Source organism: Bacteroidales bacterium, assembly GCA_014860585.1.
In the GTDB taxonomy this organism is placed as follows: domain Bacteria; phylum Bacteroidota; class Bacteroidia; order Bacteroidales; family 4484-276; genus RZYY01.
In genome coordinates, this window is the sequence record JACZJL010000153.1 from 1 (window position 1) to 52,560 (window position 52,560).

Consider the following 52,560-nt stretch of genomic DNA (forward strand, 5'->3'; position numbering starts at 1 on the left):
CTGTGAGTTCGTGATCGTGGTGAACCCGCTGCCGGTGTTTGACTGCCCGGCTTACGGCCCGTTCTGCGAAGGCGACGATGCAGTTGAATTCTCTGGAATTGGCGTTTACACCTTTGATGGTGATGTGGTCACAGGGTTCAATCCGGCTGAAGCTGGCGAATACCTGTTTGTTTATACCGAAACCACCGCCTTTGGCTGCACCGACTTCTGTGAGTTCGTGATCGTGGTGAATCCGCTGCCGGTGTTTGACTGCCCGGCTTACGGCCCGTTCTGCGAAGGCGACGATGCGGTTGAATTCTCAGGAATTGGCGTTTATACTTTTAACGGTGAAGTGGTCACAGGGTTCGATCCGGCTGAAGCTGGTGAATACCTGTTTGTCTATACCGAAACCACCGCCTTTGGCTGTGTGGCCAGCTGTGAGTTTGTGATCGTGGTGAACCCGCTGCCGGTTGTCACAATTAGTGGTAACTTTGAAATCTGTGACGGCGAATCCACAATTCTTACGGCTTCATTGGGTGCATCTTACCTTTGGAATACAGGAGCAACTTCACGAAGCATTACCGTCACAGATGCAGGAGAGTATTCAGTTGTTGTAACAGATGTGAATGGATGCATTGGTGAAGGATCAGTTCAAATCATTGTCTTTGACCTGCCAACTTCCTACTTTGAAACTTCTGAAACAGTAATTTGCTTTGGTGAACCGGTAACATTAACTACCTATTTTACCGGAGTTCCACCATGGACTATTACCTACATAGAGAATGATGAATTCACATCGTTTACAACATTTGACAACCCGGATTTCCGTATTGAATATTTCAATAAAACAACAGTCATTCAAACTGTTTCAGTAACCGATGGTAATGGCTGTACAACTGCACTCAACCAAAGTGTTACAATTGTTGTTAACCCATTGCCTGTATTGACTTGTCCTCCTTACATGCGTGCATTTGTCAATGATCCGGTAGTCCTCCTTAATAGTGTAACTCCTTATGGTGGAAGCTACTCAGGAGAGGGTGTCAGCTACGATGGGACAAATTATTATTTCGATCCATCAATAGGTATCGGAACTTACCAGATCACATACTGCTATACTATTCCGACAACCGGTTGTGAAAGCTGTTGCTCCTTCAGTTTCATTGTTCTCAGAATACCTGGAGACGAACAGATTATTTGTATGCCGGAAGGTTGGAGTGGCATTTCAAGCTATTTTATCCCCGACAATCCGCAAGTTGAAACTATTTTCGCCGATCTCGTTGCAGAAAATAAGTTGGTAATTATGCTCGACGACAACAAGTTTTACTGGCCGGAACAAAATATCAATACGTTGGTAAATTGGAATGTTTATAAAGGGTATAAGATAAAAATGAATATGGCAGCATGTATCGAGATTTCGGGTGAGATGCCAGATAATAAAACTTTCACCGCAAATAATGGAAGCAGTTACATTCCGGTTCTCTGCGATCAACCGTTACCTGCCGAAGACATTTTTAATCAGTTTGGTGATAAGCTTTTATTTGCCTATGACCTGCATTCGCAATTGCTTTACTGGCCACTTGGAGGAATTTATACACTTGAGGTTCTCGAACCCGGTAAAGGATATTTAGTGAACATGAACCAGCAAGGACAAGCTACTTACAATTGCTCCAAATCGACGATTCAAAACCACATTCCGGCAAAACCGGTGGATTATGAAAATGCGCCGTGGAGTTATGAAAAGACGGGTTCAGGTCATTTTATATCTCTCAGCAGCTCAGCGCTTAATGAGTTAGTAACCGGAGACTTCATCGGTGTTTTCGATGCAAACGGTGCTTGTACCGGATTAACTCAATACAACGGTGATTCGGGCAACCTCCTGCTTGTTGCTTATGGTGATGACCTCACTACTGAGATGACGGATGGATTGAATGAAGATGAGAGCATGTTCTTCAAAATTTACCGTCCTTCGTCAAAAACTGAAATTTTAACAGATGTGACTTATGATGCTTCAATGCCCAACACCGGATTATTTACGGACTTGGGTCAGTCAAAAATTGTGAGTTTCAAGACTGGGGCAACTTCAGTTTCAGCTGGCAAAATCAGTTCAATTGCACTGCATCCAAATCCAAGCAATGGTCTGATCAACCTTACGATACCCGCGATGGACGAAGTACTGACCATTGAAGTAACTGAAATTACTGGTCAGGTCATCATGACTGAAAAACTGGAAACATCTGCTACCGGATTTAAACATGAGATGGACCTTTCAGGGGTAAGTCCGGGGGTTTATTTTGTCAGGATTACAGGTATTAACCAGAGCGTGGTGAAGAAAGTGGTCATTCAATAAAGACCTGATCTAACAACAATTTTCAATTCAATATCATTATTGCTTTGAAAATATACAAATGAAGAAAAGCTCCGGCAATGCGCCGGGGCTTTTTTTTGATTTCTTGTTTAAGAACTCAAAAAATAAAATCATTTTTCGATGATTCGGATTTACCCAAACAGATTTTGCGTGTTTCACGGATTTTAATTGGAAAATGTTATCTTTTCTTTGTCTGGTGCTCGTTTGTATTTGAATTTTACCTAATCTTGAACCGTGAATTTATTTATTAACAATAAACTTTTTGAGTTATGGCGAATGCTTATCAACAACAAATGAATGATTTCATGGCAAAGGTAATTGCCAAAAATCCAAGTGAAGTCGAGTTTCATCAGGCAGTACACGAAGTCGTGGAAACCTTGATTCCCTTTGTGGAGGAAAATCCAAAATTCAAAGCAGCTAAAATCCTTGAACGGATGGTTGAACCGGAACGCGTAATCCTGTTCCGCGTACCCTGGCTGGACGACAAAGGTGAAGTGCAGATCAACAAAGGGTACCGCATTGAAATGAACAGCGCTATTGGTCCTTACAAAGGGGGACTGCGCTTCCACCCAACAGTGAACCTTGGAATTCTCAAATTCCTGGCTTTTGAGCAGGTGTTTAAAAACGCTTTAACGACACTGCCTATGGGTGGTGGTAAAGGGGGTTCTGACTTCGACCCAAAAGGAAAATCAGACAATGAAGTAATGCATTTTTGCCAGAGTTTCATGACCGAACTTTTCCGTCACATTGGTCCAGATACCGACGTTCCAGCTGGTGATATCGGCGTTGGCGGCCGCGAGATTGGATTCCTTTTCGGACAATACAAACGACTGAAAAATGAATTTACAGGTGTGCTAACAGGGAAAGGCATTCAATGGGGTGGATCATTGATTCGTCCTGAAGCAACAGGTTATGGTGCTACCTACTTCGCCCAGGAGATGTTGAGCACAAGAAATTTAGAAATAAAAGGAAAAGTTGTTGCCGTTTCAGGTTCAGGAAATGTGGCTCAGTATGCATGTGAAAAAGTTACCCAACTTGGTGGTAAGGTAGTTACACTGTCTGATTCCAATGGTTTTATTTATGATCCGGCCGGAATCGATAAAGAAAAACTTGAATTTATGATGTGGCTCAAAAACATTAAACGGGGCCGTATTAAAGAATACGCTGAAAAATTTGACTGTGAATACCACGAAGGCCTTCGCCCATGGGGAATAAAATGCGACATCGCCATGCCATGTGCAACCCAGAACGAGGTGAATGAAGACGAAGCAAAAACACTCATCAGCAACGGTTGCTTCTGCATTTCCGAAGGCGCCAACATGCCATCATCACCTGAAGCCATTGAGGTTTACCAATCTTCAGGTATCCTCTACGGCCTTGGAAAAGCAGCCAATGCAGGCGGAGTTGCTGTTTCAGGACTTGAAATGACACAAAATTCAATGCGTCTCGGATGGTCACGTGAAGAGGTTGATGCAAGGTTGCAACGAATCATGAAAGACATTCACTCAACTTGCGTAAAATATGGCAAACGTGAAGACGGATCGGTTGACTATGTGCAGGGAGCCAACATCGGCGGTTTCGTGAAAGTTGCCGAAGCTATGCTTGCTCAAGGTCTTGTCTAAGGTTCGAAAATTAGATTCTTTTCGAGTAATTCCATTGCAGAGGCTGTCTCAAAATTCTGGATTTAACCCGAATCGTTGAAAATCCAAATGAAAGACTTTTGAGACAGCCTCTTTTTTTTGTTCATCCAATAATTTCCCAATCATAAATTAGCTCACGGTCAATTGAAGATTTACTGCTCCGAAGTTTTATAACCGGTAAAAAATGAAAGTGGCCTCGTGATCGGATCAAAAACGAAATATTGAATCAGTACCAAATCTTTGCCATTATTGATCAGGCCGTACATCCTGTCAATATCATAAGGGTATGGTTCGCCATCGTCTGTCATTAAAAGTCCGAAGTTGTGTCTGCGATAGGTTTTCATACGATAAACATTGCCTGAAGTGTCGGTAAGGGTAATGACATGAACTGGCGTTGCTACTAACAACGAATCGATGTTAAGCTCAGCGTTTTTCCCGACAATGCTTTCAAATCGGACATCCCGGTATCCATGGATGAGGTTAATCAGATGGTTGGGGTCAAAGTCAGTAACCTTATGATTGTCAATAACTCTTGTGAGCCTCAAATCATTACGGTTTAATTTCTCAACTAAATAGGATTCCTCAGGAGTCTGGGGAAAATCAACCCGGATTGATCTGATTTCATGAGGGCTTTTTGCAAAAATCGTGTGATCTCTCCAGTCATTCGGATTGGCCGAAAACCTGGCAGAAAGAAAACCACGCAAACCCGGAAGATAAACAATAAAGGGTGTATCAGAGCCCTCCATTAACATATAGGTGCCAAGGTTATCCTGCGTTGGTTCACCCACATAATAAACTTTTGACAGTTTCTCGCGGTAAAACAACCTGATGCTATTGAAGATGTTAATCCGTGGCAAATGCTGATAAATTTCCACCTTGACTGAATTTGCTGCCAGATTTTTGATCACGCTGTTATAAGCCGACCGCGACACAGGCGCCTGTACTGCCATTCTGAACATGCTGGAAAGTAAACGGGTTACAGCTTCGTTTCGTGCAGAAAGTGTATCATTCAGCGACCATTCACCCGGTTTGATTTTAGTCAGCAGCATATCATTACCGCGCATATCAGCAAGAAAAATCCTTGTCACAGACGCAGTATCATCGATAGCAAATTCTCCGATTTCCTGCCTGAGGGTTCCTGTTTTATTTTGCATCCATAAATACAAAGCCAGCACAGCCATGATGGCAACAATCAATAACTTTATCCGTAAATTCTTCATATAAAATCCATTCTCTCAATTATCAATACTATGTTTTAAATGATTCAGGAAACCAGGAAATCCTGATTCGTTCAGCATAAATGAGTACTGTTCATATTGATTTCCACTCCCAATAATCACTTCTCATCCCGGTCAAAATCAAATCTACTAATTTCCTTTTGCCCTTTTATCATACAACTGCTGCAATTCAGTATTTCCTGTTAAACCGTACAAATGGCTTAGATTGCGGTTTGCAATCTGATTGTTTGGGCTTAAAGTCAGCACGCTCTGAAAGGTAAGGATGGCGTTATCATAATCTTTAAGCATGTAATAACAATTCCCAATGTTGATCATAGCCCCAACATATTCCGGTCTTAACTCCACAGATTTTTGGAATTGAACCAATGCATCAGCATATTTTTGTTGCTCAACAAACAAGTTCCCCAATTCGAAATAATGATCAGGATCTTCAGAGGTACTGTTTTTCATTGTATCCAATTTCTTGTTAAATGCATTTTGAACCAACGACATGTTATTCCTTGCTGTTGGGTTTTCAGGATCCATCTGCAATGCTTGTTTCAGCAATTTTAGTGCTTCGGCATAATCACCTTTCATATAATAGGACAACGCCAGATTTGCTGCCGTCATCGAGTTGGCGCTTGCCTTTTTGTAATACCCGATTGACGTATCATAATCACGGTTCTGGTAAGCAGCATAACCAAGTTTAAAATAGGCTTCACCGAACCTTGGATTGATCTCAACAGACTTTTGCAATTCTGCAACCCCTAATTTCATTAATGAATCCTTTACTTCCCGGTCAGTAGCAGCCACAGCCTGGTTTACCAGTTCGCTTCCATAATGCTTGCGTAATTGTGCACTATTACCCCCATAACGGATATCGTTCGAAAACAAAGTGTAATTATCCTTCCATACAGGGTTTCTGGTGATGGTTCGGGTCGAAAAAAACAAGATAAGCAAGGTGATCAGCCCAAGGAATACCCTGGAAGGCAAAGGTTTAAAATCATACAACACACGTCCCGTAGTTTTTTCGCGGGGAAGCAGTTTAAAAAGGTAGTAAGTGACCAAAACTGAAAATCCCAATACAGGGGCGTACAAAAACCTTTCAGCCATGATTCCGCCGCGCATCAGCACAAAGGCCAGACCAACCGACATCGAAATCCCAAAATAGATGATGGCAAACGAGACGATGTTTCTTCGCTTCAGATTTTTTATGGCAATGGCAATTAATACCGCTACAATAACCAGCGAAAGCCAAACAACCGGATTCCCCCACCCCACCTCTGGAACCTGATTGTATGAATAGTCATAAAGCAACCGGAAGGGGAATGCAAGCCTGAAGAGATAAAACCCAAAGATATAGAGTGTTGTGGGTATTCTCAACGCTAAATCCCTGTATGGATAGTTATTAATATCAACCGGTGGATTACCTGATAAAGTTCCAATTAATGAATATTTCAGGAGAAGGAACCCTACAGAGACGCCAACAAAAGCCAGTGTAACACCTGCAATATAACTACCTTTTTTTGGTGTAAAAAAGTAAAGCAGAAAGGGTACAACGGCAAGGGTAGTCATTGCAGTTTCTTTTGAAAGTAAGGCGAAAAAGTAGAAAATTAGCGCCAGCACAAGACTTGTCTTGTTTTTCGACTTCGAAAAATTAAAAACCATCAGCAATGCTAAAGTTCCATTGAGAAAACTGAGTATTTCGTCCCGACTTTTTATATTGGCTACAACCTCCGTATGCACCGGATGTGCTATGAACAATAGTGTGGCAGCCAACACAAAAAACGGCATTTTACGAAATAATGCTGATAAAAGGGCAAAAACCACCATTCCGGTTAACCCGTATAAAAGAACATTTACAAGATGCATGATCAACGGATTATTACCATGCAGTGCATTTTCGATGGCAAAACTGATATGTGAAAGAGGCCTGTAATACCCTAAATTCAGACCTGAGGCTGCCCAATAATTCTGGGTGGCTAATTTTGACAGGCCATCCCATCCCTGCTGAACATATTTATGGTTGGCTATTTGAGGCAGATCATCCAACGCAAAATCGTGCCCCAGAGTATTGCCATAAAGGATTAAGGCAAAAATCAAAGGTAACCAAATCAAATACTTAACTGCGGGAAACTGCTCCTGCAGATCAGGGTAAAGGCTCTTGCCATGCTTTTGTTTTATTGGTTTTTCGTTCCTCATTTTTAGTAAAATAATCAATTAATGCTTTATTATTTCGCATAGCGTTTCCTGCGAATCACTGCCTGTGCCATTCCAAAAAGAATGACCAAAACTACCGGGATCAAAACATTTACCAGCTGCCATCGTACTCTTTCGGTATCAACCTTATTTTTGTCAAGCAAACGCATTTTGAGTTCCCTCGACCTGATGCTGATCAATCCCGAATCATCGGTGAGATAATTCATTGCATTCAGGATAAAGTCTTTGTTGCCAAACTGCTGACCGGTGTATTTATCATAACCCAATGGTAAGGGCAGGTAGTTGCCCTTGGTTAATTGCATCTGGTTTCGGATCACATCCCCATCGGCAAAAACGATCATCTTTGCCGGTAAACTACTTACCTTAAAACCAATTTCCTTGTTTTCAGCTACTTCGGGTGGTATCCGGTTTTTATACAACGATTCAAAAGTTCCTTCAATTTTGATTGCAACAGGAATATTGGGGCGATTATACAGTCTTTCATCAGGCTTAAGGCCAAGAATATCCAGTTTTATCAGCACCGGAGTTTTAACAGCGCGCGAGTATTGCGAGGTAGTAAGTAATATTGTCTTATTGATTTCTGAAGTTGACTGTACAAAGTCAATGCTGCTCACAAATTCTGTTTTCAACGCATTCAGGTTTCTTACAATAGGGTCGGTGGATTGTGGGGTGATGATTGGGAAATAAAACCACGGGTAATACTCAAACTTCGGCTGATCTCCAATCTGGCCGGCTTTCACAGGGATGGACAGCGCGTTAAGGTCCATCACCAGCTCATTGTTAAGCCGGAAACCATATTTAAAAAACATATCTGTCAGGTTGAGATCACGTGCAATTCCCATTGTTTCAGTTGTCAGCTGAAGGCTGTCCATACTGGCAAAAACAGGATCGACCAACCACAATATTTTACCTCCACGCATCACGAACTGATCAATAATGAATTTATCCTTTTCGCTAAAAACTGAATCCGGTTTTGCAATGATGATGGCTTCAAATGTATTTACGATACGGGTCGTGAGTGAATCCACCTTCAGGCGCTCGCTAAGACTACTCAGTTGTTCGTCAAGTCTTATGTGTTCAACAACGTAATAATCGTTTAATGCTCCCCTTGCATCGGCAGTTTCATGGCGTGTTAGCTCGCCGTGCCCCTCGATAAAAGCAATTTTTGGCCTTCGTTGTGAAACCAGTTTCCTGATCGCGTCGGCAATGGCAAATTCAAGGTTTTCGATGGAGTTATTTAAAATTTCTTCCGGTGGTGTACCCCTCTGTGATGTAAGTAATAACAAAGGGATTTCTCTTCCGCGGAAAGAAGCAATAGCGCCCGGAAATATAATTCGCTGGGATGTACCGTCATTATTTCTAACCTGCAAGTCGGTTGGTTCAAGTCCTTTCTCGATCAGTTGCCTGTAAACCTGCTCCCGCTCCCGTGTATCCGAACTTTCCGAAGGGTTGATAAAACGGTACTCGATGTTGCTGTTAAAAGCCCTGAACTCGTTCAGCATATCTTTGGTTTCACGTTCGAGCCGCTTGAAACCGGCAGGAAAATCGCCGTGAAGATAAACCCTGAAAAAAACCAGGTCATCAATTTCCGAAAGTAACGTGCGCGTGGCCTCAGATAAAGTATAACGCTTTTCCGCTGTCAGGTCGAATCGGGTATACGCATAGGAGCCAATTATATTTGCCAGCACAATAATGGCAAGCCCAAACAGCAATTGGACAACATTTTGGTTCCTGTTATTTTTATTGAAAACTTTTCCCATCATCACAATCCTTTACCATTTTCGGCTTTCGATCGAAAGTTTAGTGAATAAAATGAATAATGCGATCAAACTAACAAAGTAAACAACATCTCTTGTATCAATTACGCCACGACTCATCGAAGTGTAGTGAGCGTTTATACCCAGGGATTTGATAAACAAATCTACCGTTCCAAACAAATCCAGCGAATGGATAAAGTCGAAACCAACATATGTGAACAAGCTTAAAAATACCGCTACAATAAAAGACACGATCGGGTTACCGGAGATCGAGGATGAAAACAGGCCAATTGAAACAAAAGCAGCTCCCAGAAACAATAACCCGATGTAAGAACCCCATATTCCTCCGGTGTCAATATTTCCCTTAGGCAACCCCAACTGGTAAACCGAATAAAAATAGATAAGGGTAGGCAATACAGAAAAAACAACGAGGATGACTCCGGCAAAATATTTTGCAATGATGATCTGAAGGTCGGTCAGTGGCTTGGTGAGCAAAAACTCAATAGTGCCGCTCCGGTGCTCGTCCGCAAACGATCGCATGGTGATGGCGGGAATCAGGAATAAAAAAACGAATGGCGCCATCATAAACAGACCATCGAGTGAAGCAAAACCAAAATCAAGAATATTAAAATCAGAGGCAAATACCCATAAAAACAAGCCGTTTGTCAGAAGAAACACCGCAATCACAATGAAACCGATCAATGAGCTCAAAAACCCTCTTAATTCCTTCTTCAGCAAAGTAATCATAGTAAATTGTTAAGCTTTGAAAGCGCGAAAATAATACAAATGAACGAACGCTAACCACTTCCAATTATTTCGGATAATCCAAGTCAGTGTAAATGACCGGATAGAATATTCATCAGGCTAAAATTTACCCTTAACTATTCGCTTCATTTTGACTTTTTAAAGAAAGTGTTTACTGATTTTGAAAAACCTGGTGCAGTATTTTCACCCATGTGGGTGAAATTCCTTATTTCAATACTGTAATAATTTAATCCTTGAACAACTTAAGTAAGTCAATTAAAAATTATTTCATTTTATTAAATCATTCATTATGAGTGTTATATATGTAATTTTGATAATAATAAATTCATTCAGACAACTTTGGCCTGCATTTTGAAAACCCAGCTTTAACCGGTTGCAAAATTTTTAACAAAACATTAACACTCAGAAATTTGGAAAAAGGTAATCATTGATATTACTTTTGCGCAAATTTGTACCATAATATTTTTTACCATTAATTAACACTAAATTGCAATTATGAAAACAAGTCTATTTGTTATGATTATGCTTAGCATGCTGATGAGTTTTACACACGGTAATGCCCGTGGAAACAGTCATCAGGTTCAGTCCTTTCAGCCACAGGTTGAAGAGTCAGAAATCCTTTCGTTTAAGGAGCCGCCAGAAAGTACCCGTTTCAGGTTACATCCTGGTTCTGCCCCGGGACAATCGGGTGGGAATCCGTTCTTACTGGTTGACACCCCTTTGAATTATTCATCAAACGTAGCAGAAGCAACTATTTTGAGGTATGACAACTCAACAAACGTGAATGCCATCGGATTGCAGGAGGGGGGCACATTCACTGCTGCGATAAAATTTCCTGCGACCACCATGGGGCAGTTTTCAGGGATGAAACTCTCACAGGTTGAGATTTTTATTTTTCATGTTCCAACTACCTGCGTTTTAAAAATCTGGGGACCTGGAACGGCTTCGAGTCCCGGTACGTTGCTTCATCAGGAGCAGTTTTTCCCATCACAGGCCAGTTGGCATGTGATTGACATTCCGGTTTTGATCGGCATAACAGGAGAAGAGCTTTGGGTAGGTTATGAAATTATACATACACCTGGTTTAGCGCCGTCTGGTGTGGGGCCAGGACCAGCAGCCGCCGGTTTTGGGGATCTGTTTTCATTTGACGGTCTCGAATTTGAATCATTGCTGAACAGTTCCGGACTGAATTTCAACTGGAACATCGCAGCAATACTTGAAACGCAAAGTGTTCTACCAACGGCATATGCTGGCGAAGACGCCACTATTTGTGCTACGGAACAGTATGTAATTGAAGATGCTACAGCGACAGATTTCAGTTCAGTTTTCTGGACAACCACCGGCGATGGATATTTTGTCACTCCGGTAAGTCTTAATCCTAAATATGTTCCCGGCCCGGGAGATATAGCATCTGGTTCAGTGACCCTTTGCATAGATGCATTTCCAATTGGCGGAGGGCAACCAGCATCCGATTGTATGCTTTTAACCGTAGACCTTGATCCGACGACTTGTTGTTGTCCGGATTTTAAACTCAAAGACGCCTTGAACATTTGTCCTCCCGAAGGGGCATGCAGAGGAGAAACAGCGCCAGGATTAAATAAGGAGGGAATGGCTGCCTGCAAGGAAACTACGCACACTTATACTGTTTTTCCAAATGATCCGGGGTACGTATATACATGGACGATCAGCGGAGGTACACCAACCAGTTTTGTCGGCAATCCCATTTCGGTTTTGTGGGGTAGCGGATCAAGCGGAATAATCCAGGTGTTTATTTCAGGAAACAATTGCAATGACACCATCAGCCAGGAAATTTGTCTGATTGACGGTCCTCAGGCTGATTTTACCTTTAATCCAAACCCTGTTTGCATGAATACCGATGTTAACTTTTTCAATACATCGCTTGGCGGGGCCACATATTTTTGGGATTTTGGGAACGGGGTAACCCACTCCGGCGCCAACCCACCTCCACAGCAATATAATGCTGCGGGGACTTATGTTATAACGCTCACTGCTACTGATCTTGGTTCAGGTTCAGCACAGGGTGATCATGGCGCCTGTGGTTGTGTTGATACCATTTCAAAAACCATTGTTGTGTTGAATGGCCAGGGTCCTGAAATTGAAACAGATTGTTGCTACGGAACGGTTTGCCCTGGTGAAACATCTTCTTTCTTCACTAACCTGGTTTGTGGCACATATAATTGGACAGTCGCGGGAGGAACTATTATTTCAGGCGCAGGCACCAATGCGATCACCGTGCAATGGGCTGCAACCTATCCCGGACCAACTTCAGTGACTTTAGCGGTTCCGGGTTGCGGTTCTGCACCTTGTCCCGGTTCCACCACCATTTATGTTCCGGTACTTTATCCCAATTTACCGATCAGCGGACCAAGCCCGGTTTGTGTCGGATCATCAGCTACTTATTCGCTGCCGGTGCTGCCCGGAACTTATTACACCTGGACTGTTACAGGCGGTACCTATCAATTTAATGATAAAGACCGAAATGTACCCAATGTGAACATTACTTTCAATACGCCCGGAACCTATACGATCCAGTGTGTATATAACAATCCTATGGCAGGTTGCAGCGGAGCCAGCTCAATTACGGTTGATGTACTTCCGGTCTTTTCGATTCTTTTCGGGCCTGAAGTTGTTTGTGAAGGATCCACTGAAACTTATTTTTCCAATGGAAATGCGAACTGGTTTATAACGCCCCCTGGAGCTTTGGTAGGAACCGGAAACTCCCCGGCCATCACCTGGGGTGCACCGGGAACATACACATTGGTTGCAAAACCCGTTAATCCATCTCTCTTCTGCAATGATTCAGCAGTGAAAATTGTTGAAGTGATTGCTAAACCAATATTGGGTCCAATCACGGGAAAGACTATGGTTTGTCCTGATAAAAATCAAACCTACAGTGTAACTTCGAACACGGTTGGGAGTCAGTTTGTATGGTCTGTATCTTTGGGAACGGGAGTTATTCAATCCGAAATGGGTGCTGATAAGGACTCTGTGGTTGTTAAATGGACAGGAACAGGTCCATGGCAGCTAAAAGTAGAGCAGGAAATCGAGATCAGCCCGGGTAATTTCTGCACATCTTTACCACAATTTCTTAATGTAAATCCTTTCCCTACCCCAACAATAACAGGAGTTTCAACGGTTTGTGCAGATGCAGTGGAGACTTATGTTGCCAGTGGACCTGCACCTCCGGGAGGTTTTCAATGGACAATTAATCCTCCGGGACAAGGGACGATTATTAGCGGGCAGGGTACGAACTCAGTGAACATCAAGTGGCACGGACCTTTAAATAATTCAGCTTCTGTCAAAGTTGAGCATTGCAGTGGTTCATTTATACTTCCAATAGCCGTGAATGCACCGCCATCAGCTGTTGCCACTTACAGCACGCTGCCTGTTTTTTGTTTAGGCGACAACACCACGCTGGTATTGTCAACTCCTCCCTGCGGAGGTTGCTCCTATCAATGGTTTAAAGCGCCAGCCAGTCCATTGGGGACTTCCTCAAATCAGAACATTAACATCTCATCCTTAAGCCTTGGGGTACACCAGTATTATGTTGAAGTAACCCAAAACGGATGCACTATGAAGTCGAATATTGTAGATGTTGTTATAAAAGATTGCGGCAATGGCGATCCGGGCACCTGCGATGTTGTTGCATGGTTCTGGCCTTATGTTGAATGTGATAAAGTAACCCTGATCGATAAATCGACAGTTGGTCCGGGTGCGTCAATAACACTCTACCAGTGGACTGCATCCGGACCAGGTACTGTATCGTTTGCTCCAAATGCCAACGATCCAAATCCTGTCATGACAGTTTCCGCTTCAGGTACCTATGTGATTTCTCTCACGGTCACCTCATCCAGTGGCTGTACACATACCTGGACAGAATTGGTCAATATCCTTCTGCCAACAGCCGATTTCACCTTTACCAGCCCCACCTGTGTGGATGATGCCGTTTCGTTTACACCCATTCCCAATAATCCTAACTTCAATTACTACTGGACTTTTGGCGATGGATTTGATTCCTATACAGGGCTTACCGATCATGCGTACTCCTCCGCAAGCCCGCCGGTTTTTATTGTAAATCTTACCATAACCGATGAGTATGGTTGCGTGGCTACTGCGCAAAAACAAGTGTGGGTAAATCCCAAAACACCATGTGTGATTGCTGCTTCAGACACCGCTTTTTGTCCGGGTGGATATGTTACGCTCACCGCCTGCGATAACATGAACAGTTATCAATGGTACAAAGATGAACTTCCCATTGCCGGCGCAACAAGCCAAAACTACCTGGTTTATCAGCATGGCGAATACTCAGTTGAAGTTACCAATGCGTTTGGCTGTAAAACAGTAGCCGAAAGTGTTTACATTTATATGTATCCAACACCTATTGCAAACATTACCGGAGAAACCTACATTTGTTCTCCTTCCTGGTCAAACGCATACTTCTATTTAATTACACCGTTCAACCCCAACTATTCCTACCAATGGAACGGACCGAGCGGCAACCCGGGCGATTATTTTGTAACATCAACCAATAATGATGCATGGGGAAGTATGCCTGCCGGTACAACGGGACAGTATATCTTTACGGTTACCGTTACTGATAATGTAACCGGGTGCAAAGCTACAGACTATATTTGTGTGACTTTTAACCTGAGTCCCGACCTGAATGTGCCATTTTACAGTGGTTGCGAAGGTCCTCCTGTTACACTTACCCCGAACATTATTGATCCTTCAAAATATACTTATCAGTGGAGCAGCGGACAGACAACACCAATAATCACAGTTACTGCTCCCGGAAGTTATTCACTCACCATTACGGATAAATTGACCGGTTGCTCATCCACTGTGATAGCGGCAATGATCTTCCCAAATCCTGATTTGTCATTATTCCCGATTGGTTGCGGCACAATGTTTTGCAACGATCAGCTCGATTTATACATCCCTTTGCCGCTGAATGCTTTGCCGTGGCCTAATACCATTCCCGACACTTACCCGATAATTGAATGGTATGACCAGTTTAACAACCTGGTTGGAACCGGTGATGTTCTCCCGTTCATCCCGGTTACAGCAGGAAGTTACCAGTTTTCAGTTGTCGTTCAAAACTATCAGGGTTGCATTGATACTGCAGGGGTGTTTTGTCTTGATGTAGCATGTTGCCTGGTTGAAATACAATCTGTTGAAACCACCCCCGCTTCATGCCCTGAGATATGTGATGGTTCAATAACAATTACATTAGATCCGGCTTCCTATGGAGGCCCGTTTACCATCACACAAACTTCGCCTCCGCCAACCAATTCATGGACTATAGTCCCGGGTGTTCCATTGGTATTAACAGGACTCTGCCCTGATTTCTACACATTTATTATTACTGACGAAACGGAGCATTGTGTTGAGGAAATTACCGTTCAGCTTGGTTATGAAAGTGATATCTGTTGTGAAATCATTATCGAATCTGCCAGCATAACGAAAGCTTCCTGCCCGGAAGTCTGTGATGGTGCAATAACAGTTCTTCTCGACCCTGCGTCAACAGTCTCACCATTTACAATCACAATTACACCTCCCGGTATTTCATATACCATTCTTCCGGGAGTTCCATTCACCTTAAATAACTTATGCCCCGGTACATACCTGGTAACAATAACTGATTCCACTACGCTGTGTACATACACCCATCAGGTTTATGTCGGATTTGAAAGTGATATTTGCTGCGACATCATTATCCAGTCCACCGAATTCACCAATGCCAGTTGTCCTGAAATTTGCGACGGCTCGCTGACCATCGTGTTAGACCCGGCGTCAACAGTTGCTCCGTTTACCATCACTCCGGTGGCTCCTCCCGGACCACCTGTGCCCATCGTTCCCGGCGTACCATTTACCCTAACCGGCTTATGCCCGGGCGTATATGGATTCGTAATCAGTGATGAAACCGGATTGTGCGCTGAGGAGGTGTTCTTCCAGATCGGTTTTGAAAGTGATATTTGCTGCGACATCATTATCCAGTCCACCGAGTTCACAAATGCCAGTTGTCCTGAAATTTGCGACGGCTCGCTGACCATCGTGTTAGACCCGGCTTCAACGGTTGCTCCGTTTACCATCACTCCCGTGGCTCCTCCCGGACCACCTGTGCCCATCGTTCCCGGCGTACCATTTACCCTGACGGGTTTGTGCCCGGGTGTGTATGGATTCGTAATCAGTGACGAAACCGGATTATGTCAGGAGGAGGTGTTCTTCCAGGTTGGCGTAGAAAGTGATATATGCTGCGATATCATTGTTGATTATGTCAATTTTACCAATGCAACCTGTCCTGAAATTTGCGACGGCTCGCTGACCATCATGTTAGACCCGGCATCAACGGTTGCTCCGTTTATAATCACTCCGGTGGCTCCTCCCGGACCACCTGTGACGATCACTCCCGGCGTGCCATTTACCCTGACCGGTTTATGCCCTGGCACTTATGGATTCGTCATCACTGACGAAACCGGATTGTGCGCTGAGGAGGTGTTCTTCCAGATTGGCGTAGAAAGTGATATTTGCTGCGAAATAATTATTGAGGAAGTGATTTTAACGAATGCCTCCTGCCCTGAGACCTGCGATGGTTCGCTTTCCATCCTATTGGATCCCGCTTCCACCGGAGGGCCTTTTACCATCACGCAAACTTCTCCTCCACCGGTAACCACCTGGCCAATTATCCCTGGTGTGCCCTTCGTGCTGAGCAACCTTTGTCCGGGCGAAATTCAATTTATCATCAGTAATCCAACCGGATCATGTATCCAGGAAGTTAACATTTACATCGGGTTTGAAAATGAGGACTGCTGTTTTGCTGCAATTGATCCAAGCTTTATTCATATCACCTCACCTTTATTAATTACTTCAAACACTGTTTGGGATGATAAATATTTTATTGCCGACGGTGTCATGGTTACTGTTGACAATGGCGCATTACTCGATATTACCAATGTGGACGTTGTTTTTGGAGAGTGTGCAGGTATTGAATTTGTGAATGGTGGTTATCTGAGAGCCAATAACTCGGTGTTCAGACCATGCGATATGGATAAAACATGGAAAGGGCTCAGGTTTGACGATGGAGTGCTATTTACAGACATCATAAATATGGTGAACGAATGCACCTTTAAAAATGCTGAAGTGGCACTCTATTTCCTCAAGGATGCGGATGCATTGATATCGAATAACCTGTTCTCCAACTGCAATATTGGTATCAGGGTTGAAGATAATAGAACCTTTAATCATCCGATTAGCGGAAATCGTTTCGTAACGGAAACCTTCTATCCGGAATTCAAAACTGCCTGTAACTACCCGTTCACCGCAAGTTTAGTAAGCTATGGAATTTACTCTACCAGGTCTGATTTTCGTCAGTCTGTATCGCACAACGAGTTCATCAATGGATTCGTCAGTGGCAATGTGGTTACTTACGGTGTGCACCAGTTGTTTGGCAGTGGTACTTTCTCTTACAGTACGTTCACTGATTTACACTATGCAGTAGCGCTGAGTTCGCAATCAGGTTACACTTCAATTCAGGCCAATCGCATGGAGTCGAAGGTAAAAGGTTACCCAATCAACATTTTCCAATGTTCAGGTCCTGTGATTGAAGTGCATGAAAACACCCTGATCAACAACTACCACCTTTACACAGTCAGTGCCGGGATTTATACAAATCGTTCTGCACGGCTCAGTATTTCCGGTAATGAGATCAATGGCTTTTACTATGGAATTCAGGCTTTGTCGATTAAGAACAGTCAGGTTACAAACAACATAATCCAACAAAGCCTGAATACAGGAATCTATTTTGCTGAAGCCAAGAATAGCGCCAGTTTCATCACATGCAACGAAATCTCAATGCAGAATCTCTCATCAACCACCGGTATCTATGGTGTAAATATGTCGGCTAATTCAGAGGTTTCGAGCAACTGTGTGAACGATTGCCGCGTTTCGATGGATTTCAGAACTGCTTCCAGCAATCCAACTCCATTGCCCAAAATCAGAAATAATTTCCTTTACAATTATAACCTGGCCGGTATTAATGTTCAGGGACACACTGGCAATATCGGTTTGCCTTCAACTGACCCGGGAATGAATACTCTCTGGAGTAATCAGAATGCCGCTGTTGATATCAACAAGAGTTCTGCACCACCAATTACGGTAGCTGACAACTTCGGGATGTTCAATATTTCATTCCCGAATGTTCAGATCACAAGCAACAATCCGTATCATTCTACTGCCTCTTGTGCCCAGCAGATTTTCAACATGCCTTCGCAAGGCAACCTGAACATCAATTTCACCTGTGATAATTACAACAAAATTATTGCGATGATGATGGGGTTTGAAGGATCATATCTGCTGGCTCAGGATTATCTTGCTCAATTCAAGTCATCACCTGATCCCTATTTGGATGCCAACACAATTATGGCCTCAATCGCCAGTCTGGACGAACCCATGTTGGAAATGCTTATTTCGGAAGTAGATCTTTCGGTGAATGAAAAGTCACTGCTCCGTTATGAGTACTATCTGCGTAAGGGAAATATCGCAAAAGCAAAATTGCATTTGCAAAGTTTCATCCCGCAGGACAACGACCAGGTTGAGTTCAAAACACTGCTGATGCTGAACCTCGACACAGCGGAACTGGGATGGGAAGCGATCCTGCCCGAAACTGTTGAAATGTTGAAAGCAATTGCTGATAGTGAAAATGTCAACGCGAACCTGGCCATCTACATGCTCAACAATACTTCAACCTACCGCGATTACCTGTTCGAGACTGTTTCGTTGGAGAATGTAGTGCTTGGAGACCAGATCGTACAACTGGAAGGTGCTGAAAGCTACCTGAACATTTATCCGAATCCGGCCATAAGTTCCGTTGTTATCGAAGCCTTCAATGCGAATGCTGAAAGCAGCAAAATAGAAATCTTTGATATGAACGGACGTCTTGTCCATGATTATACGATCAATTTCTCAGCCGCTGGTTTCGAACTTAATATCGAGCATCTGAAGCAAGGCATCTATTTTGTAACACTGAGTGATATTAATACCGGATTCCTGCAACAGGGAAAACTTGTTAAAATGAGCAATTAAACTGTGAAAAGTTCACATTAAATCAGTCATGGTTTAATCAAACAGTTCTATTTTTTAAATCCCCGGTGTCTCAAGCGAGATGCCGGGGATTTTTTTTCCAAAATAAACACTCATTTATCCTGTAAATACAAAAATTAAGTCATTGAATAAAAGCATGTTATTGTAAATTCCATTTAATGAATTTGAATTACCCCGGAAAATCTGAAAAAAAAGTTGTTTGATTCAAATACTTTATACATTTGCGGTACACAATGAACAGATTTATTCACTAAAAAACACAGATTATGAAGAGAAATGTACTTGTTCTTATTGGGCTTTTCGCATTCGCTGTTATGGTCTCAGCCCAGGACCAAATTAGTCCCTCTTATGTTGGGACAGGTGTCTATCACGGCTTGTCAAAGCCTCTGAGCGAACTTCCTGCATTAACTGCGGAGGAATTCGATAAAATGGATTTGGACGCATTTAAACCGCGAAATGAAAAGTTGCGGGTGCGTGAGTATCCGTATGCTGCAACTGCCTTACCCAAAGGAAACGACCCGGTTTGGCAAAAATATTTTGGCAACATACCGGCGCCCAAAGCGCCTATTGCAGTCTGGGATGGGCAAACATCGCCTTATTACCCCCCGGACGCCAATGGAACCGCTGGACCAAACCATTACATGCAAACCATCAATGTTGTGTATGCAATCTACTCAAAAACCGGAACGCTGGTTGCCGGGCCAACCAATCTCAACCTCTTGTTCAGTGGGGTGACGGGTTCGACTTGTAACGATGGTGATCCAATCGTACTCTATGACGAACAGGCAGACCGCTGGTTGGTTGTGGAGTTTTCGATTTGCGGAACCAATGATTACATGCTCGTTGCCGTTTCCCAATCTAATGATCCCACAGGTGCATGGCACAGGTATTCGTTTGATGTGGACGATATGCCCGATTATGAAAAAATTGGGATTTGGCAGGATGGCTACTACATGGGAACCAATACAACAGGAACCAATAAAAAGGATATTTACGTGATGGAAAGGTCCAAAATGCTGAACGGGCAGACCGCTCAAATGGTTGGTTTTGATAATCCCTGGCGGCCAACTACCATTGACGGTTTTATGTGTGTGCCCCCGGCTGACAACGACGGTACTTTTGCTCCCACAGGCAGTCCCGGGCTTTTCATTACTATTAATGATGACGCTATTGCAGGTGGCAGCGATCAGTTATGGATTTATGAACTGGCCGTAAACTGGACTTCACCTACAACATCAACTTTCTCAAGAGTTCAACAACTCAATGTTCCTGCATTCGACAGCAACTTTGGCGCAAACTGGGACAACATCAAACAACCCGGCACAACCCGCGAACTGGATGCCATCCCACAGGTGGTGATGAATGCTCCGCAATACCGCAATTTTGGCACCTACCAAACCTTGGTCTGCTGCCATACTGTGGATGTAAACAACACTGACCTTGCCGGTATCCGTTGGTATGAGCTGAGAAAAACAACGGGTACCTGGTCAATTCGCCAGTCCGGCACTTACTCGCCCGATGCGCACTCACGCTGGATGGGGAGTATCCGGTTGAACGGACAAAACGAAATCGGTCTTGGTTATTCGATTTCAAGCACCACAGTGTATCCCGGAATCCGATACACCGGTCAGACTTCAGCGGCTTACAACGCCGCAACCGGGGTTCTTGATCTTGCAGAACAAACAGTCGTCACCGGCGCCTATTCACAAACCTCTTACAACCGTTGGGGTGATTATGCTGGATTAAGTGTTGACCCTGCTGACGATAAGACATTCTGGTTCATAACTCAATATGTTGGCCCTTCACAGGCACGCAGAACAAAAGTATTCTCCTTCCAGGTTGGCGCAGCTCCGTCACAGCCAGACCTTGTAACCCAAAGCCAGGCTGCCAGCCCAACTTCGGTGCAGGATGGACAAACGTTGACCGCTTCGTGCACAGTGCTCAACCAGGGTGCAGCCGGCGCAGGTGCTTCAAATCTCAAGTATTACCTCTCCACCGACAACACCTATGGAACCGGCGACATTCTGTTAGCAACCGACGCGGTTGCTTCACTGGCGGCCAGTGCAAGTGCTAACGTTAGTGAAGTCGTTACCATTCCTGCTGCAACAGCTCCCGGCACATACTACATCTTGTTTTTCGCAGATGCTGACGGACAGGTAGCCGAAGTAAACGAAAACAACAATGTGGGAAGCGTTCAGATTTCAGTGACATCTTCTGCTGGTCCTCCGGATCTTACCGTGCAAAGCCCTGCAGCCAGTCCTACCTCTGTAAGTAATGGTGGAACCACCACTGCTTCATGCAGTGTTAAAAACATTGGAACAGGTCCATCCGGCGCATCTAACCTCAAATATTATCTTTCGGCTGATGTAACCTATGGAACCGGAGATGTTTACCTGGCTACCGATGCTGTTGGCGCCCTCGCAGCCAATGCAACTGCTTCAGTGAGTGAAGTGGTTACTATCCCCTCATCTACTGCCGCAGGTACCTGGTATATCCTTTTTGTTGCCGATGCCGATAACCAGGTGGCTGAATCAAGTGAGACAAATAATGTTGGATATGTTTCCATTACGGTAACTGCTCCCCAGGGATGCAACAGCACTGTTCAATATCCAAGCACAACCTTATCCCCAACCACAAGGTGGAAATCACAGAAAAGTATTTATGCAGGGGAATTTACAGCCTTTAATGTTGTCGCCGGCAGGGTTTATCACTTCTCTTACTGCTCAACAGATGGAGCAAAAGCAACCTATGACTCTGAGCTGACCCTCCGCAATTTTACTACCAATGCATTTATCGCCTACTCCGATGACTATTGCGGCGATGATGCAAAAATCATCTGGACTGCAACATTCACCGGTAAGGTAAAATTGGTTACAACGGTTTATGGCTGCGGTACAAACTCGATCAGTTCAACACTTAGATATAAGTACACAACTTCCAAAGCAGCTGAAGAACTTGAACCTGCTGAGGAGGATGAATACAGCGTGTATCCTAACCCTTCATCAGGGATAATCTATGTTGAAGCAAGCAGCGGTTTTGAAAACGTTGAACAAATTTCCGTTTATGACATCAATGGTAAATTGGTAAGGAAAATTGATCTGCCATCAAAGCCAGACAACGTTTATGGAATTGACCTTGGAGAACATCCAGCAGGTCTTTACCTGATTAAAATTTCCGGAGAGAAACCACAGGAATTAAAGGTCATGCTGACCAAATAGCCAAATTTAATATTCATTTCAGAAGCCGTTTCAAGCAATTGGAACGGCTTTCTTTTTACTGCCATATCCCTATTGCGGTAAAAAGTCCATTAATGAGAATATACAATGAGTTCAGCTTAACGAGAATTGCCTGGAACAAAAATTTATGTCAATAAAAACTACTGTTGCTTATGATTTTGAAGCTGTTTCGAAATAAAAGTTTGCGCTGTTGATTGAATCTATTGAATCAATATCTTCCTGCTCCCGGTTTTCCCATCCGCTGTAATCTTCATCAAATACATTCCTCCTGGCAGGCCTTTTAACTCCAACATTTGGGTTTGAGAAATTGTTTTGAAAATTTGGGTCTTTACCAGGCGACCGTTTATATCGCTAAGTTCAATGCAAACGTGTTGAAATTCAGTTTTGAAGTCCAGATAAAGAGTTTCGCCTGTCGGGTTAGGATAAGCTACCATGAAAATTTCGGTAAGATTGTTATCATCAACTGACGAAGAAGCGATGGAATCGCCGAGGTGCACAAATAATCCTCCCCTGGAAGAAGTTGTGTACAGCTCATGTTCGCCTTCTATTATCCTGTTGGTAAAATTACCACCTGCGAAAAGATTATCAGGTTCAAAAACAGCCATGCCATAAAAGTGGTTGCCCGACATTGTGCTTTCGATAATTTTTACCCAGTCGAGTTCACCGTTGTTGTCGTATCTGACGACATACATATCTCTTGGTCCGGTTGGAATATATTGCCAATCTCCAAAATGAATTGTATCAACAATATCGCCCATACAGTAGAAATTTCCCTGGTGATCAATTTCCGCTTCACAATAATTATTTCCCCATCGGTGTATTTGTATTGAATTGGCCCAAAGCACGTTTCCGTTGCCGTCAATTTTTGCAGTGTAAGGGCTGTAACGGTTGTAGGGGGTTTCCAGCACGATGTCATCAAAATGGGCTGATTCCCCATGTGTTCCCGTAAGGTATAAATTCCCATCTTCATCAGTTACCGAAGCAGTTGGCCAGCAATAAAACCCTCCATAGTTGGAAGGACTGTAACCGAATGATTTTGCCCAGAGGTAATTCCCCTGTTCGTCGAACTTCGCCGCTATTGAGCGTCCGTCATTTGGTGTTAATACCAGGTTATCGTTTCCGTCATTGAAAAAGATGGTATCACCGGCAGGTTCCAAAGTAAGAAAATACCCGCCTGATTGAATGGTAGCAATGCCAAGCGAGTAGAAAAACACATCGGTTTCGATTTGACTGGCAGAGATAAAGTTACCGTTAATATCATATTTCATTAACAAAGCGTCGCCGTCCTGATAGGCGGTAAAAGATATCCCTTCAATTTCTATAGTCCCAAAAAAGTCAAAAATGTAATAAACATTTCCCGATGCATCAGCATCAACCGACTTTATGGTTATTCCGTCGTAGGGCAATTCTTTTGCCCACTTAAATTCTCCATCAGTTGTATAAAAAGCTAAAAAAGAGCTCCCAAAAGGATTAATAAATTCAAGGTTGCCAATTTTAAGCGTATCCTTAAACTCGCCATGCAAAAATAATCTTTGGTGTGTCTTATCCAGTTTCAGCGTTGTTTCAGTAAAGTTCCACCATGAAATTCCACCCTCCATTTCATCAATCCACAGGACATCCCCATTGGGTTTCTGGCCTGAAAGGACCATCGTTTCTTTTGTAGTATTTAAATCCAGACCAAAAAAATCGGTATGGCCGAAAACATTGCTTAAACTATAAATAACAGCCTGGTCATCTATTTCCAGACCTGTAAGTTGCGCCGTTCCGGAGTTTCCGTTGCTTATATCCATATTCAAAAGACTACCGGAATACTCATACTTTGCAAGAAACGCATCCAATCCTGTGGTTCCGGTCTGTAGGATTTTATTTTCTGGTAACACTGCCAGGCAAGAGGTTTGATGGTTTGCAGCAAAAGCACTTTGTGCATTTCCTAAACTGCTGTAAATGGCAATATAATTCCCGTCCAAACCATCAGGATTTTCCAGTACAATATCGTCAAACGTTGCGTTAGAACCAGCCATTCCGCCTGAAATACATAGCCGGTCATCAGGCAGAAGTGTAAAGCCATAGAGGGAATTGTGGGTGTTAATTGTTGCTTTTGCCCAGAGAACATCGCCAGAGCTATTCAATTTTACCATGAATGCATCAGTTGATCCCGAACTAAGCGAAAAGCCACCAAACTCCACATGGTTTCTGAAGTAGCCGGCCATATAAACATCGCCATCCACACCAACCTCAATAAAGGGCGTGTAACTGTCACCCCATGTAACTTGCTCGTGCTCACCCATCACAACCCATTCGTACTCCCCATCAAGATTCGCCCGTGCAACAAAAGCATCTGCATAAACATTCGGGTCGAGAAGGATGCCACCCAGGTAGGCCTCACTATATGCTGAACCCGCTACATAAATTTGGTCGCCAAATACTGCCAGATCGTTGAAGGCAATGTTATGCTCCTGCCACCAAATCAAAATTCCTTCATGGTTGAATTTGACTAAAAATGATGGGCTCCAGTAACTAAAAGTACCGCTTGTTGAACCGGTTATATAAATATTCTGATTTCCGTCAATCGCCAGCGCCAGCCCTTTGTACGGCAAACCCGAATTGGTATAGCTGAAGAGCATTTCGATTTCTCCGGATGGAGAAAGCTGTATTAGCAATGCATCTGAAAGGCCAATCAGGTAGACAGAAGATTCTCCCATCGAAAAAACCGGGCCATCAAAATAACCTGTGACATAAATTTTATCGTTGGCAATGACAATATCGTTGGCATCTCCGGAATTAAACTCCCCGCAACTCCCTTGTTTTAACCAAAGTAAATTTCCGGAATCATCCAGTTTTGCAACAAACACATCGCGCTTCCCCACACTTTCCAGTATCGTGCCTGCAAATTCCATGATGCCAGAAAACCCGCCGGCAATGTAAATATTTCCGCTTTCATCAGCCACCGCCTTATTAATAATATCTTTCCCGGAGCCGTCAAATTTTTTCATCCATTCGGTTTCAGGAGCATCTCCGAAACCGTCAGCACTGCTATCTAAATTTTTGTAGCACAGAGTTTGCCCTGGTTCAATATCCGCATTTGAAAACAACTGAGATTTCAGGTCCCTGATCTTCCCCTGGTGTTCATTGATTAAGGGGGAATTTTGTGTAAATCCTAAAACTGTAAATAACAGTGAAACAACGGCCCATAGTGCAAATGATTTTTTCATAACTTGATTTTTGATTAGTAAAGAATAAGGTAAATGATTTCATTATGCAATAATACTAATAAAATTGTTGCATTTGTGCATTTTTTCTATTGCCCATCTGGCTATTTCAATTTCAAGGGTTATGAAAAATACCGGAAAAAATATTGGTCTGACTCATTTTAACTAATCCATTATGACTATGCAACAGTTTAGTTCATCACTAAATCTTTAAGGTATGTTTTAGCCTTTTTCATTCATAAACTTAGTGCATCTTTGTGTTATTGAGCCTTTTGCCAAAGGCATCACTTGGTGAGTGGCAACTTTTTCTTTTTGCCACTCACAAAGTGATACCTGTCGCACAATCCACCAAGACTCTAAGAATCACAAAAATGAATGAATTTTCCAGGTTAGAAATCAAGGACGATAACTTACAATTTTGTAAAATGAGTTCCATTTTGACAGATCAGATTTCATCTCTGTATGAAAAATTTAAAGCCGGGTAAATTCATCATCTACCCGGCTTTAAATAAAAAGTTATCAACGAATTATTTCTTCAAAAACTTCACCGTCTGTACTCCGTTTTCGGTGTGCAGGTTGATGAAGTAAACCCCGGTAGCCATGCCGGAGGTATTTACAGTGATGATGCTGGAGTTGATTTGGTCGAATGACTGAATTTTTTCACCCATCACATTGAAAATTTCCAGTTTTGAGGCATCCTGTAAAATTTCGATGTTCAACGAATTGGTTGCAGGATTGGGATAAACATTTATGCTCGCACCTTCAATAGTTTCTATTGAGCTTGTTCTTTGAAGAGGAACCAATGCGCCTCCGAGAGGCAGGGCGCCATACAGGCCAAAGTGCGGGCCGTCGCTGTTGGCAGCGATATCAAGGAAGCCGCTGGCAATGGCAGTGAAAGAAAAGCCGCCCAACTGGAAGGTAGCCAATGGCGCAGCATAGGTAGCTACTTCCTCATTTCCTGCTGCGTTGCGGACCTGGATCATATAATCGGCCACCGGAAGTTCAAGGTAGCCGGTAAACTCTCCATATGAAGCGCTTTCGACCAATTGTAGCGGATCTGCGGTGACTTCCCAGATTGAAACTTCCGGTGCATCGGTAGAGCCGTGGAATACGATTACATCGGTATTTGCCGGATCGTTCGCAACGAGGCGGGCCATGTCGTAAACATAAATATCGAATGGCTCGATAGGATCATAGCCACTGGCGCTGACAATTCCGCTGGCAATCAGAAGGTAATTCTTGTTTACTTCGAGCGTGTAGTTCTGTGACCAGATCGGATCGCTTGGATCTTCGCTGTCAGGTCCTTTGATGGCAATGGTAAACTCAACACCTGTAGGTGCGTCAATAAACGGAGAGGCAAAACGGAAAGGGAAGTCGTCCAGCAATTTGATATCATCTAGCCAAACATCAACCACTGCTGCTGCAGCATCGGCGGAGTTGTGGATCACCTGTACTTTTGCCAGTTGTGACAGAGGCACCTTGAAGTCCACACAGGCGCCAACATCGTTAAAATCTTTCCCTTCAGCATCCCAGTTTCCCTGGTTGAACACGCAATCCAAAGCAGTGACAACGGATCCTGGCTCGATACCGTAAAATTCTGCCGGAGTGAAGGTGATCATCCATGTATGATCGGGTGATAGTCCATTGAAAGGAATCACAAAGTCAACACAGTTGCCATTTTCATCAAAGGCTTTTCCTTCACCTGCTGACCAGGCGCCACCGTTGAAAACGCAGTTGATAGCAGTTACATTAGCGCCTTCCAATATTCCGTAGAACTCAGCAGGAACGAAAGTCATGCTCCACGTTCCATCTCCGTTGCTGGCGAGTTTGGGAGCGACACCGTTAGCTCCTGTTCCATCAAATGGTACCACATTCGACCAGGCTTCTCCATCAATGGTTACGCCTGAGTGCATCATTACCGAATCAGCAGTTAACAACGCGCCTTCCGGGCAAGACATGTTTGCATCCAATGTCAATGTAATTTCATCCCAGGCTGAAGCCACCGGTGGATCAATTGTTACGGCATAAGCAGGAGGTGTCCATTTTACCAGCTTAGGTTGTTGGCCATTCATACCTAACCCATCAAAAGTAACCACTTTCGACCAGGCCTCACCATTAAGCGTCACTCCTGAGTGTATCATTACTGAGTCAGCGGTCAAAAGCGCTCCCTCAGGGCAAGTTTTTGTTACATCAAGATAAAGCGTGATCTCATCCCAGGCGGTAGCATTGGCCGGTTCGATTACAATGGCATTTTGCGCCATCAATCCTCCAAAGAGGAACATAACTAATGTTAAAAGTAATAGTTTTCTCATACAAATAAAATTTAAATGATTAATAGAATGATAGTTAATGTTTAAACTTGATTGCAAATTTACATTTAAAATTAAAATTGCCCAATATTCGTTTAAAAAAAATAACATTATTCTACTTGTTCAATTAATAATGAGCTCATTTTTAATTGAACCTGAGATGACTGTTTTTTGTTTTTGACTACTGTTAATATACTGTAAACAGAACATTAAATTTTATTACTTTCGCGCCAAATTTTCAGATGAACTATTTAGTGAATTAATTATACTCATTTTTAAATGAAATAACTTAAAACTATGTCCAAACAAATCTCACGCAAATTGATCCTTCTGCTGTCGCTGCTCATCGCGGGCTACGCGTCAGTCTTTGCACAAAGAGGTGATGTAACCGGAACCGTTGTTGACGGCGCTGATGGTTCTACCATTCCGGGCGCATCAGTCTACCTGAAAGGTACAACGGTGGGCACAACCACCGATATCAACGGTGCTTTCCGTTTGACTGTTGACCCTAACACCGTGCTCGTAGTTTCTTTTATCGGCTACACCACGCAGGAACTGCTGGTTCAGCCAAATACCACGGTAAATGTGGTTTTGCAGTCCGAAATAACTGCACTTGACGAACTGGTGGTGATTGGTTACGGCGTTCAGAAAAAATCTGACCGTACAGGGGCGGTGCAGTCCATCTCTGCTGCCGACATGAACACCGGCGTTCTTACTGACCCCGTGCAGGGGCTTCAGGGAAAAGTGGCCGGTGTGATGGTAACCAAAAAAGGTGGCGACCCCAACTCCGGATTCGACATTAAAATCAGGGGAGCGTCCAGTTTGAATACCAATACAGGCCCATTGTATGTTGTAGACGGTGTACCCGGTGCAGACCCCACAACTATTGCTCCTGAAGACATTGAAACCTTTAACATCCTCAAGGATGCTTCTGCCGCAGCTATTTACGGTTCACGCGGCGCCAACGGGGTTGTAATTATCACCACCAAAAGAGGTAAAGAAAGAAAAGGAGCACAAATTGATTTCAATACCTTCTTTTCAATTGAGAACGTTGCCAAAAAGCTTGACCTCGTGAGCGGTGAAGACTACCGCGGTTTTATTGCGCAAAACCCGGGGCTTGGAACTGCATTTCTTGATGGCGGCGCCAATACCGACTGGCAGGATGAGATTTACAGAACCGGCGCCTCTCAGAACTATAACCTCGCTTTCTCCGGCGGCGACAGCAAAACCAGCTACAGAGCTTCTCTGTCGCACCAGAAATTTGACGGGTTAGTCATAGGTACGGATAAAACCAGGACTATCGGTCGTATTAACCTCGATCAGAAAGCCCTTGACGATCGCCTTGTAATTTCAACCGGATTATCCGCTACAATAGAGAACAACAACTATGTAAGTTACAGTGGCTGGGGTTCCAATGAGGTGCTTTACCAGGCTTTCCAGAGAAATCCTACCGATCCGGTTTATGACTCAGCCGGTAATTTTTATGAGATTGAACGGGTTTTTCAATATTACAATCCGGTCGCCCTTGTTGACCAAATTCACAATGAACGTGATGCCAAACGTTTTTTTGGTTACCTGAAAGCTGATTTTGAAATCCTGACTGGCCTTTTTGCCGGAGTAAACATGGCTTACACACGTAACGACGATGAAAGCTTCTACTTCGAACCCACGACCATGTACCTCGGAACACACCAGGGTTACGGCCGCAGGGGATACAACAACTTCGAATCAAAAGTACTCGAAGCAACTATCCGGTATAACACCGATTTTGGTAAAAACAACCTTCAGACTGTGTTTGGCTATTCTTTCCAGGAAGACATGCACGACGGTTTTGCTGCCCAGGGACGCCAGCCATTTGTGAATTACACCATGATGCACGATCTTTCACTTTTCCAAAGCGTGAATGCTGGTGATATTACCTCCTATAAAAACTCAAACAGGTTGATCTCTTTCTTTGGAAGGGGAATTTATAATTACGATTCCAAGTATTTCCTCACTGCTACAATCCGTCGGGACGGCTCTTCAAAATTCGGCGATAATAACGAGTGGGGCTTGTTCCCTTCGGCTTCTGCCATGTGGAACATCACCAACGAAGACTTTATGGAAAATGTTGATTTTATGAACAGCCTTCGCCTGCGTATTGGTTATGGTATAACCGGTAACCAGGAGATTGGTAATTACAACGATTTAGCGTATTACCAGGCTGCAGGAAATTCCTTCAACTTCGAAACCGGCGAAACAGCCATCCTTTTCCAATATGCACACAATGCCAACCCTGACCTGAAATGGGAAGAAAATTCCGAATTAAACATTGGGATTGATTATGGATTCCTTAATGACCGGATTTCAGGTTCAATTGATTTCTTCAAGAAAAACACCTACGATCTCCTTGGAAATTACTCAGTACCCGTTCCTCCAAACCCGGTTGACCGCATCTGGGCCAACGTTGGCGAGTTTGAAGTGACCGGTTTTGAGTTGTATTTGCAAGGGTATCCGGTCAAGAAAAAAGATTTTGACTGGAGATCATCTCTGGTGTTCTCAACCTACAAACAGGATGTCATCTCGCTTTCGAATGATAAGTACGAATGGTCTCAATTACAGGTAGGATACCTCTCAGGGCCAGGCCTTGTTGGCGACCTCAACTGGACACAGGTCGTAAGACCAGGTACAGAATTAGGCACCTGGTATATTCCGGAATATGCCGGACTTTCAGCCGATGGTAAATTCCTGTTTTACACTGCTGCAGGTGGAGTAACCCGCGAACTTGAACTGGCTGAACGCAGAGTCGTAGGATCGGCGCAACCAGACTTTGAACTGGGCTGGTCAAACTACTTTACATTCAAGAAAAACTGGGACTTCAACTTCACTTTCCGCGGAATGTTTGGTCACGAGATATTCAATACAACACGGCTGATTTTTGGAAACCCGATTTTCCTGCCAGACAGAAACGTACTTTACGAAGCGTTGGATGAATATGAACGTGGACTACGTGACAATCCCAAGTTGAGCAGTTATTATCTCGAAGACGGAACCTTTGTTCGTCTCGATAATCTTTCTTTAGGTTACAATTTTACAAATGTTACGGGGTTCGAAAAAATCCGTATCTATTTTGCCTCCAACAATGTATTTACGATTACCAACTACTCCGGAATTGATCCTGAAATCTCTCCGAGTGGGTTGTCTTTTGGACTGGATCAGTACAATACCTATCCTAAAGCCCGTACTTACACCTTTGGACTTAACATTACTTTATAACCTTTAAAAAACTATACTCATGAAAAAGATATTTCTTGCATTTATTTTATTGATTGCAGTCCAGTTTGGTTGCACCAAGCTCGATGATGTGCTTTATGATAAAATTCCGGCTGATGAATATACAGCAGATCCCATTCTGAAAATGAGCCCTATTTATGCACCTATGCGCGAAATGTTGGATTGGGGTGGATGGTGGTTTGCCCAGGAAATTACGGGTGATGGCGTTGTTGGTCCAACCCGTGGTGGCGACTGGGATGACGGGGGAAAATGGCGCGTATTGCATCAGCATACCTGGGATAATAATACCGAAGCCGTAAACAGCATGTGGAGTCGCTTTTATCGCGGTGTGGTGGAAGCCAACAAGTTTCTCGAAGAGCAACAGAATTTTGCCGGCGACCCCATTGTTGATGAAGCAATGGCCAAAGCACTGATTCTTCGCTCTTATTATTATTATTTATTGATTGACAACTATAAGGATGTTCCTTACACTACCATATACCTGGGGGCGCCTGAGCAGCCGATGAGGAATTTCAGGAAGGACATTTTTAATGCCATTTTACTTACAATTGAAGAAAGTGCTGAACTGGTCAACGAAAGCACTTCCAAAACCGGAGTAAACCAGGGAATGGTTTATTCTCTGCTCGCAAAACTGTACCTTAACCATGCTGTTTATCTGGGAGAAGTAAAACCAGAATATTGGGCAAAAGCCGAAGAAGCTTGTCAAAAGGTCATTGATTTAGGTCAATATTCTCTTGAATCAGATCCACTCGCTCCGTTCGTCACCGCTAATGAGAACTCTCCTGAAAATATCTGGGTGATTCCGTTTGATGAAGACACATACCAGGGCTTCAATCTACACATGAGAACACTGCATTACAACAGTAACCAGACGTTTGAAATGGTCGTCGGTCCATGGAATGGCTTCGCAGTAATGTATGATCATTTCCTTACCTATGATGATAATGACAGACGTAAAGATGGATTCCTGGTTGGACCGCAATACACTTATGCAGGCGAGCCTATTATTGACCAGGGTGCAGGTGGTATCCCACTTGTGTTTAATCCAGTGATCCCGGCTCTTTTGATGGGTGAAGGAAATACGCCGGAAGAAATTCGTAATTCAGGCGCCCGTGTGGTGAAATTCGAAATCAAACGCGGTGCAAAAGATAACCTGAGCAACGACTTCCCTGTATTCCGGTATGCTGATGTTTTGCTCATGATGGCAGAAGCGCAGCTTAGACAGGGTAATGCTGTTAATGTTCCTGATCTTGACCTAATCAGAACAAGAGCTGGATTAGAAGTAGGCGACACATGGAACAATCTCGAAAATCTCCTCGCCGAAAGAGGCCGAGAGATGTTTTGGGAAGGACATCGTCGTCAGGATCTGATCCGGTTTGGCGAGTTTAACAAAGCATGGTGGGAAAAAGATGCCAGTTCTACAGACAGGAATACTTTCCCGATCCCTCAATGGGCTATTGATGCAAACCCAAATTTGGCGCTGCCAGCAGTAGCAATTCAACCCTAAAAATTAGTTAGATATTAGATTTCACAAATTAAACCATAGGTTGAAAAATGTTTGGCAAAGTATTTGCTAAATGCAGGGCTCAAAATAAAAATATATTTTTGCAGTTAAAAGACTTATTCACTTATTCTTAATTTAAATTTAAACATTAATTAAAATGAAAAAGAGTTCATTTATGAGGTTTCTTAGTGCAGCGGCAATCCTTCTGCTGATGTCTGCTGTAATGGTATCATGTGATGATGATGACGATCCGCCACCAGCAGTAGTGGTCGAGGATGGTTTGTACATCGTTGGTGCAGGAACAGCACTCACCGACTACGACATTAAAGGTTTATTCAAGCCAACACGCAATGAGGTTACCCAAACCGAACGCGCAACGCTTATGGAAATCTATGTAGCTGTAAAAGCAGGTGCTGATGGATTTAACATTATGCAAGTTGCCGGAGCTACAAAAACATCGCACGGCCCAGGCGCCGATTTCGCAGTAGTTGGCGAAGCTGACCGCATTGGCGACGAGCCACAACTCGATTTCTGGCGTGGTTCACTTGCAGTGACAGAAACAAAATTCACTGTACCTGAAGATGGTTTATACCATGTGGTGATCGACACCGAAGTCATGAAAGTTGCCATTATCCCTGTAAAGTACTGGGGATTGATCGGTGCTGCCACACCAGGCGGATGGAGCGGCGACACTGAAATGCCTGCTGGCGCTTTCGACCTCAACACCATGACTTTTGAATTGGCAGACGTTACCATGACCAAAGCTGATTTCAAATTCCGTTACTCCGGTGGCTGGAAAGTGATCATTGACGACAATGTTGATCTTGGCGGTGGTGTAATGGGTGTAAGAGTAAACACCAACTTTGGCGGTGCAGTTAATGCACTTGTTCCAGGTGGAGCTAACATTGCAAACGAGGAAGGTGGCATTTATACAGCCAAGATGGTTTGGACACTTGGTGGAGCTTATGCTGCTACAATGACAAAAACCGGCGATCTCCAGGTGGTTGATTATACCGATACCGAGCTTGGTCTTGTTGGAGCCAGCCTTGTTGTTAATGGTGTTCCTCACAACTGGGAGGAAACAATCATGTTATCAACTCCGACTGTTGAAAACGAAACCAACTATACCTGGACATACGAAGGCGTTGAAGTTCAGATTGACGGCGGCGGTTTTAAATTCAGAGAAGGTCAGGACTGGAATGGTATATCAATCGGCTACCCGCAGGTTACAATGGCCGGTCTTGCAGCCGATGATTTCGAAACAAACGGCGATGGTAACTTTGTTCCAAAAGTTGCCGGCGTTTATGATATCGAATTATTCATTGATGCTGTTACCGAAGAATTTACAGTTACCGTTAATCCGGCTGGTGCAGCACCTGAGCTTTACCTCCTTGGCGATGGTTCACTGGCTGGTTGGGACAATACAGCAGCCCTTCCATTGAGCGGTACAGGTGGTATTTATACTATTACCACTGAATTAGGTGGTGCTGGTAAATTTATCAAGTTCATCGTAACTTTAGGTCAATGGGCGCCACAATATGGTACCGATGCTAACGGAACCAACACTGGTGGTAACCTTGTTTACCGTCCTGACGAAAACACTCCTGACCCACCAGCAATCCCATGTCCGGATGCTGTTGGAACCTATGTAATCACAGCAAACACAAACGATCTGACTTACACCATTGCTCCGGCAAAGAAGTAGTTAGAAAGTCATCATAAAAAAAAGCCGCTCCAGTTTGAGCGGCTTTTTTTATTGCTATTTTGTTGGTTAACTCAAAGACCAATGAGAAAAATCCACAACAAATCAGATGAGTAGAAAGGTAAAAGCAGGTACATCTATCGATTACACTTTCAATATAGTTCAATTTCGACTTCGTCTTATTGGCAATTTTCGATTCTTATAGTCACTTGTAAATCGGGATGCCATTTACCATTGAAGAATTATTAAATGGTCGTGAACCATTTTGAAATTTACAGGCATAAAAAAAACTGTCTTTTCGAAAGACAGCTTTTTTTGAAAGGCAGCCAGACATATCATCTAAGCTATTCCAATCTTTTAATATGTTAATTGATAATTAACTTTTTCATTTCGGCGCGATCATCACCATGAAACTTAACGAGGTAAACTCCTTTTGACAGATTTGAAAAATCAACCTGATTCAGTCCATCAGTTGGTTTAAAATTGTAAACCTGCTGTCCATTCACACTATATACCGAAATTTCACCACTGATTTCAGTATCATTCAGGTTAAAATTAACCAAACCGTTTGTTGGATTGGGATAAAAGCTGAAACGTTCGCTAATTTCATCAACCCCGGTTACATCCGGATTAATAGTTAAATTCGTAAGATAAACAACATCTCCGCTGGTATTGCCATTGCTGTTGGTAGCATTCACTGAAGCGTAAAATTTGATGGCGCCTGTACTTCCCTGCGGAGCAGTCCAGTCAACACTCCAGGATTTACTTCCACCTGATCCTGCAGTACCGGCTGATGTATGAGTTACAGCTTTATTCTGGTTGGCCAGTTTGGTTTGGGAACTGTTGGTAATAATGAAAGTTCCTACTTTGTTACCGGATAAATCCTCGGCCGTAAGTTCAAAACCAAACTTATTTGAACCCGCGTGACTTCCAGTAAGACTAATTGTGTATGTTTGGCCTCCAATATAACCAGCCCCTGTTACATTCGTTGTAATCCACCCCGAAGCATTTTGAGGAGTACCTGTATGGCATCCGGTACAATTTTGTCCATTATCTCCTATTGAACCGGTTCTGCCGCCGGGAGAACCGCTGCCGTTTGCTAGCAGAATGAATAAAACTGGCAAAGCCAGTAATGGTAAGAATACATAAAGTTTTTTCATAAAATTAAGTTTTTTATTGGTAAATAATTGGGCAAAAATATCTTTTTTTTTAAAACAATTCAATATTTGAATACTATAATATGAAGAAAAGACGTCGAAAAAGTATTTCATTTAAATTATCAACGATTTTTTACCCTCAATCTCTATAAGTAAAGCGTCGAAAATCAGACTACAATATGTGTAGTAGTACTTCTGATTTTCAACGCTTTGAAATAAATTCAGGCTTTTGAGATAACCATCCTAAAACCCAATTCGTTCTGTTAATGGATTATTTGTCCATGAATTCTATGAAGCATCAAATCAATGATCAATACTTCGGTTTAAACTTCATGTTATAAAAAAGGAAAGAGTATATGTCAGCATATTCGTCAATGATCTTTGACGTAGGCTTTCCAGCACCATGACCTGCCTTTGTTTCAATCCTGATCAGCGTCGGATTACTGCATCCCTGGTGTTCCTGCAATGAAGCAATGAATTTGAAAGAGTGGGCCGGAACTACGCGGTCGTCATGATCGGCTGTAGTGACTAGGGTTGCCGGGTAGCAGGTTCCAAATTGAAGGTTATGCAACGGAGAATATTTTATCAGGTATGCAAATTCATCTGCCACATCGCTTTTGCCATAATCCGTAGCCCAGGCCCAACCGATGGTAAAAAGGTGGTAACGTAGCATATCGAGGACCCCCACAGCTGGCAAAGCCACTTTGATCAGGTCAGGACGTTGGGTCATCACAGCACCTACGAGCAATCCGCCATTTGAACCTCCCTGAATGGCAAGGTATTCGGGCGAAGTATAAAGATTGTCGATCAGGTATTCGGCAGCAGCAATGAAGTCATCAAATACGTTTTGTTTTCGCTCTTTGGTTCCGGACTCGTGCCACTCTTTACCAAATTCGCCACCTCCTCTGAGGTTCGGCATGGCAAAGACACCCCCCTGCTCCAGAAGAATGAGACGGGTTGGGCTGAAACCAGGTGTGAGACTTACATTAAAACCGCCGTAACCGTAAAGTAATGTTGGGTTGTTACCATCCAACTTAATGCCCTTTTTATGCACGATAAACATTGGGATCTCGGCGCCATCTTTACTCTCGTAAAACACCTGCTTTGTTTCATAGTCAGCTGGAGAGAAGTCGATTTCAGGACTGCGGTAAACAGTAGATTCATTTTTTTCGATGTCGTACATATAAATCGTAGTCGGAAATGTAAAGGATGTAAAACCATAAAAAGCAGTATTATCCTCCTTCTTACCATTAAAACCAGTCATAGTGCCGATGCCGGGAAGGTTTAAATCGCCAACTTTATTGCCAGATAAATCGTAAATAAAAGCCTGGCTGTAAGCATCTTTCATATAATCAGCCACTATTTTTCCACCAACAAGTGAAATACCATCCAGCACATCTTCCTGTTCGGGAAGTATCGTTTTCCAGTTTGCAGCATCCCTATTGTTCGGGTCAATTTCGATTAACTGATATTTCGGCGCATTGTAGTTGGTTTTTACCAACAATTTCCCGTCGAGGTCATCTATTACTGTAAAATCATGATCAAATCCCTGAACAATGCCATCAAAATTTGCATTGGGTTTTGTCAGATTTTTTACATACAAAGAATTGCCGGAGGTACTCTCGGATTCATAAATAATTAAAAATTGCTCATCATCCGTAACATCAGCAGCATAATTGCGCAAGGGATATTCTTTATTCTCAAAAATCAACACGTCTTCCGACTGTTCTGTTCCAATTTTATGATAAAACACTTTGTGGAACTCGTTTTTACCTGATAATTCACTTCCAGTCGGCTCATCATAGCGGCTATAGTAAAATCCATCGCCCTGCCATGAAATTCCTGAAAATTTGATCCATAAAAGGTGGTCTGCAAGCGTTACTCCAGACTCGATCTCCATCACGTAAATTTCGTTCCAGTCAGAGCCGCCTCTTGAAATTCCGAAGGCCAGGTATTTTCCATCTTTTGATACGTCATAGTTGGAAAGCGCCACTGTTCCATCTTCTGATAGCAGATTTGGATCAAGCAGCACACGAGCGTCATCCTCGAGGCTTTCCTGAACATAGAGCACACTTTGGTTCTGCATTCCGTCATTTTTAAAATAGAAATAGCGGTCACCTTTCTTGAAAGTCACGCTAAACTTGGGATAATCCCAGATTTTTGTCAAACGATTTTTAATGTCTTCCCTGAAAGGAATCTGGTTGAGATAGCCGAATGTGACTTTGTTCTGAGCCTCAACCCAGGCTGCTGTTTCTTCCGACTTATCATCTTCGAGCCAACGATAAGGGTCGGCTATTGTCGTCCCGTGGTAATCATCGGTTACATCCTGTTTTTTGGTTTCCGGATAGCTAACACTGACCGGTTGTTGACAACTTTGCATGATAATCATTCCTGCAATCATTAGTAAAGAGATTAATTTACTCATTTTCATTTTGTTAAATCTTTAATAGTTTAAAATACAAAAATTTATTCTGCATTGCAAAAATAATAGAAATAAAACTAACCCAAGTCTTTTTGTAACCTTCAGGGATTAACTTTCAACATGTCAATTTCTTACACATTTAAGGAACAGGTTTGTCGTTACGCTAATGCCGATAAAGATTGAATTACAGTTTGTTATAACACAGGAGCACGAATAAAAATGATCTGGAACTTCCTCATTGCAATTGTTCTTGTAAAAATTTCCTGTTACATTTCTGGAGCAGGAATTATCCGACGCGAGACACAAGGCTAGACCCGTAAGGCATCCATATATGGCATTGCTGCAAACAAACCCACCAAAAAGTGGGCTGATTTTTATCTGGTTACAAAACTAAATTTGTGAAAAACGTGGGCTGTTACCACTGCCTGTTTTTATTGAAAAAGAAAAAAGGCGATCACAAATGCTCATCATTGAGTTTTTTAGTCGGTATTCAAATAAATCAATTTGATCACTGCGTTTAGCATTTCTTAACACGGTGGCGTGCCTCATTTTGAGTACTTTTGCGCAAAATTCTAAAACACAAAACAATTATGTTATTCGATCTCGATTTGATTAAAAAAGTATATCAAGGATTTCCTGAGAAAGTAAATGAAGCCCGTAAAAAGCTGGGCAGACCACTTACATTAACCGAAAAAATCCTTTACGCACACCTGTGGGATTACCTGCCAGAAAAGGAATTCAGGCGTGGTGTAGACTATGTGGATTTTGCCCCCGACCGTGTAGCCATGCAGGATGCCACAGCGCAAATGGCATTGCTTCAGTTCATGCAGGCCGGCAGAAGTAAAGTGGCAGTGCCATCTACCGTGCATTGCGACCACCTTATTCAGGCTAAAGTTGGCGCCAAAGAAGACCTGCAGGTAGCTAAAGATGCCAACAAAGAAGTTTTTGACTTTCTTGCTTCAGTTTCAAATAAATATGGTATTGGTTTCTGGAAACCCGGCGCCGGAATCATCCACCAGGTTGTTTTAGAGAATTACGCTTTCCCGGGTGGGATGATGATAGGAACGGATTCGCATACTGTAAATGCAGGCGGTTTGGGAATGGTAGCCATCGGAGTTGGAGGGGCCGATGCTGTAGATGTGATGGCAGGCATGGCCTGGGAGCTGAAAATGCCAAAGCTCATTGGTGTAAAACTCACGGGAAAGTTGAGCGGATGGACGGCCTCTAAAGACATTATTTTAAAAGTTGCCGGAATACTGACGGTAAAAGGTGGAACCGGCGCCATTGTGGAATATTTCGGGCCGGGAGCCAAAACGCTGAGCTGCACAGGAAAAGGAACCATTTGTAATATGGGCGCTGAAATAGGAGCTACAACCTCAGTGTTTGGTTATGATGGCAAAATGGCTGACTATCTCAGAGGCACAGGACGGGAACCCGTGGCTGATGAAGCCGACAAAATCGCTGAGCACCTGACTGCCGACCCTGAAGTATACAACGATCCCTTGAAATACTTTGATCAGGTCATAGAGATTGACCTTTCGACACTTGAGCCTCACATTAACGGACCATTTACACCCGATTTAGCCACCCCGGTGTCTGAATTTGCCAAAATGGTAAAAATGAATGGCTGGCCTGAAAAACTTGAGGTTGGCCTGATTGGTTCATGTACAAATTCCTCTTATGAGGACATTACCCGGGCTGCATCGGTCGCTAAACAAGCACTGGATAATGAGCTGGAGGTAAAATCAGAATACACGGTAACACCCGGTTCAGAGCAGGTGCGCTACACCGTTGAGAGGGATGGATATCTCGATATTTTTGAAAAAATCGGAGGTGTGGTGCTTGCCAATGCCTGTGGCCCATGTATTGGCCAGTGGGCTCGTCATGGTGCTGATAAGAAAGAAAAAAACTCCATCATGACCTCCTTCAACCGGAATTTTGCCAAACGCAATGACGGTAATCCAAATACCCATGGCTTCGTTGCTTCACCAGAAATTGTCACTGCTTTTGCGATTGCCGGAACACTGGATTTCAACCCGATGACTGATTTCCTCATCAATAAAAAGGGAGCAAAAATAAAACTGAAAGAGCCGCAGGGCATCGAAATGCCGCTAAATGGCTTTGCTGTGGAAGACAACGGTTACCATTCGCCGGCTGAAGATGGAAGCCGCATAGAAGTCATTGTTGACCCGAAATCTGACCGCCTGCAATTACTTGAAGGATTCCCGGCCTGGGACGGACAGGATATGAAGGGATTGAAATTGCTGATCAAGGCAGCCGGCAAGTGCACTACCGACCATATTTCGATGGCTGGCCCCTGGTTACGTTATCGTGGTCACCTTGACAATATATCGAACAATATGCTGATTGGTGCTATAAATGCATTCAACGGTAAAACCAATGAAATCAAAAACCAACTGACAGGCAAATATGATGAAGTTCCTGCTGCGGCAAGGCATTACAAAGCAAATGGAATTGGTTCAGTTGTGGTTGGAGATGAGAATTATGGGGAAGGTTCATCCCGGGAACATGCAGCCATGGAACCCCGGTTCCTCGGTGTGAAAGCGGTACTTGTCCGGAGTTTTGCACGTATTCACGAAACCAACCTTAAGAAACAAGGGATGCTGGCGCTCACTTTTGCCAATAAGGAGGATTACCTGAAGATAAAGGAAGATGACACCATCGACATCATCGGTTTAAAGGAATTTGCTCCCGGTAAACCACTCATGATAAAACTCCATCATTCTGACAGTACGAGTGAGCAATTCCCCGTAAACCATACTTACTCTGATGTTCAGATCGGCTGGTTTAAAGCCGGGTCGGCACTCAATCTCATTAAAGAACAATCGAAAAAATAACCTCTAAAAACCATGAACAGATTAAAAGATAAAATAGCCATAATCACTGGTGGAGCAGATGGAATTGGTAAAGCCATCTCCGGGCGGTTTGCAGCAGAAGGTGCTGTGGCCTGCATCTGGGATATTCAAAGGGAAAAAGGACTTACACTTGCCGTCGAAATTGTAAAAACCGGTGGTAAAGCCGCTTTCTTTCAGGTAGATACTGCAAATTTCGACCAGGTTGAAGAAGCGACCAAACAAATCATCGAACAGTATGGAAAAATAGACATCCTGATCAATAATGCCGGAATTACCCGCGATGCCACTTTTCGTAAAATGACTCACGAGCAATGGAACCAGGTGCTGGACGTAAATCTCACAGGTGTGTTCAATTGTACCAAAGCCATCGTTCCGTTTATGCTGGACAAAGGTTATGGAAGAATCGTAAATGCATCTTCCGTGGTTGGCATTTACGGAAATTTTGGCCAGACGAATTATGTGGCTACAAAAGCTGCAATCATCGGTATGACCAAAACGTGGGCACGTGAATTTGGCCGGAAAGGAATCACTGTAAACGCAGTTGCACCCGGATTTACGATGACTGATATGGTTGCCAAAATGCCGGAAAACATCCTCGAAGCCATGAAAGCAAAAGTACCACTCGGACGACTGGCTACACCCGAAGAAATGGCTTCGGTTTATCTCTTCCTTTGCTCTGATGAAGCCAATTACATCAACGGACATACGCTCAGCGTGGATGGAGGAATGACGGTTTAGCAATTGATGTACACTGAGCAAAACCTTCATTTACTAATCCTGCGGGATCATAAACTCTTAAAAACGGTTTTACCCAAATTCAGTGGTGATAAATGTTTTATTGATTGGTTGTTGAAAATTTACTCATAGAATAAAAAACCTTATAAAATGAAAACAACACGAAAACTAATACTAAAAAAACAGATCCAGGCATTGTGAAATAAAATCAAATTAGCAGGTTCAAGCTAAAAAATTCCATTTACATGAAAAGAAACGCCTTTATTCACTCGAGTGGGATTTATGTTCCCGAGAGGGTGATTCCAAACAGTTATTTCAATACATTACTTGGTGAAGATGTTGATTCCTGGCTTCGCGAAAATGTTGAAATCTATGAACGGCGATGGTGCAGTGAAAATCAGTCAGTAGCCGATCTGGTGATTGAAGCAGCAGGTAAAGCCATGACCGCCGGAAACGTAAAACCGGAAGAGATAGACTTACTTATTATTTCAACAGACACCCCTGAGTACATATCACCTTCGACCGCATCAAAAGTGCAATACAAACTGGGTCTTGTAAATGCAGGTAGTTTTGATGTTAACACCGCATGTGCAGGGTTTGTTACTGCCCTCGACATGGGCGCCAAATACATCCGTGCCGATGAGCACTACAACACGGTCATGGTCGTTGGAGCCTATGCAATGAGCAAATATCTGAACATGAAGAATAAAAATACGGTCACATTATTTGCCGATGGTGCAGGCGCGTTCATTCTCAAAACTACTGAGGACAAAAACCGCGGTTTTCTTGCCAGCCAATTGATCACCCGCGGGGAATTCTACGATTACATGGGTATATATGGCGGTGGAACAAACCAACCAATAACTGACGAAGTCATAATAAATAAAGGTCATTTGCTCCAGTTTGTCAAAAAATTCCCAAAAACCCTGAATCCTGAGATGTGGAGCATGATGAGTCTTACTCTTTGCAACAGGCTTGGAATTACGCCAGACAAGGTAGATCACTACTTTTTGACACAAATTAACATCAACAGTATCAGGGAAACGATGGACATCCTCGGCCAACGGCATCAAAAGGCGCAAACCAGCATGCATTATTTTGGCTATACGGGCTCGGCATGCATCCCACTGGCTTTCCAGGAGCGGCTGGATGCAGGGAAAATCCAAAGAGGAGATCTGGTGTTTTTTATTGGCTCGGGCGGAGGACTGGCTTTTGCGAGTGCAGCGTTCAGGTATTGAGAGGAATGGCATTGATGGGCATTCGTTGGAATTGGATGAATAATAAAATAGATCAAAAATGATTTGGAATACAAAAGTTTCAGTTTATCACGTCAACAATAAATGCCAGTTAATGCCGTACGAAGTGCAAATGCCGTCAAAGTGAAATGCCAATTAATGCCGCACGAAGTGCAAATACTACGGTAGTAAAATAACTCCTAAGTATATTTGAAACAAAATTATGGCAACACAACCACAAATCATCGGAACCTGGATTTTGATCCTTCTTTATATGGGGGTTATCCTTTTTTATGTGATACGAGGGGCGCTTAAAATCAGGAATATTACGGACTATGCATTGGGGAGCATTCGGTTTTCTCCGGTAGCTGTCGGTTTGTCGCTGGCCGCTTCGATGACCAGCGCCGCGACTTTTGTAATTAATCCCGGTTTTATTGCAAACTTCGGTTTATCAGCTTTCATTTCCTACGCTGTCGTTTTCCCTGCAGGAGCGGTCATTTCACTGATTATCCTCACGAAAAGTTTCAGGAAATACGGCCAGGCAGTTAAAGCGCTGACACTTGCTCAATGGATAGGTAAACGATACAACAGCAACGGATATGCACTTTTCATGGCTTTCCTTTCATTGCTTCTCATTTCCTTCATCGTCCTGATCATTGTTGCACTTACGAAAGTTTTGTCAAAATCGCTGAATGTGGACGAAATATGGGTGCTTGGCGGGCTGATCATTTTTGTTTTTGGTTATATGATGTTTGGTGGCGCCAACTCGATGGTTTACACCAACATGATCCAGGCGGTCATTATGCTGGTAGTCGCTTTTATTTTGATGGGTTCTGGTTTGGAACATTTCAGAGAAGGGGTTTCCGGTTTTATTGAAAAACTGGCAACTATTGACACACAATTGATTAAAACCAACTATCCTTCCAGTCCGTTATTCAGGGATTTCTATGAAATTATATTTGCACAATTTATTATAGGTGTAGCTGTAGTCGTTCAGCCACACATTATCACCAAATCATTGCTTCTCAAAGAGGAGCGCGATGTCAATCGTTTTCTTCTGGTTGCGGTCATTGTTGAGATTATATTTTTCCTTGTAGTGTTGACCGGCTTTTATGCCCGTCTTTCATTTCCCGACTTGGTCGCCAATGGTGAACCGCTAAGAAACGACGGCATTATACCGGCCTATGTCGTTGCTGCTTTTGCCGGCAGTAACCTTGCAGTGATTGTCGGGTTGGTGGTTGTTCTGGGACTAATCTCCGCTGGTTTATCTACACTTGAAGGTCTGATCCAGTCGGTTTCCACGACCATAACCTCGGATATCATTCAACCATTATTCAACAATCACATTAAATCAGAACGCAGTTACATCACCATCAACAAAGTTTCGATTGCACTTTTGGCTGTAGTTGCTTTTTATATTTCCATCGGGCAATTGACCAACCCGAAACTCAGTGTGGCTATTCTTGCCCAGAACGGAGTTTATGCTTACTTTTCAGCAGCTTTCATCCCTGTGATTTTCGGAATTTTCTTCCGCCATGTGAACATCAAAGCACCGTTGTTTGCGACAATCACAGCAATTGTAGTCCACTTCGGGGTTTATTATCTCCTCCCTTATTTCGTAAGCGAGTATAACTGGAGTTTTGGTATTTTTACCAAATATTTACAGGGAACAGTCAGGAACCCGGCAATAGCAGCATCATGTGCTATTGTGGTTTCGACAATTGTTGGACTGGCAATTCATTGGAAAAAAAATATAGAGCAATCGTATGTTAACGTTTGACTGGTTTGAAAAGTGGGCGACCTATCACCCTTTTAAGATCGCGTTCAAAGAATTTGAAACCGACCGTGAGTACAGCTATTCCCAGTTTAATAAAATGGGAAACTGTTTTGCTGCGCATCTTCGAGATAACCATGGATTTGCAAAAGGAGACAGACTGGCTGTGATATCAGATAACAACATGGAGTACATTGTTTTATTTTCGGTTGCCCAAAAACTGGGTATAACCCTGGTACCGCTTAATTACCGTCTAACACCTGCAGAGTTGGACTTTATCGTTGCAAATGCGGATGTGAAGGGGATTATTTATGAAAAAAAGTATTTTGATAAGATCAAACATCTTGATTCATTTAATGGAATCGCATTTAAACTGACAATTGAAGAACTTGTAAAATTCAATGAAACCTGCCTCAATCAAAAAAATACAGTATACCACATTTCGACAACCTTACACGAGGATGATCCCATTTTCATTTTATATACTTCAGGAACTACAGCATTTCCCAAAGGCGCGCTATACACGCACAAGATGTTGTTCTGGAACAGTATCAACACCGAAATGCGGCTGGACATCACATCAAACGACATTTCGATCAATTGTGCCCCGCCTTTTCATACAGGAGGCTGGAATGTATTGCTGACTCCTTTTATCCATCACGGTGCATACACCATACTCATGCGTGGATTTGACGCCGAACTGCTGCTTGAAGTCCTCGAAATGGAGCGTGTAACCATATGGTGGGCAGTGCCAACAATGCTGAGAATGATGGCTGAATCCCCCGTTTTCCAAAAAGTAAAATTGAACCGGCTCCGCTACCTGATTGTTGGCGGAGAGTCATTGCCAATACCGGTTATCGAGCTTTGGCACCGCAAGGGCGTATTGATCCGCCAGGGTTATGGACTTACTGAAGTAGGACCAAATGTAACTTCATTGGATCAAAAGGATGCCATGACTAAAAAAGGATCCATTGGTACGATGAATTTTTATTACCAGGCCAAACTGGTAAGCGAAAATGATGAAGAAGTGCAGGCAAATGAGCCGGGGCAACTGATTCTGAAAGGTCCGACGGTGACTCCAGGCTATTGGAAAAATGCGGAAGCTACTGCTGAATCATTAAGGGATGGCTGGTTTTACACCGGCGATATCATGAAAAAGGATGCTGAAGGCTATTATTATGTGCTCGACCGAATCAAAAATATGTACATTTCGGGTGGTGAAAATGTCTACCCTGCCGAGGTGGAGCACATGCTGAGACAACATCCTGCTATTTCGGAAGTGGCCATTATTGGCGTTTCCGATGAGAGGTGGGGCGAAACAGGGAAAGCTTTTGTTGTGCTAAGGTCAGGTGAAACGCTTACGAATGACGAATTGAACACCTATTGTCTCGAACGTGTTGCCAAATACAAAATCCCAAAATATTTTACCTTTGTTCAGGATTTACCAAAAAATGACGCCGGAAAAATTGACCGGAAGAAATTACCTGAAATCCATTGACTTTATGCTGAACCGTGAAAATCAACGTTAGTTAACTTATTCATTTATCAACAAAACATTTATTAAAACATGAAAAACGCAAAAATGCTCATGCTGCTCTTAGCAGCCGCTTTGCTTACCTTCACAGCATGCGAAAAAGATGAAGATGAACCAGGTGTTCCAATTGAGATCACAGGTATTGAGATTTCGGATGACAATGCAAGTGTGAAAGTTACTTTTAATCAGGCACTTTACAGGAACGCCGATAAGACAGGCGCCCTGGCTGCAAACAGCTTTTCACTGACATTTACTGCCACATCGGCTGTTACAGCAAGCTATATGGTTGATCATACTGCCGGAAGCGATTTCATCACTTTCAATATTGAATACGAAACCCGCCTGCAGGGAACTGAAGAACTTGCGGTGAAAGCTTTGGCAAATATGATTTACGGAGCAGAAGGCAACCAACTGAAAGAAGACCTTGAAACAAGCATAGATGTCAAAGATTTGGGAATCATTGGCAACTGGTCAGCTTATGATGTTTCGGCAATTCTCATCGGACTGGGATTTGACGACTCACTTTATGCCAATTTCAAGGCGGATCAAAGCTATCTGGTTACTGCCTTTGTTGGGGGATTCCCGGTTGTTTTGGAAGGCACTTATGAGATGAACAAAACCACCTACGACGATATGTGGGAAATCTCACTGAATCAGACCAAACAAAACGGACAAGCCACTGACCTGACGAGTGAAGGGATTTTTAAGATTTTCTATGAAGGAACTGCCTCCATGTGGTACGAAGTAGCGCAGGTTGATCCAGCCATAGCAGGAGTAACACCCCCCACTGCCCAGCAGGGTTTTGGAAGCACCAGCAATGGAGCCTATGGTACTGCCAATGTACAGAAATACAACTGGATCGGGCAATAAACCTGAAATTATTTTCCCGGTCACCTGGCAGATCATTTTTGCCAGGTGACTGTTTTTTTTGGTCTGATATGCTGTTTCAAAAAAAACTATTGAGAATGAAAAAAAAGATTTACCCCCTCCTATTCATTATCTTGTTTTTGTTCACCATATTGCCGGTAAAATCTCAAGATCCCGGGATTTCACTCTCAAGCAATTACATTGGTTATTTCGAAAAGCAAGTACCCCGAAAAGCCGAAAAGGAATTTCAATTTATCGCCTATTTCATTAACCAGGGGGTATCATCCAATTTTTACGCAGAAAATGTTTTCATGCGCGGACAGGTGATCGGACGTATGTTTGGAGACAACACCACGCGAACCGCCGACACACTCACTTCGGTTTACTTCGAGCAGAGGATCATTCCATTTTTCATTTATCAGCCAAAACTCTTTAATGGAAAAGCCACACTCAGGGCATCCTTTGAAATAGACTGGACATGGGGCGATGTAGCTTACAGCACAGGAGGCAATCTCGGCGGCGCCATCTCATCAGACCAGGTAAATATTCAAACCCAGAACATTGTTGTGGAATACCAGCCTTCGCCCGGATGGACAATCAACCTCGGTATGCAGCGTCTTTTTGATACTCCTTATGATACATACCGCACTTTTTTCGAGAAAATGTCGAACACCGGTTACCGTCTGATGTACTGGGGAACTGATGCGGTAGGAGTAAAAGTAAACCGGAGCAAAGATTTCTCCCGGTGGTCGTTTGCTTATTACCAGCTTTATGAAAATCAGGTTGAAAAGGATGATGATGTTACCCTGCAATTTGTAACTTACGAAACTGATCTTACACCCAAATGGAAAGCTGGCGCCTCTGCACATTATGTTCGTGACCGAAGCAATGGCGACGGCGGAGTTTCTATTTACGGCCAGGGACCTACCAGCCGGTTGACAGAATACAACGGCACTTTCCGTTTCCGTTTTGCCGAAAAAACTAAAACCGATGTAGTCTGGATGGGCGGGTTTTTTAGTAGAAATGCTGATTTTATGATGGATCGGTTCCGGATGACCGGGTTTGCCAACTACAATTTCGGAAAACTAAGTCTGGAAGATGGTGACGGATGGAAAAATGGAGCTGATATCGGCGGACTGGGCGCCAACCTGAAACTCGGTTACCGCTATGGACAGACCACAGAGGATGTCTTGGATGCTGATCTGTTGTTTTCAACGGGTGATCAGGATGCCCTTGACGATAAAAAATATTCGGGCGTAATCACAGGAAATACATGGGGAGCGCCTGCCGGAATCTTTATCAGCAGTGGGTCTTATATTCTTTTTCCCCATGGAAATGTTGTCAACAGGTTTACTCCATTAATTGCCGACCTTTCAAATATGGGTTACGGAATGACCGGAACTGTGCTCAATGCCAGCCGCGCTTTTGTTCCAAACCGTTTCAGCGGAAAAATAGGGACGGCATGGGCCATGAGCAATGTAACTCCAAAAAATGGTGGACAACAGATTGCTATGGAACTTAACGGCGTCCTGAAATACCAGATCGGTGTTTATATGAGTTTCGAGTTGCACGGCGCTTATGCATGGCTCGGCGACTTTTACGACAGCAACAGCGATTCTCACAGCTATTACGTAAATGGCTCAAGTTCGGGTGAAAGACCGATAAACCCATGGACTGCCTTCATTGTTTACAAATGGCTGATGTTTTAACCCTAATCCCTAACCTGGACAAGCCAGAAATCACAAAATACAATAAACAAATCTAAAATAAAACTCTCCACAGGAGTCATTATGACAATGTTCAAAAGATCAAAATTCCAAACAGTGAAATCAGCAGTGAATGTGTAACAGTTTGGGGTAATTGTATTTTTTTAATTTCGTATTTATTTGTCTTTTGACATTTGTCATTTTCCTATGGATGCCTTCGGCAGAAAATTTTGCCAAAACAAGCAAGAAATAAAAAAATAAGATACTACTGAGCTATGAAAATTCAACATTTACAATCCAAACTGGTATTTGCAATACTTCTGGTTATGACCTTAGCATCACCGAAAATGACTTCCGCACAAAGTAGCCTGCACCCTTATCGAAACATCGAACCCCTCAAATCATTCAACGATTTGGATTACCCGTTTGAAGTCAAATACGCCAACCTGCCCGGCAATATAAAATTGGCTTACGTTGACGAAGGTCGTGGCGAACAAACCATAATTTTCATTCATGGACTTGGAAGCTATCTCAAAGCCTGGGAAAAGAACATTACAGGATTAAAAGATCAATACCGCTGCATTGCTGTCGATCTTCCCGGATATGGCAAATCGTCCAAAAAACCGCACAGCGGGATGATGTCTTTTTATGCCGGCGTAATCAATGACTTTATTGATGAACTTAATCTGGAAAACGTTGTACTGGCAGGACATTCGATGGGCGGACAGATTTCGGTGATGTTTGCTATCAATTATCCGGATAAAGTGCAAAAGTTGATCCTCGCAGCCCCCGCCGGATTCGAAGAATTCAACAAAGGACAAAAGCAATGGTTTCGCGATGTGATGACCCTTGAGGGTGTGATGAAAACCACCGTAGAGCAAATCCAGACTAACCTGGCATACAACTTTTACAATATGCCTGATGATGCTGAATTTATGATCACCGACCGCATTGCCATGCGCAGTGCCAATGACTTTGAGGCCTATTGCTATGCCGTTGTTCAGTCGGTGAATGGCATGGTGGATGAACCCGTGATTGAATTGCTTCCAACTGTCAAACACCCTACGTTGATCCTTTTCGGTGAATTTGACAACCTGATCCCAAACCGGTTTCTAAATCCAGACAAAACTGAAACCATTGCCAGAAAAGGACATGAGAAACTGCCTGACAGCAAACTTGTGATCATCCCTGATTGCGGGCACTTTTTACAATTCGAGAAACCGGATGTATTCAACCAGGAAGTGAAAGGATTTTTGGTAGAATAAGCATCCCTTTTGAATCATTATGTTTTGAATCCATCAATACTCAGCCCACGTTTTTTCCGTCCAACATGTTCATTTCAGAACCACTGGAACACCTTTCTCCCGGGCAGAGATCGATTTGTTCTGGGACCTTTGCCTGGATTAATCAAATGAAATAGTGCAGCTATCTGATACTCTTACCAGGTAAGACTTGCCGGGTAATAGATGCTGAATGGTGTTGATACCCTGCTCAGGCCAGAAAACCTTCCATCCAGCTGCCTCTTGCATGAACTCAACAAAAGGAAGATTTTCTCCGAATGCCGCGCCAATTTCAATGGGTTCCTCAGAAAGGACAGAGATCAGGTTCCATCCCATTTGAAGTTGAATTGACCTATTTTCGGGTTTAAATCCAGTGATAATCAAATCAGTATCCTCATTTACCTTGATCAGATATCCATTCCTGTAATTCCAGGTTTGAATGTCGTTGACATTGTTCACCGGATAGTAACTCTGATACAAATCCTGCATGATGACAAATTCATCGTCAATAATTGCTAATACTTCTTCTACGTCATTATAGGCCGGCATGAGGTAAGAGGACACTCCGTTCCATCCCTGTCGGAGAGAAATTGTATGGGAATCCATCTGAAGTTGGGCAGGATTTTCGATAAAACGCATGACGACAAAATCATTTAGGGTGGAATTATAGGAATTTACACTACCTGCCAGCACAAATTTCCCATCAGGTTGCAAAGCAATCCCATTCACCTGACAAAGTAAGGGACTCCCCTCTTCAACAATTTGATAAACCGGCGTACCAAACTCAACATCCTTGGTTCCGTCCAGATTATACCGCATTGCGGAAAAATTTTCACCCATTACTGAATGCCCAATCACGATTTTCCCATCGAAAAAAACCATATTTCCCGTTACCGTACCCCATACAAGATCGTCCATGACAAATCCGTTATCACCAAAGTCGCTGATATTAGCTCCGGTCACGGGATCTTTTTTCATCAACCATATTTTCCCTCCGCCCGTGCTGGATCCCATCATATAAAGATGATTATCAGGTCCCAATGCAATACTTCTAATTGATTGGTTATTATTGGTTCCCGGACGATCTTCAACTGCTACACCCAAATTTCCGAATGCAACATCCAGTGCTCCATTCATAGTCAATTTGTAAATAAAATACTTATTCCCGATAAAATTTCCATCACCGCTGTTAACAGCAAGATAAATGCTTCCATCTTCTATGTTGGTTGGAGGAAAAATCGCTTCAAGACGCTCCTGATAACTTTCAGCATAATTTATACCAGACGTGAAAAGAGTCAGTTTCCCCTCTTCGCCAAAGGTCGGATCAAGTGTACCGTTGGTCAGGTACCTGGCAATATTGCATCGCATCGGAGCTCCCCATCCTCCTGCACACAAGCCGCCATATCCTCCCGCAAGAATTTTCCCGTCAGGTTGCAGTACAAGGCTTGTAAAAATATCACTGCTGTATCCCCCTGGCTCAGAGGATTTGGTAAAATTGGTAACCACGATACCATTGCTCCCAAAATCAGCATCAATATCTCCGTTGATCAGGTACCTGACCAGGAAAAAATTTGAAAAAGCAAAGCAGGCGCCACCATCACTCATAGAAGATCCTCCGACTATGATCTTCCCGTCCGGCTGCACTGCCATTGCTTTGACTTCCCATGGCTGAATACCCGGAATGGCTGTGATTACCCGGCCGTTTTGTCCAAAAAAGTTATCAAGTTGTCCGTCCGCGTCGAAGCGGGTAACGATAATATTTACAATATCAATTCCACTGCTTCCTGTCAATCCTGTTTTAGCAGCACCGGCAACAACAATTTTCTGTTCAGGTGCTATCTTTACATCAGCAGCCCAATCATCCAGATCATTCGACAGAAAGTCTTCTCTAAAAATTCCATTGCTTTGAAATCCTGCATCATACACCATCCCTTGCCTGATCAGAAAGGGTTCGCTGGTATAGATTTTTTCATAAACAGGACCGTCAAACATCCTGAAATTGAAATACCCTGTTTCGGTTCTTCCTTCAAAAGTCAAATCGCCTGAAACAGATAAGTCAATGTACTGATAAGTCAGGTATTCCTGATCCGCTGCTGAAACTGGGTACAGGCCTATCCAGCTCCCCTCGGTACCGCTGGCGCCATCGTATGCAATAGGAATCGAAACGAGGGTTGCCACATTCTGAGAGGGCAAAACAATGCTTTGTGGTTTGACTGCACTAAAGGAGCAAACCAGGAAAACCAACAAAAAGTAAAAGTTGAATCTCATAAAATGATCTCCTATAAATTAATTATTGAAAAGATGAACTGATAGCCGAGTTGTTGGTATTAAGAACGAAATTAAATTTTGATACGTGATCTGTATTTACATTTCTTCAAATCTTGTATCACGAAAGAAGTTAGAGCATTCATTTTTTGCAATTGCAAACATAGATCAAAATTAAATAATAATTTTACTTTGTGGACAAAATAAAGTATTCAATCACTGGGGCTTCAAAATGATAAAAAATGTTGATGGTTTAACAGATTTTACCTTTAAAAAACTGGACTTCGATGGACTGAAAACGCTGGTGAAATGGGCAGAGGCTGAAGGCTGGAACCCTGGTGAGTATGATGCCGATGTGTTTTGGGCAACCGACCCGGATGGTTATTGGGGTTATTATTACCGGGGTGAACTGA

Annotated in this window: 25 protein-coding genes; 16 read left to right on the forward strand and 9 right to left on the reverse strand. The window is 43.2% G+C overall.

Going from position 1 to position 52,560, the window contains the following annotated elements; all coding sequences use genetic code 11:
* Both IH598_15465 and gdhA read left to right on the forward strand, forming a co-directional pair.
* Positions 1-2,326, forward strand: a 2,326-nt coding sequence (locus IH598_15465) for a T9SS type A sorting domain-containing protein (protein MBE0639915.1), incomplete at its 5' end; no start/stop codon positions are given.
* Positions 2,327-2,613: 287 nt separating this feature from the next.
* Positions 2,614-3,966, forward strand: coding sequence for an NADP-specific glutamate dehydrogenase (gdhA, locus tag IH598_15470; protein ID MBE0639916.1), 1,353 nt, complete (start codon positions 2,614-2,616; stop codon positions 3,964-3,966).
* Between the two features lie 170 nt (positions 3,967-4,136).
* Here the strand turns inward: gdhA and IH598_15475 are convergent, their stop codons facing one another.
* From IH598_15475 to gldF, 4 genes are all read right to left on the reverse strand, one after another.
* Entirely contained in the window at positions 4,137-5,204 is a 1,068-nt protein-coding gene (locus IH598_15475) for a DUF4340 domain-containing protein (GenBank protein ID MBE0639917.1), read from the reverse strand.
* A 147-nt stretch (positions 5,205-5,351) separates the two neighbouring features.
* The gene (locus IH598_15480) at positions 5,352-7,403 is read right to left on the reverse strand and encodes a tetratricopeptide repeat protein (GenBank protein MBE0639918.1); all 2,052 of its coding nucleotides are present in this window, start codon (positions 7,401-7,403) and stop codon (positions 5,352-5,354) included.
* Between the two features lie 29 nt (positions 7,404-7,432).
* Complete coding sequence (gene gldG / locus IH598_15485) at positions 7,433-9,181, reverse strand: gliding motility-associated ABC transporter substrate-binding protein GldG (protein ID MBE0639919.1); 1,749 nt, start codon at positions 9,179-9,181, stop codon at positions 7,433-7,435.
* A gap of 12 nt (positions 9,182-9,193) precedes the next feature.
* Complete coding sequence (gene gldF / locus IH598_15490) at positions 9,194-9,925, reverse strand: gliding motility-associated ABC transporter permease subunit GldF (protein ID MBE0639920.1); 732 nt, start codon at positions 9,923-9,925, stop codon at positions 9,194-9,196.
* A gap of 513 nt (positions 9,926-10,438) precedes the next feature.
* On the opposite strand from gldF, the gene IH598_15495 reads away from it, so the two are divergent.
* Positions 10,439-19,045: a T9SS type A sorting domain-containing protein gene (locus IH598_15495; GenBank protein ID MBE0639921.1), complete on the forward strand. Its 8,607-nt coding sequence runs from the start codon at positions 10,439-10,441 to the stop codon at positions 19,043-19,045.
* 284 nt (positions 19,046-19,329) lie between these two features.
* On the forward strand, positions 19,330-22,281 hold the full coding sequence (locus IH598_15500; GenBank protein ID MBE0639922.1) for a T9SS type A sorting domain-containing protein: 2,952 nt from the start codon (positions 19,330-19,332) through the stop codon (positions 22,279-22,281).
* A 218-nt stretch (positions 22,282-22,499) separates the two neighbouring features.
* Here IH598_15500 and IH598_15505 read toward each other — a convergent pair whose 3' ends face one another.
* Positions 22,500-25,511: a T9SS type A sorting domain-containing protein gene (locus tag IH598_15505; GenBank protein MBE0639923.1), complete on the reverse strand. Its 3,012-nt coding sequence runs from the start codon at positions 25,509-25,511 to the stop codon at positions 22,500-22,502.
* Between the two features lie 524 nt (positions 25,512-26,035).
* Positions 26,036-27,820, reverse strand: a complete 1,785-nt coding sequence (locus tag IH598_15510; GenBank protein ID MBE0639924.1) for a DUF4397 domain-containing protein — start codon at positions 27,818-27,820, stop codon at positions 26,036-26,038.
* 294 nt (positions 27,821-28,114) lie between these two features.
* On the opposite strand from IH598_15510, the gene IH598_15515 reads away from it, so the two are divergent.
* The 3 genes from IH598_15515 to IH598_15525 all read left to right on the forward strand — a co-directional run bounded on the left by IH598_15515 (position 28,115) and on the right by IH598_15525 (position 34,299).
* A complete protein-coding gene (locus IH598_15515) occupies positions 28,115-31,072 on the forward strand; it encodes a TonB-dependent receptor (protein MBE0639925.1) in 2,958 nt (985 codons plus the stop codon).
* Positions 31,073-31,091: 19 nt separating this feature from the next.
* The gene (locus IH598_15520; GenBank protein ID MBE0639926.1) at positions 31,092-32,597 is read left to right on the forward strand and encodes a RagB/SusD family nutrient uptake outer membrane protein; all 1,506 of its coding nucleotides are present in this window, start codon (positions 31,092-31,094) and stop codon (positions 32,595-32,597) included.
* A 154-nt stretch (positions 32,598-32,751) separates the two neighbouring features.
* Positions 32,752-34,299, forward strand: coding sequence for a hypothetical protein (locus tag IH598_15525; protein MBE0639927.1), 1,548 nt, complete (start codon positions 32,752-32,754; stop codon positions 34,297-34,299).
* A gap of 362 nt (positions 34,300-34,661) precedes the next feature.
* Here the strand turns inward: IH598_15525 and IH598_15530 are convergent, their stop codons facing one another.
* Together IH598_15530 and IH598_15535 are read right to left on the reverse strand one after the other, a co-directional pair.
* A complete protein-coding gene (locus tag IH598_15530; GenBank protein ID MBE0639928.1) occupies positions 34,662-35,456 on the reverse strand; it encodes a T9SS type A sorting domain-containing protein in 795 nt (264 codons plus the stop codon).
* Positions 35,457-35,763: 307 nt separating this feature from the next.
* On the reverse strand, positions 35,764-37,878 hold the full coding sequence (locus IH598_15535; GenBank protein ID MBE0639929.1) for a S9 family peptidase: 2,115 nt from the start codon (positions 37,876-37,878) through the stop codon (positions 35,764-35,766).
* A gap of 587 nt (positions 37,879-38,465) precedes the next feature.
* On the opposite strand from IH598_15535, the gene IH598_15540 reads away from it, so the two are divergent.
* The 8 genes from IH598_15540 to IH598_15575 all read left to right on the forward strand — a co-directional run bounded on the left by IH598_15540 (position 38,466) and on the right by IH598_15575 (position 49,867).
* Complete coding sequence (locus tag IH598_15540) at positions 38,466-40,733, forward strand: aconitate hydratase (protein ID MBE0639930.1); 2,268 nt, start codon at positions 38,466-38,468, stop codon at positions 40,731-40,733.
* A gap of 12 nt (positions 40,734-40,745) precedes the next feature.
* Positions 40,746-41,489: a beta-ketoacyl-ACP reductase gene (locus IH598_15545; GenBank protein MBE0639931.1), complete on the forward strand. Its 744-nt coding sequence runs from the start codon at positions 40,746-40,748 to the stop codon at positions 41,487-41,489.
* Between the two features lie 242 nt (positions 41,490-41,731).
* Entirely contained in the window at positions 41,732-42,724 is a 993-nt protein-coding gene (locus IH598_15550) for a ketoacyl-ACP synthase III (GenBank protein MBE0639932.1), read from the forward strand.
* A gap of 220 nt (positions 42,725-42,944) precedes the next feature.
* Positions 42,945-44,501, forward strand: a complete 1,557-nt coding sequence (locus IH598_15555) for a sodium:solute symporter (protein MBE0639933.1) — start codon at positions 42,945-42,947, stop codon at positions 44,499-44,501.
* Positions 44,488-45,993 carry an AMP-binding protein gene (locus IH598_15560; GenBank protein MBE0639934.1) on the forward strand — a complete coding sequence of 502 codons (1,506 nt, stop codon included), beginning with the start codon at positions 44,488-44,490 and terminating at the stop codon, positions 45,991-45,993. The genes IH598_15555 and IH598_15560 overlap by 14 nt, the downstream gene beginning before the upstream one ends.
* Before the next feature lie 69 nt (positions 45,994-46,062).
* Positions 46,063-46,899, forward strand: coding sequence for a hypothetical protein (locus tag IH598_15565; GenBank protein ID MBE0639935.1), 837 nt, complete (start codon positions 46,063-46,065; stop codon positions 46,897-46,899).
* A gap of 95 nt (positions 46,900-46,994) precedes the next feature.
* Positions 46,995-48,605: a hypothetical protein gene (locus IH598_15570; GenBank protein ID MBE0639936.1), complete on the forward strand. Its 1,611-nt coding sequence runs from the start codon at positions 46,995-46,997 to the stop codon at positions 48,603-48,605.
* Positions 48,606-48,928: 323 nt separating this feature from the next.
* Positions 48,929-49,867 (forward strand): alpha/beta hydrolase, encoded by a 939-nt coding sequence (locus tag IH598_15575; GenBank protein MBE0639937.1) that lies wholly within the window; start codon positions 48,929-48,931, stop codon positions 49,865-49,867.
* 138 nt (positions 49,868-50,005) lie between these two features.
* On the opposite strand, the gene IH598_15580 is transcribed toward IH598_15575, so the two are convergent.
* A complete protein-coding gene (locus IH598_15580; GenBank protein ID MBE0639938.1) occupies positions 50,006-52,150 on the reverse strand; it encodes a hypothetical protein in 2,145 nt (714 codons plus the stop codon).
* Between the two features lie 229 nt (positions 52,151-52,379).
* Here IH598_15580 and IH598_15585 point away from each other — a divergent pair.
* Positions 52,380-52,560: GNAT family N-acetyltransferase (locus IH598_15585; protein ID MBE0639939.1), on the forward strand; the 181-nt coding region annotated here is incomplete at its 3' end.

Bases quoted from the DNA above. Each gene is read 5' to 3' on its own strand.
- gdhA (MBE0639916.1), top strand. From the start codon at position 2,614: ATGGCGAATGCTTATCAACAACAAATGAATGATTTCATGGCAAAGGTA.
- IH598_15475 (MBE0639917.1), bottom strand. From the start codon at position 5,204: ATGAAGAATTTACGGATAAAGTTATTGATTGTTGCCATCATGGCTGTG.
- IH598_15480 (MBE0639918.1), bottom strand. From the start codon at position 7,403: ATGAGGAACGAAAAACCAATAAAACAAAAGCATGGCAAGAGCCTTTAC.
- gldG (MBE0639919.1), bottom strand. From the start codon at position 9,181: ATGGGAAAAGTTTTCAATAAAAATAACAGGAACCAAAATGTTGTCCAA.
- gldF (MBE0639920.1), bottom strand. From the start codon at position 9,925: ATGATTACTTTGCTGAAGAAGGAATTAAGAGGGTTTTTGAGCTCATTG.
- IH598_15495 (MBE0639921.1), top strand. From the start codon at position 10,439: ATGAAAACAAGTCTATTTGTTATGATTATGCTTAGCATGCTGATGAGT.
- IH598_15500 (MBE0639922.1), top strand. From the start codon at position 19,330: ATGAAGAGAAATGTACTTGTTCTTATTGGGCTTTTCGCATTCGCTGTT.
- IH598_15505 (MBE0639923.1), bottom strand. From the start codon at position 25,511: ATGAAAAAATCATTTGCACTATGGGCCGTTGTTTCACTGTTATTTACA.
- IH598_15510 (MBE0639924.1), bottom strand. From the start codon at position 27,820: ATGAGAAAACTATTACTTTTAACATTAGTTATGTTCCTCTTTGGAGGA.
- IH598_15515 (MBE0639925.1), top strand. From the start codon at position 28,115: ATGTCCAAACAAATCTCACGCAAATTGATCCTTCTGCTGTCGCTGCTC.
- IH598_15520 (MBE0639926.1), top strand. From the start codon at position 31,092: ATGAAAAAGATATTTCTTGCATTTATTTTATTGATTGCAGTCCAGTTT.
- IH598_15525 (MBE0639927.1), top strand. From the start codon at position 32,752: ATGAAAAAGAGTTCATTTATGAGGTTTCTTAGTGCAGCGGCAATCCTT.
- IH598_15530 (MBE0639928.1), bottom strand. From the start codon at position 35,456: ATGAAAAAACTTTATGTATTCTTACCATTACTGGCTTTGCCAGTTTTA.
- IH598_15535 (MBE0639929.1), bottom strand. From the start codon at position 37,878: ATGAGTAAATTAATCTCTTTACTAATGATTGCAGGAATGATTATCATG.
- IH598_15540 (MBE0639930.1), top strand. From the start codon at position 38,466: ATGTTATTCGATCTCGATTTGATTAAAAAAGTATATCAAGGATTTCCT.
- IH598_15545 (MBE0639931.1), top strand. From the start codon at position 40,746: ATGAACAGATTAAAAGATAAAATAGCCATAATCACTGGTGGAGCAGAT.
- IH598_15550 (MBE0639932.1), top strand. From the start codon at position 41,732: ATGAAAAGAAACGCCTTTATTCACTCGAGTGGGATTTATGTTCCCGAG.
- IH598_15555 (MBE0639933.1), top strand. From the start codon at position 42,945: ATGGCAACACAACCACAAATCATCGGAACCTGGATTTTGATCCTTCTT.
- IH598_15560 (MBE0639934.1), top strand. From the start codon at position 44,488: ATGTTAACGTTTGACTGGTTTGAAAAGTGGGCGACCTATCACCCTTTT.
- IH598_15565 (MBE0639935.1), top strand. From the start codon at position 46,063: ATGAAAAACGCAAAAATGCTCATGCTGCTCTTAGCAGCCGCTTTGCTT.
- IH598_15570 (MBE0639936.1), top strand. From the start codon at position 46,995: ATGAAAAAAAAGATTTACCCCCTCCTATTCATTATCTTGTTTTTGTTC.
- IH598_15575 (MBE0639937.1), top strand. From the start codon at position 48,929: ATGACCTTAGCATCACCGAAAATGACTTCCGCACAAAGTAGCCTGCAC.
- IH598_15580 (MBE0639938.1), bottom strand. From the start codon at position 52,150: ATGAGATTCAACTTTTACTTTTTGTTGGTTTTCCTGGTTTGCTCCTTT.